General features: G+C 33.7%; 48 protein-coding genes and 2 tRNA genes. 31 read left to right on the top strand and 19 right to left on the bottom strand.

Annotated elements, in window-relative coordinates; all coding sequences use genetic code 11:
• The first annotated feature begins 167 nt into the window (after positions 1-167).
• Positions 168-1,880: a DNA polymerase/3'-5' exonuclease PolX gene (gene polX / locus X925_RS09690; RefSeq protein WP_121959830.1), complete on the top strand. Its 1,713-nt coding sequence runs from the start codon at positions 168-170 to the stop codon at positions 1,878-1,880.
• 48 nt (positions 1,881-1,928) lie between these two features.
• Here polX and murQ read toward each other — a convergent pair whose 3' ends face one another.
• The 3 genes from murQ to X925_RS09675 are packed head-to-tail and all read right to left on the bottom strand — an operon-like array spanning position 1,929 to position 5,522.
• Positions 1,929-2,825, bottom strand: coding sequence for an N-acetylmuramic acid 6-phosphate etherase (gene murQ / locus X925_RS09685; RefSeq protein WP_121959829.1), 897 nt, complete (start codon positions 2,823-2,825; stop codon positions 1,929-1,931).
• Positions 2,794-4,380, bottom strand: a complete 1,587-nt coding sequence (gene nagZ, locus X925_RS09680) for a beta-N-acetylhexosaminidase (RefSeq protein ID WP_121959828.1) — start codon at positions 4,378-4,380, stop codon at positions 2,794-2,796. Before nagZ ends, murQ begins: the two co-directional genes overlap by 32 nt.
• Positions 4,368-5,522 carry an exo-beta-N-acetylmuramidase NamZ domain-containing protein gene (locus X925_RS09675; RefSeq protein WP_121959827.1) on the bottom strand — a complete coding sequence of 385 codons (1,155 nt, stop codon included), beginning with the start codon at positions 5,520-5,522 and terminating at the stop codon, positions 4,368-4,370. The genes nagZ and X925_RS09675 overlap by 13 nt, the downstream gene beginning before the upstream one ends.
• Positions 5,523-5,809: 287 nt before the next feature.
• Between X925_RS09675 and X925_RS09670 the strand changes: the two genes are divergently transcribed.
• From X925_RS09670 to X925_RS09630, 8 genes are all read left to right on the top strand, one after another.
• Entirely contained in the window at positions 5,810-7,549 is a 1,740-nt protein-coding gene (locus X925_RS09670; RefSeq protein WP_121959826.1) for an ABC transporter substrate-binding protein, read from the top strand.
• 89 nt (positions 7,550-7,638) lie between these two features.
• Positions 7,639-8,607 carry an ABC transporter permease gene (locus X925_RS09665; protein WP_121959825.1) on the top strand — a complete coding sequence of 323 codons (969 nt, stop codon included), beginning with the start codon at positions 7,639-7,641 and terminating at the stop codon, positions 8,605-8,607.
• Positions 8,608-8,645: 38 nt separating this feature from the next.
• Entirely contained in the window at positions 8,646-9,731 is a 1,086-nt protein-coding gene (locus X925_RS09660) for an ABC transporter permease (RefSeq protein WP_199171529.1), read from the top strand.
• Complete coding sequence (locus tag X925_RS09655; protein ID WP_369974006.1) at positions 9,731-10,732, top strand: ABC transporter ATP-binding protein; 1,002 nt, start codon at positions 9,731-9,733, stop codon at positions 10,730-10,732. Before X925_RS09660 ends, X925_RS09655 begins: the two co-directional genes overlap by 1 nt.
• On the top strand, positions 10,704-11,693 hold the full coding sequence (locus tag X925_RS09650) for an ABC transporter ATP-binding protein (RefSeq protein ID WP_369974005.1): 990 nt from the start codon (positions 10,704-10,706) through the stop codon (positions 11,691-11,693). Before X925_RS09655 ends, X925_RS09650 begins: the two co-directional genes overlap by 29 nt.
• A gap of 289 nt (positions 11,694-11,982) precedes the next feature.
• Positions 11,983-13,836 (top strand): ABC transporter substrate-binding protein, encoded by a 1,854-nt coding sequence (locus X925_RS09640; protein WP_121959822.1) that lies wholly within the window; start codon positions 11,983-11,985, stop codon positions 13,834-13,836.
• 9 nt (positions 13,837-13,845) lie between these two features.
• A complete protein-coding gene (gene lysA, locus X925_RS09635; protein WP_121959821.1) occupies positions 13,846-15,156 on the top strand; it encodes a diaminopimelate decarboxylase in 1,311 nt (436 codons plus the stop codon).
• Between the two features lie 3 nt (positions 15,157-15,159).
• Positions 15,160-16,539, top strand: a complete 1,380-nt coding sequence (locus X925_RS09630) for an NlpC/P60 family protein (protein ID WP_121959820.1) — start codon at positions 15,160-15,162, stop codon at positions 16,537-16,539.
• 70 nt (positions 16,540-16,609) lie between these two features.
• On the opposite strand, the gene X925_RS09625 is transcribed toward X925_RS09630, so the two are convergent.
• The 4 genes from X925_RS09625 to X925_RS09610 are packed head-to-tail and all read right to left on the bottom strand — an operon-like array spanning position 16,610 to position 20,486.
• The gene (locus X925_RS09625; protein ID WP_121959819.1) at positions 16,610-17,473 is read right to left on the bottom strand and encodes a BadF/BadG/BcrA/BcrD ATPase family protein; all 864 of its coding nucleotides are present in this window, start codon (positions 17,471-17,473) and stop codon (positions 16,610-16,612) included.
• 38 nt (positions 17,474-17,511) lie between these two features.
• Positions 17,512-18,342: a carbohydrate ABC transporter permease gene (locus tag X925_RS09620; RefSeq protein ID WP_103064615.1), complete on the bottom strand. Its 831-nt coding sequence runs from the start codon at positions 18,340-18,342 to the stop codon at positions 17,512-17,514.
• Entirely contained in the window at positions 18,339-19,214 is an 876-nt protein-coding gene (locus tag X925_RS09615) for a carbohydrate ABC transporter permease (RefSeq protein ID WP_121959818.1), read from the bottom strand. The genes X925_RS09620 and X925_RS09615 overlap by 4 nt, the downstream gene beginning before the upstream one ends.
• A 9-nt stretch (positions 19,215-19,223) precedes the next feature.
• On the bottom strand, positions 19,224-20,486 hold the full coding sequence (locus X925_RS09610; RefSeq protein WP_121959817.1) for a sugar ABC transporter substrate-binding protein: 1,263 nt from the start codon (positions 20,484-20,486) through the stop codon (positions 19,224-19,226).
• A 151-nt stretch (positions 20,487-20,637) separates the two neighbouring features.
• Between X925_RS09610 and X925_RS09605 the strand changes: the two genes are divergently transcribed.
• From X925_RS09605 to X925_RS09560, 10 genes are all read left to right on the top strand, one after another.
• Positions 20,638-22,314, top strand: coding sequence for a beta-N-acetylglucosaminidase domain-containing protein (locus X925_RS09605; RefSeq protein WP_121959816.1), 1,677 nt, complete (start codon positions 20,638-20,640; stop codon positions 22,312-22,314).
• A gap of 14 nt (positions 22,315-22,328) precedes the next feature.
• Complete coding sequence (locus X925_RS09600) at positions 22,329-23,339, top strand: serine hydrolase (RefSeq protein ID WP_158245463.1); 1,011 nt, start codon at positions 22,329-22,331, stop codon at positions 23,337-23,339.
• Positions 23,340-23,342: 3 nt separating this feature from the next.
• Positions 23,343-24,560: an anhydro-N-acetylmuramic acid kinase gene (locus tag X925_RS09595; RefSeq protein ID WP_121959814.1), complete on the top strand. Its 1,218-nt coding sequence runs from the start codon at positions 23,343-23,345 to the stop codon at positions 24,558-24,560.
• A gap of 40 nt (positions 24,561-24,600) precedes the next feature.
• A tRNA-Asn gene (locus tag X925_RS09590) sits at positions 24,601-24,675 on the top strand.
• 146 nt (positions 24,676-24,821) lie between these two features.
• Entirely contained in the window at positions 24,822-25,571 is a 750-nt protein-coding gene (locus X925_RS09585; RefSeq protein WP_233187774.1) for a hypothetical protein, read from the top strand.
• A gap of 31 nt (positions 25,572-25,602) precedes the next feature.
• Positions 25,603-26,088, top strand: a complete 486-nt coding sequence (locus tag X925_RS09580; RefSeq protein WP_121514599.1) for a histidine phosphatase family protein — start codon at positions 25,603-25,605, stop codon at positions 26,086-26,088.
• Positions 26,055-26,933, top strand: a complete 879-nt coding sequence (locus tag X925_RS09575) for a CHAD domain-containing protein (protein ID WP_121959812.1) — start codon at positions 26,055-26,057, stop codon at positions 26,931-26,933. The genes X925_RS09580 and X925_RS09575 overlap by 34 nt, the downstream gene beginning before the upstream one ends.
• 30 nt (positions 26,934-26,963) lie before the next feature.
• The gene (locus X925_RS09570; protein ID WP_012208306.1) at positions 26,964-27,905 is read left to right on the top strand and encodes an ROK family protein; all 942 of its coding nucleotides are present in this window, start codon (positions 26,964-26,966) and stop codon (positions 27,903-27,905) included.
• A 2-nt stretch (positions 27,906-27,907) separates the two neighbouring features.
• The gene (locus X925_RS09565) at positions 27,908-29,431 is read left to right on the top strand and encodes an HD domain-containing protein (RefSeq protein ID WP_121959811.1); all 1,524 of its coding nucleotides are present in this window, start codon (positions 27,908-27,910) and stop codon (positions 29,429-29,431) included.
• Positions 29,432-29,445: 14 nt separating this feature from the next.
• On the top strand, positions 29,446-31,584 hold the full coding sequence (locus X925_RS09560) for an RNA degradosome polyphosphate kinase (RefSeq protein WP_121959810.1): 2,139 nt from the start codon (positions 29,446-29,448) through the stop codon (positions 31,582-31,584).
• A gap of 21 nt (positions 31,585-31,605) precedes the next feature.
• Here the strand turns inward: X925_RS09560 and X925_RS09555 are convergent, their stop codons facing one another.
• The 8 genes from X925_RS09555 to X925_RS09520 form a co-directional block, all read right to left on the bottom strand.
• Positions 31,606-33,636 (bottom strand): alpha-amylase family glycosyl hydrolase, encoded by a 2,031-nt coding sequence (locus X925_RS09555; RefSeq protein WP_121959809.1) that lies wholly within the window; start codon positions 33,634-33,636, stop codon positions 31,606-31,608.
• 27 nt (positions 33,637-33,663) lie between these two features.
• Positions 33,664-33,752: transfer RNA gene (locus X925_RS09550), tRNA-Ser, on the bottom strand.
• Positions 33,753-33,904: 152 nt separating this feature from the next.
• Positions 33,905-34,372, bottom strand: a complete 468-nt coding sequence (locus X925_RS09545) for a DUF192 domain-containing protein (RefSeq protein ID WP_121959808.1) — start codon at positions 34,370-34,372, stop codon at positions 33,905-33,907.
• A gap of 65 nt (positions 34,373-34,437) precedes the next feature.
• A complete protein-coding gene (locus X925_RS09540) occupies positions 34,438-34,893 on the bottom strand; it encodes a peroxiredoxin (protein WP_012208300.1) in 456 nt (151 codons plus the stop codon).
• Between the two features lie 11 nt (positions 34,894-34,904).
• Positions 34,905-35,783 (bottom strand): thiamine pyrophosphate-dependent enzyme, encoded by an 879-nt coding sequence (locus X925_RS09535; RefSeq protein ID WP_012208299.1) that lies wholly within the window; start codon positions 35,781-35,783, stop codon positions 34,905-34,907.
• On the bottom strand, positions 35,780-37,492 hold the full coding sequence (locus tag X925_RS09530) for a 2-oxoacid:acceptor oxidoreductase subunit alpha (protein ID WP_121959807.1): 1,713 nt from the start codon (positions 37,490-37,492) through the stop codon (positions 35,780-35,782). Before X925_RS09530 ends, X925_RS09535 begins: the two co-directional genes overlap by 4 nt.
• Positions 37,493-37,607: 115 nt before the next feature.
• Complete coding sequence (locus tag X925_RS09525; protein WP_121959806.1) at positions 37,608-38,423, bottom strand: type I phosphomannose isomerase catalytic subunit; 816 nt, start codon at positions 38,421-38,423, stop codon at positions 37,608-37,610.
• A 2-nt stretch (positions 38,424-38,425) separates the two neighbouring features.
• Positions 38,426-39,025, bottom strand: coding sequence for a hypothetical protein (locus X925_RS09520; RefSeq protein ID WP_121959805.1), 600 nt, complete (start codon positions 39,023-39,025; stop codon positions 38,426-38,428).
• A 218-nt stretch (positions 39,026-39,243) separates the two neighbouring features.
• Here X925_RS09520 and X925_RS09515 point away from each other — a divergent pair, with 218 nt between their 5' ends.
• The 4 genes from X925_RS09515 to X925_RS09500 all read left to right on the top strand — a co-directional run bounded on the left by X925_RS09515 (position 39,244) and on the right by X925_RS09500 (position 43,667).
• Complete coding sequence (locus X925_RS09515) at positions 39,244-40,035, top strand: energy-coupling factor transporter transmembrane protein EcfT (RefSeq protein WP_121959804.1); 792 nt, start codon at positions 39,244-39,246, stop codon at positions 40,033-40,035.
• A gap of 63 nt (positions 40,036-40,098) precedes the next feature.
• A complete protein-coding gene (locus tag X925_RS09510) occupies positions 40,099-41,037 on the top strand; it encodes a radical SAM protein (protein ID WP_121959803.1) in 939 nt (312 codons plus the stop codon).
• A 4-nt stretch (positions 41,038-41,041) separates the two neighbouring features.
• A complete protein-coding gene (gene ftsH / locus X925_RS09505) occupies positions 41,042-42,985 on the top strand; it encodes an ATP-dependent zinc metalloprotease FtsH (protein WP_121959802.1) in 1,944 nt (647 codons plus the stop codon).
• Between the two features lie 16 nt (positions 42,986-43,001).
• Positions 43,002-43,667 carry an HAD family phosphatase gene (locus tag X925_RS09500; protein ID WP_121959835.1) on the top strand — a complete coding sequence of 222 codons (666 nt, stop codon included), beginning with the start codon at positions 43,002-43,004 and terminating at the stop codon, positions 43,665-43,667.
• A gap of 35 nt (positions 43,668-43,702) precedes the next feature.
• Here X925_RS09500 and X925_RS09495 read toward each other — a convergent pair whose 3' ends face one another.
• Positions 43,703-45,580 (bottom strand): BMP family ABC transporter substrate-binding protein, encoded by a 1,878-nt coding sequence (locus X925_RS09495; protein WP_121959801.1) that lies wholly within the window; start codon positions 45,578-45,580, stop codon positions 43,703-43,705.
• A 191-nt stretch (positions 45,581-45,771) separates the two neighbouring features.
• Positions 45,772-46,497, bottom strand: a complete 726-nt coding sequence (locus X925_RS09490; protein WP_012208289.1) for a metallophosphoesterase — start codon at positions 46,495-46,497, stop codon at positions 45,772-45,774.
• Between the two features lie 67 nt (positions 46,498-46,564).
• Between X925_RS09490 and X925_RS10650 the strand changes: the two genes are divergently transcribed.
• Positions 46,565-46,957 (top strand): ABC transporter permease subunit, encoded by a 393-nt coding sequence (locus X925_RS10650; protein WP_158245462.1) that lies wholly within the window; start codon positions 46,565-46,567, stop codon positions 46,955-46,957.
• Here X925_RS10650 and X925_RS09480 read toward each other — a convergent pair.
• On the bottom strand, positions 46,875-48,164 hold the full coding sequence (locus tag X925_RS09480) for an RNA-guided endonuclease TnpB family protein (RefSeq protein WP_049755214.1): 1,290 nt from the start codon (positions 48,162-48,164) through the stop codon (positions 46,875-46,877). The two genes, X925_RS10650 and X925_RS09480, sit on opposite strands and share 83 nt — an antisense overlap.
• Positions 48,165-48,407: 243 nt before the next feature.
• Between X925_RS09480 and X925_RS09475 the strand changes: the two genes are divergently transcribed.
• The 7 genes from X925_RS09475 to X925_RS09445 all read left to right on the top strand — a co-directional run bounded on the left by X925_RS09475 (position 48,408) and on the right by X925_RS09445 (position 56,399).
• Positions 48,408-49,073 (top strand): PIG-L deacetylase family protein, encoded by a 666-nt coding sequence (locus X925_RS09475; RefSeq protein ID WP_121959800.1) that lies wholly within the window; start codon positions 48,408-48,410, stop codon positions 49,071-49,073.
• Positions 49,063-50,844, top strand: a complete 1,782-nt coding sequence (locus X925_RS09470) for an amylo-alpha-1,6-glucosidase (RefSeq protein ID WP_121959799.1) — start codon at positions 49,063-49,065, stop codon at positions 50,842-50,844. Before X925_RS09475 ends, X925_RS09470 begins: the two co-directional genes overlap by 11 nt.
• A gap of 133 nt (positions 50,845-50,977) precedes the next feature.
• Positions 50,978-51,802, top strand: a complete 825-nt coding sequence (locus X925_RS09465) for an SDR family oxidoreductase (RefSeq protein WP_121959798.1) — start codon at positions 50,978-50,980, stop codon at positions 51,800-51,802.
• Between the two features lie 83 nt (positions 51,803-51,885).
• The gene (gndA, locus tag X925_RS09460; RefSeq protein ID WP_121959797.1) at positions 51,886-53,304 is read left to right on the top strand and encodes an NADP-dependent phosphogluconate dehydrogenase; all 1,419 of its coding nucleotides are present in this window, start codon (positions 51,886-51,888) and stop codon (positions 53,302-53,304) included.
• Positions 53,305-53,324: 20 nt separating this feature from the next.
• On the top strand, positions 53,325-54,353 hold the full coding sequence (locus X925_RS09455; protein ID WP_121959796.1) for a D-isomer specific 2-hydroxyacid dehydrogenase family protein: 1,029 nt from the start codon (positions 53,325-53,327) through the stop codon (positions 54,351-54,353).
• Between the two features lie 115 nt (positions 54,354-54,468).
• Positions 54,469-55,962, top strand: a complete 1,494-nt coding sequence (locus X925_RS09450) for a gluconokinase (protein ID WP_121959795.1) — start codon at positions 54,469-54,471, stop codon at positions 55,960-55,962.
• 14 nt (positions 55,963-55,976) lie between these two features.
• A complete protein-coding gene (locus X925_RS09445; RefSeq protein ID WP_103064585.1) occupies positions 55,977-56,399 on the top strand; it encodes a GNAT family N-acetyltransferase in 423 nt (140 codons plus the stop codon).
• A 1-nt stretch (position 56,400) separates the two neighbouring features.
• On the opposite strand, the gene X925_RS09440 is transcribed toward X925_RS09445, so the two are convergent.
• Positions 56,401-57,498, bottom strand: a complete 1,098-nt coding sequence (locus X925_RS09440; protein ID WP_121959794.1) for a sugar MFS transporter — start codon at positions 57,496-57,498, stop codon at positions 56,401-56,403.
• Positions 57,499-57,671: the final 173 nt, after the last annotated feature.

Below are 57,671 nucleotides of genomic sequence, written 5' to 3'. Positions count from 1 at the left end.
TCCTCTTAATTTATTTGAGTTACTAAAGTTTAAACGATTATACCATCAGATTAATCGTTTTAAAATGGACGTTAAGAATGATATAATATCAACCGAGGTCAACTGCTTTTCCAGCCCTACCCAATCCTATCTGGGAGAGTTGCTGAACGAAGGAGAGCTGAAGTAAAATGGATAAAAAAACTGTTATAGATATTCTCAACGAGATAGGTCTTTTACTGGAATTAAAAGGAGAAAACCCTTTTAAAATCAGGGCATATTATAATGCTGCACGTGCTCTAGAAACTCTTGATGAAGATATAGAAGTATTAGTGAAGGATAACAAACTAAAAGAGGTCAAAGGGATAGGCGAAGCCATCAATAAAAAGATTACCGAACTTATCACCACAGGAAGACTCGAATACTACGAAAATTTAAAGGCATCGATTCCCGGAGGTCTGGTTGAGATGTTAAAAATACCAGGTCTGGGACCTAAGAAGATAAAAACTTTGTACGATAAATTGGATATAAAAACCGTTGGAGAACTGGAGTATGCTTGCCTTGAAAATAGGCTGGTTGAGCTCCCAGGATTTGGAGAAAAGACTCAAAAGAAAATCTTAGAAGGTATTAAATTTGTAAAAAGGTTTAGCAACCAGCATCTATTTTCAGAAGCATATTCCGAAGCTGATTCACTCAAACAATATTTACTTAAAACAGGGCTCGTTATAAGGTGTGAGATAGCTGGAAGTATCAGAAGAAAAAAGGAAATAGTAAAAGATATAGATATATTGGCAACTACTAATGATCCACAAAAATTAATGGAAAGATTTGTAGAATATGGCAAAACAAGAGATGTGATTGCTAAGGGGAATACGAAGACAAGTATAACTTTAGAATCTGGTATTAATGTTGATTTAAGGGTAGTAAAGGATGAAGAGTACCCGTACGCTTTGCACCATTTCACCGGTAGTAAAGAGCACAACACCGCCATGAGAAATAGGGCAAAACGAATGGGTATAAAGATGAACGAATATGGGTTATTTAAAGGGGATACCCTCATCGAATGCCACGATGAAGAAGAAATATTCAGAAAATTAAATTTGTCTTATATCCCACCTGAAATTCGTGAAAATATGGGTGAAATTGAAGCGGCTGAGAAACGTGAAATACCAGTATTGATTGAAGAAAAAGATATCAAAGGTATTTTTCACGTACATACTAATTACAGCGATGGGGCGAATACTCTTACCGAGATGGTAAATGGTGCAAGAGAACTAGGTTACAAGTATATCGGTATTACAGATCACAGTAAATCTGCCCGATATGCAAATGGTTTAAAAGAGGAAGATATATTAAGACAGTTCGATGAAATTGATAGATTGAATGAAAAATATACGGATATAAAGATACTAAAAGGCATAGAATCAGATATCTTGAAAGATGGTTCACTGGACTATGAAGAAGATTTATTAAAACAGTTTGATTTTGTAATTGCTTCGGTACATTCTAATTTTAAGATGAGCAAAGAAGAGATGACTGAAAGGATTATAAAAGCTGTAAAAAATAAATACACAACGATTTTAGGACACTTAACGGGTAGACTATTACTTTCAAGAGATGGATATGATCTTGACGTTTATAAAGTTATCGATGCTTGTGCTGAATACGATAAAATAATTGAAATAAACTCAAACCCTCATAGGTTAGATATAGATTGGCGTTACATTAAATATGCAAAAGAAAAAGGAGTTGAACTTGCCATCTGTCCAGACGCTCATAGAGTTGAAGGACTACAAGACGTAAAATATGGAGTGGGTATCGCACGTAAAGGTTGGCTTGAAGCAAAAGACGTGATAAATACCTATAATATCGATCAAATGTATGAAATTTTCAAACGAAAATGAAATATAATTTGATAAAAAATCCCCAAATATGGGGATTTTCCTATGAGTTTAATTCTTTAATGTTTTCAATGCTTCATTCAATACTTCGTTTTTCTTTAGAGCTTCGATACAAAATTCTTTGTCTTTTCCAGATAAAATCATCAATATTGCCAATTTGGGTTTCATATCAGCCTTGATTAAGTACTCTTTGCAGGTTTTTTTATCCAATCCAGTTACCTCAGAAATTATTCTTTCTGCTCTTTCTTCTAATTTTTGATTCATGATTTTAACGTCCACCATATAGTTTTTAAAAGTCTTTCCAAGTTTTATCATAGTAACGGTGCTTATCATATTTAAAACCATTTTTTGGGCTGTGCCAGCTTTCATTCTTGTGCTTCCTGCAATGACTTCTGGGCCCGTTCTTAAAGAAACTACAATATCTGAGATTTTCATCAATTCGGGGTTTTTTACGTTGCAAATCAAAGCTGTTTTACATCCTATTTCTTTTGCCTTGGATAATGCACCTTTTACATAAGGGGTTCGCCCGCTAGCAGTTATACCTATTACATAATCTTCAGAACGGACATTATTTTTTTCTAAGTCTATTTTCCCACCTTCTTCGTAATCTTCAACATGTTCTGTAGCTTGAAAGAAGGCTTTTTCTCCTCCCGCGATTAAGGGGAGAAAGATTCCTGAATCTATACCAAAAGTTGGAACTGTTTCTACCGCATCTACAACGGCTACTCTACCACTCGTCCCTGCCCCAACATATATGATCCTTCCGTGATTCTTAATGGCTGAAATACAGTTAACAACCACATTTTCTATATTCTCTAAATTTTCGGCGATGCATAACGCTATTGTTGCATCCTCTTGATTAATTATTCTTAGTATTTCATGTATGTCCATCTCGTCCAAATTCTGAGTCTTAGGGTTACTTTTTTCGGTTTCCAGATTCTCTAGCATTTTCTAGCCTCCGTTTAATTGGTAAATTCCCAGTTGGTTTTATTTCTCCTTTGAGAATTTTAAGCAAAGAAGTTTGAATATTTTCATTAAAACCGTATGTGCAAATTCCGTACTTTACATTAGGAATAAAAACATCATTTGGGTTTCTTAAAGCAACTAAAATTAGTTTTTTTGATTTTTGGGACATCTTGCTTATCAAATCAACCAATTCTGAATGCAAATATGCATTTTCACATAGAACTAAGATAGTTTTGTCTTTAGAGTTTTGAATTATTTCTTCCCTTACCAGAGGTTCAATTATTTTACTCGTTTCTAAAATGTTTACTTTTGCTTTGAGTTCTTTTGATATTGGCTCAATAATATAAGAAATTTGTGTTCTTTTGTCTTCGATTCCATAAGATAATGACTCTTTAGCAAAGTAATAAATTTCATCAACGTTTTTTAAAGGCAAAAAGCTTTTGTCATGAGACATATTAAGAACAGTGATAGATTTATCAAAAATATTTTGAGCTAAGTTTATATGTTCTTTTTTGCCAATTTCTTCTAAAGATATTTTATTATTGTTTTTCTCTTTCAGATCTGCTGAAATTTTCATTAACGATTGGATTCTCTCTAATGATAAATTTATCTTTTTTTTAAAATTTTCGTTGTTTTTATACTCTCTCAATACAGCGTTTTTGGCTGCTGATTGTTTTTCAAAAGAATGGCAGATACTAACTATGTCCATTCCGGCATTCAGTGATTTTATTACTGCCTCTTGGGCTGAATAAAAGTTTGCTACTCCCCCCATCTCAAAATCATCCGCAACCAAAACCCCTTTATATTTTAGTTCTTCTCTTACCAAGCCTGTTAAAATCTCTTCTGATAAAGATGCTGGTTCTTTTTTATTTTGTATCTTTGAAAGGTACACGTGAGTCGGCATCCATGAAGGAGAATCAATATTTAGAAACGGGAATAACTCTGTTGAAAGAAGATCATCTTTGCTTAATTCGCCTTGGGGAAGGTCTAAATGAGGATCGGTGTTGACGTTTCCAATACCAGGGAAATGTTTTAGACAAGAAAGTACTCCCCCGTCATGCAATCCCTTCACATATTCACGGGCAAACTTTAGTACCACATTTTTATCATCGGAAAAACTTCTAATTCCAATTACAGAATTCTTTGGGTTGTTGTTGATATCAACAACTGGAGCAAGATTCCAATCGATTCCAACTGCTAACATTTCTTTTGCAAGTAAATTTGCAGAAAGATATGCATTCTCTGGTTCGTTAGTCGCAGTTATACCCATAGCGCTGGGTACAACAGTAAATCCTTTTTTTAATCTGGTTACCATTCCACCTTCTTGATCGATACAAAATAAGGGTTCGTAATCTAAAAAATTTTTAATATCTTCGATGAACTTGCTAAGTTGAAATTTATCTTCTATGTTTCGTGAAAAGAAAATGATAACCCCAGGCAAAATTGATTTTAAAACCTTCATATTTTCGTTGTTTAAAGAGGTTCCTTGAATCCCTATTAAGAATAGTTTCCCCAACACTTTCTCTAAATTTTCCATTGCTTTAATCCTCCATATAATAGTATATCTTCACAAAAATTAATGAAATCTTGGGAGCTCTTGTACCATTCGGTTAAATAAGTGTCATCGTTCTCAAAGAAAATTTTTTTATCCTCCCCCAATAAATTTTCTATATGATCTCTTTGTGTTTGACTTCCTCTATCTATGTATTTTCTAAACTCAAATTCTCCTCTTTGCTGAATTAAGTGGCGTATAATCTGTACGGCAACAATAGTAAAATTATCTTTAATTTCAGGGAAAAATTCTATACCCTTGCACAATTCACCTTGGTATTTAGAAGAATTTGGTATAAAATACCTTTTTCTTAAAATTAAATAGGGGAATTTTTCTTTTATGAATTTGTATAGAATGTTTTCATCTATCCAAGGAGCTCCCACGAAACAGAAAGGTTTAGGAGTTCCCCTTCCTTCACTTACATTAGTCCCCTCTATGAGACAAGTTCCACTGTAAGCCAAGGTACAATCAAATGTTGGAAGAGAGGGTGAGGGAATATTCCACTTCAATTTAGTGTTTTCAAATGATTCTCCTTTCCATCCTTCAATAGGAATGATTTCAAGATCTAAATCAAGGTCAAGATATTTTTTGTAATACTTTGCTAATTCACCTGGTGTCAAACCGTATCTTAAAGGAAGCTCATATCCACCAACAAAAGTTGAATAGTCTTTTTTTATTCGTGAACCAAATACGATTCTCCCTACAGGATTTATTCTGTCTAATATGATGATTTTTTTACTATTTTCTTGAGCTGAAATCATTGTATTAGCTAAAGTGTATATAAAAGTATAAAATCTTAAACCGACATCTTGAATATCGTATACTAATATGTCGATATCTTCTAACATTTCTTGTGTGGGTTTTTTGTGCTTTCCATACAAGCTAATAATTGGTATATTATATACAGGATGAATCTGATCTGAGTATTCAACTCCATCAGCAAGACCATATAATCCATGTTCAGGTGTAAATATTTTTCTTATATCTACTCCATTTTTCAACATTATTTCTATGCCATCTTCCATATTTTTGTTAACGAATGAATAATTTATTACCAAACCAACTTTTTTGTTTTTTAATTTTGTGAATCCATGTTTTTCCATTAAATCCAAACCTTGAAGAATCATTTAATATTCTCCCTCACTTTTTTTGATTATATATATTGTACCTTAAGTTATAACAATATGTCAATTCTATTTTTTTTAATTAAGGGCGTTTATTCGGAATTATGGGCAATTATTTTGAATTAGAAGACCATAGCTCATTATTTCTAATTTGCAAAAGAAAAAAAATGGTAGTATAATTAAAAAGTGAAAATTTTTCAAATTAAAGTCATTACTTTAATACAAAATAAATCGTTTTACATTAGCAACATTTCTGGTACCATCAAATCATTTAAAGGAGGTTATGTGGTATGAAAAAGTTATTAGTATTCTTAGTGTTAAGTTTGGTAAGTATAGGTATATTTGCTTCTGATTTTGTGGTGGACGAGATGTTTACACCAGAAAAGCCAAAGCTTGGAGGAACTTTAACCATAAGGTTATCAAGCGCCCCTCAATCCTTCAATTATTACGGCACTTTAGATAGTGCGGCATATACTATTGCTGGACAATTTTTGAGAGGATTAGTTGATCTCAATCCTATAACCTTTGTTATAGAACCAGCTTTGGCTGAATCTTGGGAAGTTTCAGAAGACGGAAAAGAAGTCTTATTTCATTTAAGGGATGTCAAATGGTCCGATGGAGTTCCTTTTACTGCAGACGATGTAATATTTAGTATGGATTATTTCATTATGAATAGATTCGCTGAAGGAAATGAAATAGCTAGATATACTATCGGAGGAGAACTTGTCAGATGGGAAAAAGTGGATGATAAAACTGTAAAAGCCTATCTTCCAGAACCTTATGGAGCTTTTTTTAATGTTTTGAGTCATGCTTACATTTATCCTAAACATAAACTGGAATCAAAGATTGACAAAGATGATTTGGGTTCTGTTAATCGTTTGTGGCTAACTAATACACCTCCGCAGGAAATAGTAGGAACTGGACCTTTTGTTTTAAAAGAATATGTAACAGGGCAAAAAGTTGTTTTAGAAAAAAATCCATACTATTGGAAAGTAGACAAATGGGGTAACAAGCTTCCGTACGTGGATGAGTTGGTTTATTTGATTATTGAAGATGATGAAGTTGCAACTGCCCAATTTTTAGCTGGTCAAATTGATTATATGACAGTATCTCCGAAAGATTATCCTTATTTAAAGCAAGAAGAAGTATCCAAAGGGAAGATAAAGGTTTTTAAAGGAGAACCAGTAAAGCCAACACCTAGTCCTGTACACATTACGTTTAATTTTGATGCCAAAGATCCAGAATTAAAAGATATATTTAGAAACGAAAGATTCAGATTTGCAATGGAATATGCCCTTGATAGAGATAGAATAATAGAAGAAGTATATAATACATTAGCTGTTTATGGTGGGACACCTGTTCTTCCTAGTAACAAAGCTTTTTACAATCCCAATATTGAAGGTATTAGAAGATCATATGATTTAAAAATGGCTGAGCAAATGCTTGATTCAATTGGCATAAAAGACAGAAACGATGATGGATGGAGAGAGTTACCCAGTGGTGAGAGATTTGAGTTTGTTTTAACTTCTTCAAGTGCTCAAGAAAATCAAGATATTGCTTACATCTTCTCCCAGGATTTGGAAAAAATTGGGGTAAAAGTTCATCTTCAGATATTAGATCCTACATTGGTTTCACAAAGTACCTTATCTGGAGATTATGAAGCTGCCATAGGTGCTTTTGGAAATCAACCCGATCCACAATTAAGAAAGGCAATATGGCAACCCGGAAATCATTTATATTACAATCACCTTTCAACCATGAATAAAGAAACTAGTGAACCTATATTTGAAGAGATGTTAGAGTGGGAATTAAGGATTTTTGAAGACTTCGAGAAGGCTCAGGTAACTATGGATCAGAAGCTAAGAAAAATCTACTATGATGACTGGCAAGCTCTTTATGCCTACTATGTACCTTTCATATATGTTTGTAAAGGTATGGAATTATCAGCCAAGCAATCAAATCTCTCAAACTTTTTTGTTAATGAAGAAGGGGTTATCGTCTATCTGAATGAGACTATATTTAAAAAATAGTGGTTATTTTAAAGAGAGAGGAAGGCTTTTTCCTCTCTCTTTTGAGATTTAGGAGTCAAGAAGATTAAAGTTCTTTGGAGGAATAAATAATGAAAACTTTTATTATTAGAAGATTATTAATCATGATACCAATGATGTTTTTTGTTTCGGTAATTTGTTTTGTCATTACTGAACTTCAACCTGGTGATTTTGCAACTCAGTATCTTAATAATCCCCGTGTATCTCCTGAGCAAGTAATTCAATTGCAGAAATCCTTAGGACTTGATAAACCGGCTCCTCAGCGTTACTGGATGTGGATTAAAGGAATTATAACTAAAGGTGATTTTGGTTATTCTTTTGCTTATAAAAGGCCAGTTGGAGAGTTAATTTGGGAAAGAATGGGATGGACTGTGTCTATTGCCCTTCTTACAATAATATTTCAGTGGATTATAGCAGTCCCTGCTGGCATATACACTTCTTTACATCAATATTCTGCTGGAGATTACACCCTTACCTTTTTAGGTTTTATTGGAATGTCAATTCCAGACTTTTTTCTAGCATTAGTTTTAATGTGGCTAGCTTTGCAAATGGGGGCAACATCGGTAGGAGGATTGTTTTCTCCTGAATTTATAGGAGTTCCATGGAGCTGGGCAAAAATAATGGATCTTTTTAAACATATTTGGCTCCCCGTAGTAGTAGTAGGTACTGCAGGTCTAGCTGGTTTAATGAGAGTCATGAGAGGTAACATGTTGGATTTCATTAATGCCCCGTTTGTTACTTCTTTGAGAGCTCGTGGTTTAGAAGAAAAAGATGTCAGACATCATATAATAAAAAATGCTGTAAATCCTTTGGTAAGTATGGCTGGAATGCAATTACCTGATATTTTTAGTGGAACAATAATTACCGCAATAGTTTTAAATTTACCTACGATGGGACCTTTTTTTTATAATGCGTTATTAAATCATGATCAATATTTAGTGATGACTTTTTTAATGTTTATCGCTTTTATGACGCAAATTGGAAATTTGATAGCAGATATTGCCCTTGCTATGCTAGATCCGCGTATAAGAATTAGCTAATGTATAACTTTATAATCAAGAGAAGGCAGGTGCTTTTTTTGAAGGATCAAACCAAAAGAATTGTAAATGCTTTTTTTAAAAATAAATTAGGTATAATAGGTTTAATAATTCTTATTATTTTATATATATTTGCTTTATTTGCTGAATTTATAGCTCCCTATTCTTACACTACTTCGAACAGTAGCTACACATATGCACCTCCAACTAAGATAAGGTGGTTTTATGAGGATAAATTTGTTGGACCGTATATACATCCTTTGAAGAAAGAAAGAGATGCGGTTACTCTCCAATTGAACTATGTAGAGGATAAAAGTGAAATAATTCCAGTAAAATTTTTTGTGAAAGGAGATACTTACAAATTTTGGGGCATAATAGAAAGTGATATCCATCTTTTTGGTATTCCAAAAGATTCAAACGCTATGTTATTTTTGTTTGGTGCTGATAAATTTGGGAGAGATTTATTTTCTAGGATTATATATGGCTCTAGAGTGTCCATGACAATAGGACTTGTAGGAACTTTTATAAGTGTGCTAATAGGTGCAATTTTAGGTGCTATATCTGGGTACTATGGGGGTTGGATCGATGTAATTATTCAAAGATTTACTGAATTACTGAGATCCTTCCCAAGAATTCCTTTATGGTTGGCGCTTGCAATGATTTTGCCACCTGAGTGGCCAAGTACGATGATTTATTTTGGTATAGTATTGGTTTTGTCATTTATTGGATGGATGGGGGTTGCAAGGGTAGTTAGAGGGATGGTCTTAAGTTTAAGGGAGAAAGAGTTTATCTTGGCATCTCAAACCATGGGAGCATCAGGCTTTAGAATAGTTATTAAGCACTTAATTCCAAATACAATGTCTTATTTAATAGTTGTTTCTACCTTATCCATTCCCGGAATGATCCTAGGAGAAAGTTCCATGAGTTTTTTGGGTTTAGGAGTCAAAGAACCAATGACAAGTTGGGGTTTGTTACTTGGTCAAGCCCAATCTCTTTCTGCTCTTTCTTCTTACCCTTGGCTTTTAATACCAGGGATTTTTATCGTTATTGCTGTGCTTTCCTTTAATTTTGTTGGAGAATCTATGAGAGACGCTGTAGATCCTTATAAGGTGGGCGAAAGAGCGTGATCAAAACAAACAATATTTTACAAGTGGAACATTTGAAGATATACTTTAAAACTTTTGAAGGTATTTCTAAAGCTGTTGATGATATTAGCTTTGTATTGAAAGAAAAGGAAACTTTAGGCTTAGTTGGAGAATCCGGATGTGGAAAAACAGTAACTAACCTTGCAATTATGAAATTATTGAATGCTAAATCTACGATTTTGTCAGGAGAAATTCTGTACAATGGATTTAATATATTACAAGAGAAAGAAGAAAATGTTAGGAAATTGAGAGGAAAAGAAATTGGAATGATTTTCCAAGAACCAATGGCTTCCTTTGATCCTTTATTTACCATAGGGGAACAAATGTCAGAAGTATGTAAAACGCATTTAAAACTATCAAAGCAAGAAAGTAGAATTCAAGGTATAGAGATGATGAAGAAGGTAGGTATTCCTGAGCCAGAAAAGAGATATGATGAGTACCCCCATGAAATGAGTGGAGGAATGCTTCAAAGAGCCATGATTGCTTTAAATCTTTTGACAAACCCAAAAATCTTGATTGCTGATGAACCAACTACAGCCTTGGATGTTACTATTCAAGCACAAGTTTTGAATCTGATGAAATCCATTCAAAAAGAATTTGGGAATTCAATAATTTTCATAACCCATGATCTTGGAGTAATATCGGAAATGGCAGACAGAGTGCATGTAATGTATGCAGGTAAAATAGTAGAAAAAGGTAGTACCAAGGAGATTTTTGAAAATCCTAAACATCCTTATACAATCGGCTTAATGAGATCAAAAATTAAAAAAGAATACAAAGCAAAATCTCTTCCTTATATTCGAGGTACCGTTCCAAATCCTCAACAATTCCCCATTGGTTGTAGATTTCATCCCCGTTGTGAATATGCTATGGATATTTGTCGAGAACGTGAACCACAGGGAACTGTTATAAATGAGAGGCACTCAGTTTCCTGTTGGCTGTTTGGAAATAGAGGTGACGAGCTTGAAAATAATAAAAGCTAAAAATATAAAAAAATATTTTCCAATTAGAGGAGGAGTATTTTTAAAAGTTAAAGGGTATGTCAAGGCTTTAGAAAACGTTGATATTGAAGTGGAGGAATTTAAAACATTAGGAATTGTGGGGGAATCGGGTTGTGGTAAAACAACATTGGGAAGGATAATTACAAAGATATACGAACCAACAGGAGGAGAACTATATTTTTATAGTGAAAATGGCAATGAGTATAATATAACTAAAAAAATTGATAAGACTATAAAGAATACTTTTAGAAAAAATGTACAAATGATTTTTCAAAATCCTTATGATTCTCTGGATCCAAGGCTCACCATAGATGAAATTATAAAAGAACCTTTGCAAATTCATAAAGTATATAAAAATAAAAAAGAGGAAAATGAATATGTTGAAATGTTGTTACAAAGAGTGGGGCTTAGTCCTTCTTATACAAAAAGATATCCTCATGAGTTTAGTGGAGGACAAAGGCAGAGGATTGCAATAGCAAGAGCTTTGGCCTTAAGGCCAAAATTAATTGTATGTGATGAACCAACATCTGCCTTAGATGTATCTGTTCAAAATCAAATAATCGAGGTATTAAAAAAAATCCAAAAAGATTTTAAAATTTCTTATCTCTTTATTTCTCATAACCTAGATTTAATATATCATGTAAGTGATAAAATCTCTGTAATGTATTTAGGAAATATTGTAGAAGAGGCAACTTCGGATGAGTTATTTCAGAATCCCCTACATCCTTATACTAAAGTTTTGATGAATTCCATGCCAAGTTGGGACCCTAAAAACAAAAAACTAGATAAGGTTTCTGTACAAGGAGAGCCTCCAAGTCCTGTTAATCCGCCTTCAGGGTGTCCTTTCCATACAAGATGCAAATATAAAATGAAAATTTGCGAGCAAATAAAGCCAGAATTATTTGGAGAAGGGCATAGAGTAGCTTGTCATTTATACGATTGACTTTTTTACCAGTTAAAAAGATATACATTGCAAGGATAAATAAAACTGCTATAAGCTTTGATGTATAAGTTATTGTCCATTTGCTATGGAAAAATGCAAGAATTATCTACCCCCATACTTTCAGGTAGATAACAGAAAAGTGAGATGTTTTTTGTACGAAAAACCCCCTACTAACACTGAATTTTAATATTAATTAGGAATTAGCGTTAAGTTTGTTGTATAATATAAACATATGTGTGTACTAGTTAATCTATTTAACTTTTTATTAACAAAAAAGGGGGGTATTAGTATGAAAAGATTGTTTGTACTTTTGGTAGCTGTGTTAGTTGTTGTCTTTGGTTGGTCTCAGGTGAAAAACCCTGATATCATCTTCGATGCCACTATCGGAGAAGCGGATACTCTAGATCCTCACCATGCTTACGACGCTGCAAGTGGTGAAGTTATTTTCAATGTTTACGATAACTTGGTAGCATACGATGGAGAAAGTCTGAGTAAGTTTGTTCCTATGCTCTCAGCGGTTGTCCCTTCAGTTGAAAATGGTTATTTGAGAGATGGTGGAACAACATATGTCTTCCCAATAAGAGAAGGTGTGAAATTCCACAACGGTAACGATTTAACCCCTGAAGATGTCGAATATACCTTCGAAAGAGGCATCTTGTATGCTCCTGCCGGAGGTCCAATGTGGATGTTTTTAGATCCTATGTTTGGGGTTTCGGATATTAAAATTTTGGTAGAAGATTATGTAGGTGCTTCATGGGATACCATATTTGATGATGATATGAATCCAGCAACTCCAGAATACGAAGATGCTCTAGTTAATTTCTATTATGATGTAATAGATCCTGCAGTAGAAGTTCAAGGTAACGAAGTTCATGTTCATTTGGCAAGACCTTTTGCCCCATTTTTGAATGTAATTGCTGCTGGAAGTGGTTGGGGTGCAATATTAGATAAAGAATACTCTATAGAATTAGGCATATGGGATGGAAATGCAGAAGGTTGGTGGAAGTATCACGGATGGACAAAAGAACAATCCCCATACGCAGACCATGCGATGGGAACTGGTCCGTATAAATTAGTAGAATGGGATCACGCTCAACAAAGGGTAACACTTGAAAGGAACGACGATTACTGGAGAGGTCCCGCACCAATAAGAAGAATAATCATTCAAGCCATAGAGGAATGGTCAACAAGAAGAGCTATGCTTGAAACAGGAGATGCAGATATTATAGATACTCCGGTTGAATATTTAGATATTGTAAAATCGATGAAAGATGTAACAGTTTTTGAAGGTACACCGGAAGTTCAAACTCAGACTTTACAATTCAATTGGACAATTAATCCAGAATCGCCTTACATAGGATCGGGTCAGTTAGATGGAGAAGGAATACCAACTGATTTTTTTAGAGACGAAAACGTAAGATTAGGTTTTGCTTATTCTTTTGATTATGAAGGTATGATAGAAGGAGTTTTAAATGGTTTGGGAGCGCGTATACCAACAGCTTTACCAAGTGGATTTTTAGGTTTTGATGAAACTCTTCCCTTATATGAATTTGACCTTCAAAAAGCAGAAGAATATTTTAAACTGGCTTACAATGGAAGATTATGGCAAACTGGTTTTAAAATGTCAATATTATACAATACAGGGAATGATACAAGGAGAATAGCTGCAGAAAATATAAGAGATAATTTGGAAAAAATCAATCCAAGGTTTCAAGTTGAGGTTAGAGGAGTACCATGGGCAACTTATCTTGATCAAAGAGAAAACTTGATGATGCCCGCTTTTGTTATAGCATGGATAGCAGATTATCCTGATCCTCACAATTTCATTTTTACATATTATCACAGTGAAGGACGTTATGGATTGTATTATGGAGAAAATTATGTATCTTTTGCAACCTTGCCTAGGTCAGAATTTGTTGGTCAATCACTTAACGACATGATAGAAAAAGCGGCAATTGAAACAGATCCTCAAAAAAGAGAAGAAATCTATATAGAAGTTCAAAAATTCGTATCAAAATATGCGGTTTGTGTTCCACTTTATCAACCAGAAGGGATAAGGGTTCAGCGATCTTGGTTAAAAGGGTGGATAGATAATCCCATCTGGCCTGGAGATTATTATTACCTTTATACTAAAGAAGATTAAGGAGAAAGAATGTTTTTAACGGAAAACTTGAAAATAGATAAAGATGGAGTATTGGAAATTTCTGGGGTAAAAAGTACTCACTTAGCTAATGAGTATGGTACTCCATTATTAGTGTTGGACGAAATTAAAATCATGGAGAACATCAAAAGGATAAAAAATGTCTTCGATAGCGCTGATTATACTAATTACGAAATTGCTTATGCTTCGAAGGCATTTTTGAATACAGAGCTTTGTAGAATTTTACAAAGTGAAAAAGTGTCTTTAGATGTGGTTTCGGGTGGAGAACTGTATATAGCCTTTCATAGTTCTTTTCCTGCAAACAAAATTTTCTTTAACGGAAACAGTAAAACTAACGAAGAATTAATTATGGCTCTAGAGAATGATGCAGGTCACATTATAGTTGATAATGAAGATGAATTTAGAAACATTGATAAGATCAGTAAAAGATTAAGAAAAAAGGCAAAAATTTATTTTAGGGTTATCCCCAACATCTCTCCAGACACTCATAAGTATATTTCAACCGGTCAAAAAAATTCCAAGTTTGGGATGCCTTTTGATGACATGTTGAAACTTATTAAATCCATCAAAAATTCTGAAAATTTGGAGATAAAAGGTATTCATGCACATATAGGTTCTCAAATAAACGAGGCAGAACCTTATGTGGAGTTAGTAAAAACTTTTTTTGATCTTTTAAACAAAATAAGAGGAGAAACAGGGGTTGTTTTACCAGAAATTGATATTGGTGGAGGATTTGGTGTAGCGCACTCGACTTTTGAAAAAGCTATAGATATTCAGAATGCTATAAAAGGGGTCATTCAAGAAGTTAGATTTTTGTCAAATGAGTTTCATTATCCTTCTCCAAAAATAATAGTAGAACCAGGTAGATACATTATTTCTAACGCTGGGACCACACTTTACACTGTTGGCACAATCAAGAAAGCCGAAAATAAAAAATACGTAGTTATTGATGGAGGTATGGCTGATAATATTAGGCCTGCATTGTATGGCGCAAAATATGAGGCGTTTATTGCGAATCGTCCAAAGGAAAAAACGAACTTAGAAAAGGTTACAATAGCTGGTAGGGCTTGTGAATCAGGAGATATTTTAATTGAAGATACCTACCTTCCAGAAATAAAACCGGGAGATTTGTTAGCGATCCCCTCTACTGGAGATTATACCTATTCGATGTCAAGTAATTATAATGGTTTTCTAAAACCCGCCATTGTTTTAGTCAAGAATGGAAAACACAAGGTGATAACAAGAAGAGAAATTTACGATGATTTAATAAAAAGGGATGTTGAAAATAGCGAATGGAGATAAAGAATGGTAAATGAATTTATATATACTCATTTAAAAGATAAAAGGTTATATGATCCTGATTTTTGGATAGATAGGTTGGATAACCCCGATGAAATTTTGATGGATGAATATGAAATAAAATCATTCAACCATCTTCTTCATAAGAAGATGGTTGAATCTCATCTAGAAAACTATTATTACGATTTTTCAAATGCAAAAAGTGAAATAACAGGGAATGATTTTATAAAAGAAATTGAAAAAGTAATGCCAATGGAAGATTTAAAAAAATTAATCGAAGAAAATTTATTTTTCAAAGATAGTGAAAAAATAAGACCTTTGAACAAAGATAAGTTAAAAGAGTTTCTTTCAAATTTTCGAGATTTCAAAAAAGGGATTTCTGGGGATATTCCGATATCTTTTGGCTTAATAACTGATAGAAGCGGCTTAAAATCACTACCTTTTAAATATCCATTGGGAATAACACCAAATTATCCTTTTCATGATATTACCAGGCTCACTACTCTTTCACCAGGAGAACCGATTTTAATATACAGAAGAAGTTTTAAACTAAATTGGTATTTTGTTCAGAGCTCTTTTTATTCAGGATGGACAAACAGAAAAAGTTTAATTGAAGTTTCTAAAAAAGAATTTTTTGATTACAATAAATCAACAAGAACTCTAATATTGATGGAAAGTAAAGTTTGCACCGAAGAGTTGCCTACCATTGGTAAATTTCGTTTTCAGATGGGAGATAAGTTAGTTCTAGCAGATGAAAATGAAACAAAAAAATTTTATTTTGAAATGAACACCCTATTTCCTGAAGGGTGTTATCCGATAAAAATCCCTCTTAAAAATAGATTGGACAATGAAACATATGGGATTTTTCCAGTTTCTTCGGCAAAAGAAGTAAAAACTTCTTTTCTTAATTTTACCCAGAGAAATTTAATTAAACAAGCGTTTAAAATGGTTGGTGAAAGATATGGCTGGGGAGGGAGCGATTACAATAGAGATTGTTCACGTTTCATAATGGATATATTTAAGTGTTTTGGAATATATTTGCCAAGAGATACTAAGTATCAAGAAATCATGACTCCTGCTGAAAGAACTTCTTTCCCTCAGCAAGCAGAAGAAAGAAAAATAATATTAGATGGTTTAAAAACCGGGGATATTCTTTTTATGAAAGGTCACGTGATGATGTATTTAGGTAAATTTGGAAATGAATACTATGTAATACATCAAGGGGCGGGCTTTAAAGAGAAAAAGTCTAATGGAGATTTTGAGAGTTTCGATATTCATGGTACATTTATCATGCCTCTTTCTGCTTATACTTTAGGTACGAGAACTACTTATTTGGACTCTCTTTCAACGGCCGTAAAAATCACACAAGGTCTTAATAAAATATAAAAATTAACCAGGTTGATCTTTCTCCATCTTATTGGGTGGAGTATATTTTTTAAAATAACGCAGAGAAGTTTTATTTGGTTAAAAAATATTTTCTTGCTAATAATGCCATTTGTTTACTTACATCAAAATTCAACGGGTTTAATGAATAATGGTACATAAATTCTTGAAATCTTTGCAAGTAATATTCAGATTTAAAAAGGCTTCCACTCAAATAAAGATCGTTTATATTCAAAGAATCTAAAATCTTTTTACATCTTAAAGTTAAATCAGAAATACCTTCATTAATTATTTCTTCAACAAGATTTGTTGGCTTTTCTAAAGCTTTTTTGGCGAAAGAAGAAATGATTGTTTTAAAATCTTTTCTTCCTTGTAAAGAGGTAAGTTCTTCAATATTTTCGCAAGAGTAAAATTTTAGAAGTCTATTAAAAATAGGATCGAACTCTCTTAGTTTGTCTCTGAATCTGAAGGCTTCCTGAAAGATTCTTGTGGATATCCAAAAACCTCCTCCTACATCATCAAAAAGATGCCCCCAACCACCGCTTCTTACGATATTTTGATCTTTATCCATACCAATGACCAAAGACCCCGTGCCTGCGATAACAATTGCTAAACTACTTCCTTTAAAAAGAGAATAGAGAATAGATTCACCATCGTTATATACGACGATGTTGTTGATATCAAAAATTTCTTTAAAAATGTCTAATAGCTGTTTTTTTCTTTGTGGGGTTCCTGCACCCGAAAAACTTACTACTATTCCGTCGACTTCTGTGGTTTTTGTCTTAATTTTGCTTATAATACTTTTCAGTCTTTCTTGATCAACGGAGGTAAGATTGACACCCGTTTCTATCTCAATTTTTTTCAATGCATCTCCACTTTCGTTGATCAAACTAGCAGCTATGTGAGTTCCTCCGCCGTCTATTCCTAAAAAATTCATTTTTATCACCACTTTTCGTTTAGTAGGTGCCTACACTTTCAATCTTTTAAGCTTCCCTGTGTAAGCCCTGCGATAATATACTTTTGTGAGATGGAAAATACTATAATTGTTGGTAAAAGAGCGATCACGATTCCTGCAGCCAGCACATTCCACTGCACACCAGCCTTTGATACAATGGAATATAGTCCTACAGGTACGGTATATTTGTCGGAAGTATTTAAAAACATCACAGCAGTAAACAGCTCGTTCCAGTTATTCACAAAAGAAAAACTAAGAATAGCCGATAAACCAGGTAACATTAAGGGAATAGTGATTTTGAATAGAGATTGGATTTCATTACATCCGTCAATTAAAGCGGCTTCTTCGATACTTTTTGGAATTCTATCAAAAAAACCCTTAGCCATTATTGTACTAAAAGCTGCTCCAAAACCGCTATAAATTATCACTAGGCTTATGAGTTTATTGATTAAATTTAAATTTGAAAACATTGTGTATTGTGGAACCATGATTAAATAAGTTGGGATCATCTGAGAAAAAAATAAGAATAATATAATAGGATATTTCCATTTGAATTCTTTCCTTGAAAGTATATACCCACTTAACATGGCAAATATTGTTGAAACAAAGGAAGCGCCTAAAGATACGAAAATACTGTTTACAAAATACCTTTTAAAATTGACGAATTCAAATAATCTCTTGTACCCTAGTAAAGTAGGATTATTTGTCCAATACTTAATTGGAAATGAGTATATTTCCTGCGTGGGTTTTAACGAAGTTAATATAATCCAGTATAATGGAAAAATTGCAAAAATAAAAAACATAGATAGTAAAATTATACGTATAAATTTAGGCAAAAATTTTTTCTTCATAGGCTAAACTCCCGTTTAGAAGTTAATTTTAAGTAAATAATAGTGTAAATGAAAAGAATTGAAATAATAACCACACCATGTGCTGCGGCTTTACTATAGTCTGATTCATAAAAAACGGTATTTATCATCTTTACAGCCAAAATCTCTGTGCTGCCAGCAGGCCCACCGCGTGTCATCCCGTAAATTATATCAGGAAAATTCATAACCCATATGGTTCTCAATAAAATTGTATTTATCAAAGTGGGTTTAATATATGGTATAGTGATATTAAAAAGCTTGGTGAAGTAACCTGCGCCGTCGATTTCCGCTGCATCGTAAAGGGAATCAGGAACAGACTGTAATGCTGCTAAAATCATGATGGCGAAAAAAGGTATTCCATACCAAACATTCACTAAAATAACAGAGAACATTGCTAACGAAGGATCCGAAAGAAAACTAATGTTTTCTTCAATAATTCCAATTTTTATTAATATATCATTGATCACCCCAAATTGACCGTTTAACAGCCATGACCATATTAAACCTATGGCAAATCCAGAGATTGCCCATGGATAAAAAACTAGTCCTGCATATATGCCTCTTCCTTTAAAAGGTTCTCTCATTAAAAGAGCTAAAATAAAACCCAAGATTAACTGGAAAAACACAGAGAATAAAACCCATTTCAAAGTGTTCCAAATAGTATTAATATAAAAAGGGTCGGAAAAGATGGCTTTAAAATTTTCAAAACCTATCCATTCAATATTTTGGAAGTTATAAAGGGAGTAATTTTTAAAAGACAACATTACCCCACTGATAGTGGGGTATAAAATGATAAAAGATATTAATAACAAAGTGGGTAATAACAAGAAAAAAATGAATTTTCTTCGTTTCAATTAAACCACCTATTTAATGCCTGCATCTTTCCAAAAGTCAGTCCATTGTTTTAAGCAACTTTCCACAGAAAGTTGCCCGAGCAACACCTGCTGCATTGTTTTTTCCTGGAATTCATTCCACTTTCCCCAGTTTTCATTATCTAAGGGGTACTGAGTAAATTGATAATGTTCGGGATCGTCAAACATCCTGGTCCAACCTTCGAAAATTTCTGAGCTGAAATATGAATCGTACGTATAAACTGATTCTAATACTGGTAAAGCACCGTAACTCTTGCTCCAATAACCATTTATTTCAGCTGAAGCAACAAATTTAATGAATTTCCAAGCTAAATCCTTATGTTCTGAGTATGTAGGAATTCCCCAACCTACGAATCCAAAGGATGGATAAACATTTCCGCTTGTTCCTAAGGGAAGTGGGGCCGTTTTATATTGGCCAGGTTGTAGCATTTCGTTTAACATGCCGGTGGTGTCAGGGTCTTGAAATAATAGAGGTGTTATTCCAGAAACAAACGAATTAACTTGCTCATCCCATCCCCAGTTAATTGAATCTTTTGGAGATGTGTCTTTATACAAACTAACATAGAAGTTTAACGCTTCTACGGCCCTTGGATCTTCAAAAATAATTTCACCAGATTTAGTTAAATACATATTGTTTGGATCTATATCGTCAAAGAATGAAGTTAAAACAATATCAATAAATGCGGTTGGATAACCCTTACCTCTAAAGGCGAAACCATATTGATTTTTGCCCGATTCTGTTAATTTTTTTGATATTTCGTACAATTCAGGCATTGTTTTCGGATAACTTTCGATTCCGTATTTTGCTAAAATATCTGGTCTATAAAAGAGTGCTTTTACGAAAATGCCGTGAGGCAACAAATAAGGGATACCTTGGTAAATGCTGGCGGCTTCTAAAACCCCTTGGACCATGTCATCTTTTTCAGGCCAAGACTCGATATAAGGAGTTAAATCTTCTAACTTCCCCATAGCAGCTAAAGCACTTAAATCCCAGTCTCCTATCTCTACGATATCAAGTGGTTGTTCTGTGCTTACCATTAAATTGATCTTTTGATAGGCTGTTTCGTATGGCGGAGAAATAACATTAATTTTCACCCCAGGATTCAAAGTCTCGAACATTTGTATTATGTTGTTTAAGGTAGGTGTTCTGTAGGGGCTTGAAAAGGCTTCAATTAAATTCAAAGTTATAACTTCTTCAGAAAAAACGAACAAACTAACAATCAAAACACACATTAAAACAAATAATTTTTTCATAAAACACACCCCCTAGTTTAATAAGTTTTGTATAATTATATCATATCTGCGAAAAAGATGAACATTTTAAAAATAAACATGATATAATACAAAAAACAATTATTGATAATAAAGTAATTACTTTATCTCATATTGGAATGGAGGAGTTTTAATGGATTTGTTTCTTAGATTAAATCCAAAACCCAAAAAGTTATTCTATGAAGGGGCAAATATTCATTTTGAAAGTTCAAAGCTCTCTATTTTCAAAAATTTTGAAGAAGAAAGTTTCGTTAAGATTTTTCCGAGTGAACATTTTGTCTTTGTAAAAGATCCAGTTTATTCCGACTTAAAAATAGAACCTATTATTTCTCCTTCTGAAAAGGACTTAAATGAATTTATCAAAAGCAATGATATAGAGTTAAGTATCGATATTATGGATTTAGAAAGCTATTTGATTAAAGTCGAAAAAGAAAATAGGACTGTTAAAATCTTTTCAAAATCAAAGAAAGGTATTTTTTATGGATTACAAACTCTAAAACAACTTATTGACTTAGAAAACAAAATTCTACCAGTAGTAGAGATATTCGATTCTCCTTCTTTTAAAATGAGGGGAATAATTGAAGGTTTTTATGGGGAACCATGGAGCCATGAAAACAGGTTGGATATGATAAATTTTTGTGGAAGAAATAAAATGAATACCTATTGGTACGCTCCAAAAGACGATCCATATCACAGGGAAAAATGGCGAGACGATTATCCAGAGGAAGAAATGGAAAAAATAGATGAGCTAATAAAAGTTTCAAAAGATAATTTTGTCGATTTTGTGTTTTGTGTAAGCCCGGGACTTAGCATGAAATTTAGCGATCAAAAAGAGTTTGATTTATTGTGCAAAAAATACTATGAAATTTTAAGTAAAGGTGTAAAAAAATTTGCTATTCTTTTCGATGATATTCCTGAAAAGTTGAATTATGAAGAAGATGAAAAAAAATTTGAAGGGAATTATGGTTTGGCTCAGACATATATAGCAAACAAGTTATATGAATTTTTAAAGGGGAAAGATTCAGAGGTTAACCTATACTTCTGTCCAACTGAATACTGGCAGGAAGAAGATTCGTTGTACAGGAGGACAATAAAAGAGAACTTAAATCCTGAAATTCCTGTAATATGGACAGGGAAGGGTGTATGGTCAAAAAGGGTAAGCAGAAAAAACGCAGATAAGATTTCAAACCAGTTCGGTCATGATTTGATCTTGTGGGATAATTATCCGGTAAACGATGCAGATCAAGGCGAACTTTTCTTAGCCCCGTTAATGAACAGAGAAAATGACTTATGCATTTCAAGAGTAAAAGGGGTTATCTCAAATCCGATGAATCAGCCATATGCATCGATGATTGCAGAACTAACAATAGCAGATTATCTTTGGAACTCACAAGGTTACGATCCTTGGTGTTCTTGGAACAAATCTATTTTTAATTTGGTAGGGTCAGACTTTTTTGAAGATATGAAATTATTCAGTGAAAATTTTCTAAAATCGAGAATTTTTGGGGAAACATCATTTAAGTTGAAAAGTCTAATAAAAGAATTCAGAAAAGATCCTTTGAATAAGGGAAAAGAGCTAAAGGAATACTTAGAGAGGTTGAGCAATCTTGAAGGAAAATTGAAATATATGAAAGATAAAAAGTTATATGAGGATATACAACCATGGTTAAAAAAGCTTTCCCAGCTTGCAGGAGTCGCTAGTAAACTGCTTAGTTCTAATGAAAAAGTTGAGATAAAAAACGAGGTAGATAGATTAGACTCTTATGTGGTTTGTGATGGTATTTTAGAAAGATTTATAAAAGAATTTTGAAAGGCAGTGATGGTTTGAAAGACAAAGATATTGAATCTTTAAATGAAATTGTTTCATCAGGAGTAAATAATGTTTATACAGGGGCATCCATTTTAATAGGTAAAAATCAAGATATATTGTATAAAAATACTTTCGGAACAAAAGATGAAAAAGAAAGACTTACTGAAGAGGATATTTTTGATTTAGCAAGTGTTACCAAAGTGGTTGGAACTGCAACCGCGGTTATGAGACTAATAGATGAAAAGCAAATAAAATTGGAAGATAAAATAGGCAAATTCATAGAGGTAAGTAGTCCAAAAAGCGAGGTTACAATCTTCGAATTATTAACTCATACTTCTGGAATGCAAGCTTATTCAAATCTATGGGAAGAGTATCGAGGAGAGGAATTGCTTAAGTACATAATCAATATTCAGCCCCAAGAAAATGCCTACAAGTGTTACGAATATTCTTGTTTAAATTTTATAACACTTATGAAAATTGTTGAAGAAGTTACTCAAAAGAATTTCAAAGAGTATGTCGAAGATATTTTTAAAAAAATAGGGATGGCAAATACTTGTTTCAATCCAAAGAATAAAGATAAAGCCGTATCCACATCTATCCGAGAAGGTAAAAGGTTGAAGGGTGTAGTAGAAGATGAACTTGCCTACTCTTTGGGTGGAGTAAGTGGTAACGCAGGTTTGTTTTCTAATGCCAGTGATTTAAGGATTTTCATAATCAGCTTGTTAAATGGGGAAATAGTTTCAAAAGACACTTTGGATCTTTTTATAACTACGTTGGTAAAAAGAGGGGAAAATACTACTCATATAGCTTGGATGGCTCCACCTGTTGCAGGATGTCAATACTCACTTGATAGTACAGGTTTCGGCCACAATGGTTTTACAGGCACATCCATTTGGATCAGAAAAGATGGGTTATTTTCAATATTTTTGACAAATTCTGTTTATTACGATAGATTCTTAAAAAAGCCTGAATTGAACGTGATACGAAATAAGATAAATAATATAATTTTTCGAAAAGATCATTAATAAATGAACACTTTGGAAGTAAAAGGAGAAGATATTATGTTGGTAATAGGTTTAATGTCAGGGACATCAGTGGATGGAATAGATGCTGCACTAATTGAAATAACAGAACAGGACGAGCAAAAATTAAATGTAAAGGTTGTTAATTTTATAAATACACCATATAGTAAAAAAATGAGAGAAAAAATTTTAGAATGTTCGGACCCCACAACTGGTAGCGTGGATAAAATCTGCAGATTGAATTTCGAGCTTGGTGAATTGTTTGCTCAAGCCGCCAAAGAGGTTGTTGAATCAAAAAGTTTGAATATGCAAGATGTTAGTTTAATAGGTTCCCATGGTCAAACTATATACCATTATGTGAGTGATGATTTTATTTCCACTCTTCAAATAGGTGAAGCTAGTGTAATAGCAGAAAGGACACAGACTACCACCGTTAGCAACTTTAGGGCAAGAGATATTGCAGCGGGTGGTCAAGGTGCACCACTTGTACCTTATGTTGATTATATTTTGTTCAAAAGTGATGACTACAACAGGGTTATGCAAAATATTGGAGGAATAGGAAACTTCACCTATATACCAAAAAAATCCACGATAGGAGATATAAAAGGTACAGACACAGGTCCAGGGAATATGCTTATAGATGGTGTAGTTCAAATTTTAACCAATGGAGAACAGAGTTATGACAAAGATGGAAAGATTAGTGAAAGAGGTAAGGTTTCTGATGCTCTTTTAGATGATCTAATGGCTCATCCTTTTATAAAAAAAGAACCTCCCAAAACCACAGGAAGAGAAGTTTTTGGGTTAAATTATGCTAAAGAGGTGATAAACAAAGGAAAAAGTATGAAATTAAACGACGAAGATATTGTTGCAACCGTAACAGCTTTTACAGCTAAATCGATTGTCGATGCTTACTTAAGATTTATAGGTACTAACATAGACCAAGTTATAATCTCTGGTGGAGGAAGTTATAATCCTACTTTGGTATCGATGATAGAAGATTATGCAAAAAAGATGATAAGCAAAAAAGCTTCCGTGATGGTGCTCGAAGAATTAGGTTTTTCAAGTGACGCTAAAGAAGCGGTAGCGTTTGCAGTGATAGCTTATCAAACTTACAAAGAAAGAAAAAATAATGTACCTCAAATAACTGGAGCCAAAAGGTTTGTTACCCTTGGTGAAGTAGCCCCCGTAGATAAAAATAAAAATATTGACAAAACACCATTTTGATGATATAATCATTTTTGGATTTTGAAAGTATTTTATTTTTTCCGGGTTAGCTCAACGGTAGAGCGGGTGGCTGTTAACCACTAGGTTGGGGGTTCGAATCCCTCACCCGGAGCCACCATAGTCGTATCATCCCCTCATAGCAGCGAATTATTTCGCTGCTTTTTTTGTTTTTGTATCTAAATGGTATAATTGAAATAAATTATAGAATATGCAAAAACTTAAAATGAGGTGATATCAATTACACCAAGATTTTCGAAAACATTGAAAAAAGCAAAAATAGAATTTGACAAAATTCATCACTTTTTGGTAAGAGATCCTGTGGTGAAAGAAACCTTGTTTACTTCAAGTTCAACGGTTTATTCTGTTTTAAGAACTATTAACTTGTTTTTTTCTTTTGTTGTATTTATCCCTATTATAGGAAGCATTTGGGATTTTAACTTACCACATTTTTTAGGATACCTTTTAAGTGCTTTTGGAGTTTATTTAACTTGGGTTTTTGAATGGGTAACAAAATCTACGATTCTTGAAGAAATACGTACAGTAACAATAATACAAATTTCTTTACATAGTGTATTTGGTATGTGGTATCAATTTTATGATCGCTTTGAAATTTACGATTTTATTCTTCATTTTACAGGAGGTATTTGGCTTTCATTTCTTATATATCCCTTAGTAATGGGCTCTGAACTAATCTGGACTAGGATGAAATGGTCTTTTTTCTTTCTAAAAGTATTTGTTGTTACCCTCTCTATTGTTATGACACTAGGAGTATTTTGGGAAATAGGAGAGTTTGCTTCGGATCTAATCTTTAGAGATTATCCTGGATACAGATTAGCTCAAGAAGATAGCCTTTTCGATACAATGACGGATTTTATTGGGAATTTTATAGGTAGTCTTACTGGAATATATATTTTTTGGAATACTCTCAAAAGATTGAACAAAACGCGTGATATGGATTCCCTATTAGAAAGAATCGGATCAACTTTAAGAGATTATGTGAATTCTTTTTAAAAACGTTTATACGAGGAGGAATGTTTTAGATATGAAAAACCTAATATTAGTTAGGCACGCTAAAGCAGAAAAAAGATCCTCGGAAATTGATGATTTGGATAGAAAGTTGACAAAAGTTGGTAAGAGCGATGCTAAAGAAGTCGCCGATTATGTGGTTAAAATTTTAAATAAGGTTGATCTTTTGATTACCTCTCCTGCTTTGAGGACAAAAGAAACCGCAGAAATCTTTGCAAGGTCTTTTAAATCCAAGCCAAAGATAGTAGAAGAAGAATTATTGTATGAAGGAGAAGTAGAAGAGATAATTGAAAAAATCTCAAATATTACAAAGGGATATAACAATGTGATCATGTTTGGACACAATCCAACTTTTGACGAACTTGCAAAAAAATTAACAGGTGATGATTTGCATTTGAGAAAGGCCGGAGTAATTTGTATTGAAGGAGAATCATTCGATGATATTTTATCTGGGAAAGGAAAATTAAAATGGATGGTGGATCCGAAGTCACTAAGCTCTTAAACGATATTTCAGTAAATCCATGGATGTTTTTGAAAGAGTACATCGAATATTTTGAAAAGATGAAAAACCGTCTTCTAAAAAACATCTCTAATGTTTTAGATGAAGAGGGTGTCGATACTGTTCACGACATGAGAACATCGTGTAGAAGGATAGAAGCAAGTATAGATTTTTTGGAAGGATTTTCAAAACGCGAAAGCTCTAAGAAAGCTAAGAAAAAAGTAAATAAGATATTAAAAAAAAGCAATAAATCAAGAGATTATCAAGTTCACATAGACTTTCTTTTAAAAATTGAAGGGCAAAATAATGAAATAATTGATTATTTCGAGAAAAAATACAGTAAAGAGAAGGAGAAGTTTAAAAGTTATTTAAAATCTTTAAAAATCTCAAAGTTAGATCATCTACTAGAAAGTTGTTTAAGCTTCTTGGTGTTTGATTTTATACAAAATTTTCAGATAAATAAGCCTTATTTTGCCAATCTTTACACAAAAGAATTTGAGGAAGTTTATGAAGAGTTTAAAAATACCGATAAAAGTGACGATAAAAAACTGCATAAAATAAGGATAAAGGTTAAAGATCTGCGTTATAAAATAGAGATATTAGGGGAGTTGAAAGGTAAAACTTTACCTGAAGAAGACATGTTTAAGCAGATTCAAGATATTTTGGGGACTCATCATGATTTGATTGTTTTAAAGAAAAAGTTGGTAAAAAAAATTCAAGGAGATAATGTCATTGCGTTATTAAAAGAAATTGATAAGGAACTAACCCAAATACAAGGGAAGATTAACGTTGAGGTGAACGAGATTTTTGAAAAGTTATGCAACAATATTTCTAGTCAAGAGGCTTAAATTTGAATCTTATAAAAAGGGGTGTAAAAAATGAGCAATTGGATTGGGATAGACATAGGGGGAACTAAAATACTCGGGACTTTATTCGATGAGAAAGGTAACAAATTGAAGACGGAAAAAAAGAGTTCCAAAAGTTCAAAAGGCAAAGAAAAAGTTGTCGAACAATTGAAGAAAGTTTTAGATTCTTTGCTGACAGAAAATAAAGATGTAAAAGGGATAGGGATAGGGGTACCGGGGGTTATAAAAGATGGAAAAATTACCTTTACTCCTAACATGCCTTTGAATGAATTTAATGTAGTCGATTTTGTTGAGCAAGAGTACAACATCAAAACTATTATAGAAAATGATGCCAATGCGAGTATGTATGGGGAATGGAAGTTTGGTGCCGCTAAAGGAGCAAAAAATGCCGTAGGTTATTTTGTAGGAACTGGAATTGGAGGCGGTTTAATATTGAATGAATCATTATATAAAGGTTCATTCAATTTTGCTGCTGAGATTGGACACATGAATGTGTACCCTGAAGGACCTCTTTGCGGTTGTAATCTTCGTGGCTGTTTGGAAAGTTTGTCTTCTAAAGTAGCTATCCAAAGAGAAATAGTTAGAAAAAAAGAGAGAGGCGAAAAGACCTTAATAAAAAATAGTGATTTGAAAGGCATAGTGAAAAGTTCTACTTTAAAAGCTGCTTATGATCAAAGGGACGATCTAATAAGAAATATCTTAAACGACGCCGCAAGGTATATAGGAATAAATGCTGGTTCCATCATTAATTTATTAAATCCTGAAGTTATCGTTTTAGGAGGGGGAGTAATGGAGGCTTTAGGAGAACAATTGATGCCTATAGTAGTTGAAACAGCCAAGCAGTACTCTATACCTCATATCTTCGAGTGTTGTGAGTTTAAACTATCACAATTGCTAGATGATGCATGCTTGTATGGGGCTTTTTCGCTTGTTAAAGAAAAAGTAGGTGTATAACAATGGTAGCAGGTGTTATAAACATAGGAACAGAAAATATATCTTTTGATATTGCTCAGAACGATCAAGATGATATCGATATAATAGAAAGTTTGGATTACCCCTTATTCTTGGGAAGAGATACCTTCACAACAGGAAGGATATCTTTTGAAAAAGTGGAGATCCTAAGTAAAAAACTTTTAGGATTCAAAAGGGTAGCGGAGGAATATGGAGCAAGTAAATTGAAGGTAGTAGGCACCACCGCTTTGAGAGAAGCAGAAAAGTTAGATTTTATTTTGGATCAGATCGAAACAAGAACAGGTTTTACTATCGATGTTTTAGATGACTACGAAGAAAAATCACATATCTACATGGAATTGATAAGAAACTTTGAAAAATATAAAAAGTACAAAAGGGATGATATTTTATTCGTTTACATAGGGACTGGAAGTATGGGATTAGCAACGTATTCTAAGGGTTTAATAGACAGCTCTCAAAATATAAAAATAGGTTCTGTTAAAGTCTCTGAGATGCTTAGGGAGTTGGAAGAAAACACCTTGCACTATAGTAATTTAATCAGAGAGTATTTAAACACATTTTATCAGCCTATCAAGGTTTGGCTTAGTAATAAAAAGATCAAAACCTTTGTAACTTGTGGCAATGAAATCGAGTTTTTAGCTGGACTTTTAGGGAAAAATGAGGAAGAAGTATTAAACATTCCCCAAGAGGAGTTGAATGAACTTTTCCAGAATTTGAAATCAAAGAATGCCACCGAATTATCAAGAGAATACGATATTTCTGAAAGTAAAGCGAATTCGTTGTTATCAGCTTTAGCTTTTTATCGATTGCTTTTAGAAGTATCTGGAGCTGAAAATATATTGGTTTTTCCGAAGGTTAATTTAAGTAGGAGCTTGTTATTTCAACGGTTGTTGAGCAGAAAATATAGAAGATTTTTTAATTTACTGGAAAAGAGTACGATCATTTCTTCTAGAAATATTGGTAAAAGATATTTCTATGAGGAGACTCACAGCCAAACAGTAGAAAAATATGCGATGAAATTATTTGATGCTTTAGAACCAGTTCATCAGTTAGGCAAAAGACATAGACTCCTTTTGCAAGTGGCTGCTATCTTACACGATATTGGAAAATATGTAAATATTAAGAGACATTATTTGCATTCGTATAACATAATAAAAGGTTCAGAGATTATAGGTTTAACTTCAAGAGAATTGGACATTGTATCAAGGATCGCTTACTTCCACAGTGCCCAAGATTTGGAGATTGATGATTATTCATCACAGCTGGAAAACATACCTGATAAGATTTTGATAACAAAGATGCTTGCCATATTGAGGCTTGCTGACGCCTTAGATGTCGCTCATGAAAATAAATTGGGAGATATTGAAATCAATTTGAAGGGTAATCGTCTGAGTATAACTACTCATTCACCAAAAGAAACTTTGTTGGAAGAGTGGGCATTGAAAAGAAAGGATAACTTCTTTTTGGAAGTGTTTGGAATACTTCCAGAGTTATTAAAAAAAGTATAAAGGAATGAAATTTTATGGCAAAAACTAGCAGCAACAAAACTAAAGAAAAGAAGATTGATTTGAACGATTACAAACATTATAACAATAGAGAGCTGAGTTGGTTAGATTTCAATTTTAGAGTGTTAGAGGAAGCTTATGATACAACAAATCCTCTTTTAGAAAGAGTTAAATTTCTTTCCATAACCTCATCCAATCTTGAAGAGTTTTTCATGATAAGGGTGGCTGGCTTGGAGGAACAACTTCAAGCTGGTTTCAGTGGAACGGATTTTTCAGGCTTAACTCCTAGAGATCAATTAACGAAGATTTCTCAAAAAACCCATGAAATGGTGGAAAAGCAATATAATTGTTTAGAAAATGAGTTACTACCTTCTTTAGAAAAGGAGAATATCAAAGTTCTCAAAGTTAATGAAGTTGATGAAGAAAAAAAGGAGTTTTTAGATAATTATTTTCAAACAACGGTTTTTCCCGTAGTTACCCCCATGGCAGTCGATCAAAGTAGGCCATTTCCGATATTACCGGGTAGTGGCATAAATCTAGGTGTTGAGTTAGAAGATGATAAAGGGGAAAGGTTATTTGCTTTTATACCACTACCGACGATTTTTCCAAGGTTTATAAAAATCCCCTGCAAAGATGGTACGTGTTTATTTTTAACTGAAGATCTTTTAAAAATGCATTCTGATTTATTTTTTAGTGGATACAAAGTAATTGAGATTTCTGAGTTCAGAATCACACGCGATGGAGACCTTTCTATTGACGAGGATGATGCCAGAGATTTGTTAATTGAGATTGAAAGTTCACTTAAAGAAAGAAAAACAGGTTTTCCTGTAAAGTTAGAAATATCCAAAAACATGGGGCAGAACCTGAGGAATTTCCTTGTAAATTCGCTAATTTTAAGAAGTGATAATATTTATGAGATTTCCAATCTTTTAGATTTAAGTTCTCTCATGGAAATAGCTAATTTAGAAGGGTATGAGCATTTAAAATTTGAGTATTATTCTCCCCAACCTTCGCCAAGCTTTTATGGCAAGGAGGATATCTTTAAAGTAATTAGGGAAAAAGATGTCCTTTTACACCGACCTTATGAATCTTTTGAGCATGTACTAGATTTTTTAAGACAGGCGGCAGAGGATCCTCAAGTGTTGGCAATTAAACAAACTTTGTATCGAGTTGGGAAAAAATCTCCAATCATAGATTACCTTATAAAAGCAGCAGAGAACGGCAAGCAAGTTACCGTAGTGGTAGAAGTAAAAGCCAGATTTGATGAAGAAAATAATATCCAGTGGGCTAAGGAGTTGGAAAAAGCGGGTTGCCACGTTGTTTATGGACTTGTCGGTTTAAAAGTACATGCAAAACTATTGTTGATTGTTAGAAGAGAAGAAAGCGGTATCAGAAGATACGTTCATATGAGTACAGGGAATTACAATTACATCACTGCAAAATTATATGAAGACATAGATTTTTTTACTTGTAAGGAAAGTTATGCTCAAGATGTATCGGCTCTGTTCAACATCTTAACGGGTTATTCAAAACCTCCAACATGGAAAAAATTGGGAGTCGCTCCTACAAGTTTGAGAGAAACTTTTTTACGTTGGATTGAGAATGAAATAGATGCAGTTAAAAAAGGCGGAAAAGGGAAAATAATAATAAAAGTTAATTCTTTACTAGATGTATCCATAATAAAAGCGTTATATAAGGCATCTATGGCTGGTGTGAAGATTGACTTGATCGTTAGAGGGATATGTGCTTTAAAAGTTGGAATAAAAGGTGTTAGTGAAGGTATAACGGTTAGAAGTATAGTAGGAAGGTATTTAGAACATAGTAGAATATATTATTTTGAAAATAATGGACTACCTAAATTATTTATATCAAGTGCCGATTTAATGCCTCGAAATCTGGATAGAAGAGTTGAAACCTTGATACCAGTAGAGCAGGAAGATTTAAAGCAACGTTTAATAGATGTATTGAACCTTTATTTGAAAGATAATTTCAAAGCAAGAGAATTACAACCAAATGGAGAGTATAGGAAACCGATAGGGAAAAAGTCAAGCTTGTTTATAGTTCAAGAAGAACTGATGAAGGAAGCAAAGAAAAAATTTAGAAAATTTATAAAAAAGCAAGAAGTCGACAAGTTTAACTTTCCAAAATTAAAATAAAAAAAGGGCTAAATGCCCTTTTTAATATACGAAAAACACTCTAGCTTCTCCTGGATTGATTGTTACTCTTAAATGTGCATCCTGAACGTTCCAAGAGCTTTCTCCTCTTCTATAATTTTCTAACTTTGTTTGAATATTGTGATCACTTTTCCAAGTATAGTATCCAAGGTCTATATCGAAGAAGTAAGGATTTTGAAAGTTGGTATTGATAGGTATAACAACTCCTTTTTTCCCGTTCCACCAAAACATTACACATGCATTGTCAGAAAAATCAATGAAATGATAATTATCAGGGTTTTTTAAAAGATCTTTGACTTCCTCTTTTAGTGTACCTAATAAGGTGAGTAATTTCACCATATGATGGTCTGTGTCCCAATGTAGTACATACCAATCAAAGAATGCAAGTTTGCCGTAAAATTGGTCTGTTGAAGGTAGATTTTTAAATCTTTCTTCTACGGGGTCCTCCACATCTAGGCCTGTATTCATAGGCTGAGGTTCAAAAAGCTCATATCCAGAGTTTATAAATGTTATTCCGTTTGGCATGAAAGTATTTACCACCGCTGTTAGTTTTGAGAAAGTTTCTTTACCTTCTCTTGTAACGGCTCTTGGGGTATCTGGTGTCTCTGCCGTAGCAAATGTAGGCAAAGATATTTTTGGTGCTACTTCTGAGATGAATTTTTTGAACCAGCCTTCTTTTATTCTTGGCTCAGCCCACCATGAATTTCCCAAAATTCCATCATAACCACTTTTTTTAGCTTTTATATGGTTATCCATGTTCAACTCTTCAGCTATGATTACAAAAGCAGGATCGTATTCTTTTGCCCTTTTTATAATTTCATGTTCAAGTTCATCAGGTAGAGCGTGACCCATGTCCAACCTAGCACCATCTATGCCGAAATTTTTCTGATAAAATGGAATAATGTTTGCTATTAAGTTCCAAAGTTCGGTATTCTTTTCTTTCCCTGGGAACAAACTTGATTTAACCACGTCAAAGAGTACATAAGGAGGTTGATTTGCCCCATCTATATATTTTAGGGCTTCTTCCGGATGAGAAAGATAGAGTCTTAAGAAAGTGACATCTTCCCATGCGGGTTGGGGATCATTTATCCAATCTGAAAATCCTGGAACGGTAATTACTTTAAACTCTTTTGCTATCTCATCCAAAAAATCCGGGTTGTTTTTATTTGTTCTTATAAAATTCTCCCATTTTTGTGGGTTCTGAGTTTTCGGATCCCATCTGAATTTTTTAAGATGATTTTTGACTTGTTCGTCATTGTAGACAATTTTTAAATTTTCTTTGCTTGGTTGAACAAACCCTAGGTCTTTAACTTTAGGAGGAGCAAAACCGTTCATTTCATCTATATCTATCCAATAGAACCAATCAGGATGTTCTAAAATCAAGTCGTTGTCCCTGGATCCTGTTCGTGGCACAAAGTCTAACAATACTCTCATTCCAGCCATATGAGCGGCTTCGACAAAAGCTCCAAATTCTTCATTAGGGGTGAATTCATTTTCCAAAAGTGTGTCGTGATAATCTTTTTCCACAGTGAAAAAATTCTTAACTGCGTATGGTGAGCCTACTTCACCTTTTTTAAATTTACTGCTGGATTGAGTTATTGGAAGTAAATATATACTATCGACGTTATAAGTAGCAAAATAGGGTATTAACATCAACATTTTTAGGAAAGTGCCCGATTCAGTGTAACCTTTTTCGTCTATCGGAACGAATAAAGTAGTTTGATCGTGAACGTATGCAGCCGTAGCTCGTACGTGAGCAGAATAAAGTATGCTCGTTCTGATCCAATCTGGTTCTTTAATATTTTTAATGAAAGAAAGAGGCTTGCTGTAATCCACGCCTTTTACAGCATTTTTTAATAGATTGTCGATTATGTTGGATATAAACTCGTATGGATTAACAAAAAATTTTCTCCCTGCTAGTTTAACTTTACCGGTATAATTAGGTGGCATCCATCTTTTTGGTATTGCATAATCGTCTTTCCCCTGTGAGATTTTACTTTGTAAGTATTTATTAACTTCAGATAGAATAGGCATCTTTTACTTCCCTCCTCATATAAAAATTGGCGGAGGCGGTGGGACTCGAACCCACAAGGGGATAAACCCCACCGGTTTTCGAGACCGGCCCCTTAGCCAATTCGGTGCACGCCTCCACAAGTTATTGTAAATTATTTAACTCTTTATTTAATAAGGCCCAACCCTTGTAGATACTTTCTGGCAACAATTTCTGGTTCTAAACCTTCAAAATCAACCAAGTAGTTCAGCCTTATAATTATATCCTCATTTAAATACAATGTCAATGGTTTTAAAATTCATTTATTGACCATTCAATTTTTGCCCCTTCGGTGAATCCGTATCGATCAAAGAAACCTGCTTTTACTTCTAAAGCAAATTTGAAAGGTGTGTAAATTATGTAAATAGGGCAGGGTGATTCTTCACAAGGTTTCATGTTTTGTATATCCAATATTGTTCCATTGGCATCTATAAAAGCAATGTCGAGTTCAACAAAGGTATTTTTCATCCAAAAGCTTCTTATTCCAGGACTTGGGAAAACAAAAAGCATTCCATAATCTTCAGGAATATCTTCCCTGTACATCAGACCGAATTCTCTTAATTCGTTCGTATTAGCAATTTCAATAGGGATTGTTACACTACTTCCCTCTTGTGAAATGGTTAGAGTCCCTTTTGGAAATTCTGGTATATTAATCGTTTGACTAAATAAATTGGTTGAAATAATCATCAAAATTAAAAGGGTGAAAGAAATTTTCTTCATAATTTTTAACTCCATTATAATAAATTAGGCTTCGAACTTTTTGTCGAAGCCTATTTAAGTTTCTTTCATCTTTTGATATAATTCATAATTTCATTTAAATCTGGTTGATCTCTTAATTCGTAAACTTTTACAAATTCAATTTTTCCTTCTTCGTCGATTAAAAAATTCGCTCTTTTGGAAAAACCGTTTTCTTCATCGAATATACCATATTTTCTAGCAACTTCTCCATGAGGCCAAAAATCTGACAAAAGTTTAAGTTTGTTGATTTTCATATTTTGAGCCCATGCTTTTTTTGAAGGTGATGCATCAACGCTAATTCCCAAAGGTACAACGTTGAGTTTTCCCAATTCGTCATACTTTAAATCCAAGTTTTTCATCTGGGTTTCGCAAACCCCTGTCCATGCTAAAGGATGAAAGGAAAGCAAAACCTTTTTTCCTTTAAAACCAGATAAAGAATTATCATCACCGTTTTGATCTTTCAATTTAAAATCTGGAGCCAAATCTCCAACTTTCAATGCCATCATATCACCTCTCATCTCATTGAGTTTATGAAATCTTCTAATTTGTTTAAATCTATGCTTCTTTTAAAAAGCGGATCTTTGTTTTGCTTATAAATAGTCAATTGTTCTTCAAAAGTTGGCTTACTCTTTTCTTCATATATTATACCTAGAGGGATTTTGTCCTCTTGAAAAGCTATTTGTAGAGCTTGTATTTTATCTGATGGATCATAATCTTCCCCTAATTTGTAAGTATGTTCATTAAACCAAGCGTAAGTATTTATTTTATTGAATGTCACACATGGTTGAAACAAATCAATTAGCGCATAGCCATTATGCCTAATAGCCTTTTTAATGACTTCTTTCGTGTTTTGCATATCACCCACAAAAGCTCGTGCCACAAATGTGGCTCCGTTAGCTATAGCAACAGCAATAGGATTGAAGGGGTTCAGTATTACTCCATTTACTTGAACAGGGGTGACCATTCCATGCTGTGAAGTAGGAGAAGCCTGGCCTTTCGTTAGTCCATAGACTCTATTATCGTGAACTATGTTTGTGATGTTAATGTTCCTTCTCATATTGTGGATAAAATGGTTGCCACCTTCACCGTACATATCTCCATCTCCACTTTCAGCTACTACGTATAAATCTGGATTAGTCGCTTTTATGGCAAAGGCCACGGGTAAGGTTCTACCATGAAGGCCATTAAAAGCATTGTTTTTAAAGTAATGGGGTATTTTTGCTGCCTGTCCTATTCCTGAAACGAGTACAAAATTGTTGGGAGTTATTTCCTCCATTTCTTCCAAGGCTTTTTTTAATATATTCAGTATTCCAAAATTTCCACAGCCTGGACACCAAGCTATGTCTAATTCTTTTTCATTTTCTAGAGTAAACATATTTTTTCTTTCGCTCATTGCAACTCCTCCCTTATCTTAGCGGTTAACTCTTCAACTGAAAATGGCATTCCATTGAATTTTAATATTTTACTATCTATTTTTATGCCAGTTTCTGCTCTTATTAACTTTGCAAATTGCCCTGTGGCATTATTTTCAACATCAATTATTTTTTCTGCCTTCTCTAAAAATTCAACCGCATTTTCCGGGATGGGATAAACTTGGCTAAAATGAAGCATAGCAAGATCCTTGTTATCTATATTTTCTAGAGCTTCTTTGACGACATTATAGTTTGAACCCCAACATACGACGAGATATTTGTAGTTATCATTTCCATAAAATTCGGGAGAAATAAAATCTTCCTTTAAAGCGTCAAATTTTTTGAGCCTTTTTTCCACCATTTTAATTCGGATATCCAAATCTTCCGTTATATGACCTTCTTCGTCATGTTCATCACTATCTACAACAACTAATCCATTACCATAGTTTGGTATACCTCTTGGTGAAACTCCGTTTTTTGCTTTTGATAGGTCATATCTTTTATAATCTTCGGCAGTTTCTACAAAATATTTTTTATTTTCAATTTTGGAAAGGTCCAACTTTTTAACGTTATAATACGAATCAACAAAAAATTGATCTGTCAAAATGAATACGGGGATTTGATATTTATCTGCAATATTAAAAGCCTTTTGAGTTAAATAGAAGGCTTGTTCAAGGCTGCCAGGAGCTAAGACCAACCTTGGAAATTCCCCATGTCCAGCGTGTATAACAAGATTTAAACCTTCTTGAGCGGTTCTCGTTGGTAAACCTGTTGCAGGGGCAGGCCTTTGGGCTAAGTGAATTACTAACGGTGATTCGATCATTCCAGCTAGAGAAAGTCCTTCTTCCATTAAAGCAAATCCTCCGTCAGAAGTAGTCACCATTGATCTTGCTCCTGCGTACCATCCACCTATTGCCATATTGATTGCAGCAATTTCATCCTCAGCTTGTTCGACTAAAATATCGAAATTTTTTGAAAAATTGGCTAAATCAACTAGAACTCCCGATCCAGGTGTCATTGGATATGAAAAAATCGAATCACAATTGCCAGCTAACGCTCCTAGAGATACCGCATCGGTTCCGCTAATTAATAGATCGTCTTTTAGATTTTCATTTGCAGAGATTTTTATTTTTATCTCTCCACTTTCAGAAAAGTCTTTTCCTAATTTGTAACCTTCTGAAGCTGCTTTTATGTTATCTGAAACAATTTTTTCTCCCTTATCTCCAAATCTTTCTTTTAGATACTCTTCTATAGTTTGTTTGTTTATTTTGAAAAGTCCCAAAATTACACCAACGGCAACTATATTTGCATATATTTCATTACCTATTTCTTTTGCAATAGAGAGAATAGGAACGTTGAAAAGATTTTTGTTTTTTAAATTCAAAGAATCGTTGTCTGCTATGATAAGGGTATCTTCAGTCACTCTGTCTCCTAGATGCTCAACCGAACTTTTCGTGAGAGGTATAAGTATATCTATTTTGTCGACGTAACTTTTCACAGGTTTAGAGCTTACCCTTATTTCAGTTGAATTACTTCCACCTCTAATCCTAGACATGTACTCTTTTGTGGCAAATACGTAATAACCTTCCCTTTTGAGAATAAATGTTAACAGTCCTTCTATCGTTTGAATCCCTTGGCCCGCTTCACCGGATAAGACGATAGATACATCTTCTTTGATAGTTTTATTCATCAGGATACCTCCTAAGATTTTGTTTTCTGTTTATTCAATTATATCAGACAAAATAAGTCGAAAAAGAAATAGAATGTAAAAATTTTAAATAATTTTATAATTTTTGATTATGAAACTATAAAAGTGATTTCCAGCCAATTTCGTTTAATTTAAATTCCACAAATTCACCTTGAAAATTATAATTTACTTCTTCTGGAAGTACTATTGTTTCATAGCTTTTCAAGTTAACATATACGCCAAACCCTTTTTTATTTTGGTTGGCAAATCTGGAAAAGCTAAAGTATTTTGTACACAATCCTTCGGTCTTCCTTGAAATAGAGTAACTGGTGTGAATGTTGTTAAGAACTTTTTTAGATTTATCAACATGGATTTCTCGAGGTCTTCCCCAGTCGTATAGTCTGTAAGTTAAATCCGAACTTTGCTGTATTTCAAGTAAAAGGCTATTGGGACCTAAAGTATGAACGGTTCCAGCGGCTATGAATATCGCATCAAATTTGTTCATTTCATAACTTTCTAGTACTTCATCCCATCGATTGTTATCAAAAGCTTGTAAAATACATTTGTTATTATTTGAAACTTTAATTTGTCCCTTATCTTTAAGGAAGTACCAAGCTTCTGATTTTCCCCATGGTTCGTTTTCTAATTGTTTAGCCATTGTATCATCCGGGTGTAATTGTATGGAAAGCCAGGATGAGGTTGCGATTAATTTCAACAACAAAGGAAAATTTGGGAAAAGTTCACTTGCATTGCCATATTCTTTTTGGCTATTTTTTCCATACAAGACGGTTTCAAATCCAGTTAGAGGAGAATAAAGCCAGACTTCCCCTATTGGTTGTGTTTTTTCATAGTTAAAAATTCTGTTTAACTCGTTACTTCCCCAAATTTTTTCACTAAAAATTGGTTTTGATACAAGCGGTTCCGATATCTGCATGTTTACCTCCTGTTAAATTTTTTGAATTCCTTTTCTAAAATACTAAGTCTTAATAATATTTTATCTTTATATGTTTCTGAACCACCATTGTAAATACTATACGCATCTTCTTCCCCAAAACGTAATTTGATATCGTATAAGTATAAGATAGAAGTCAATAATTGCACATCAGGTCTTTCGCTTACGATATCCCAATACCAAGGTTCAAAGAAATTGATTCTTTGATAAAATTCAGAATAATTATGTTTTAAATACCAATAAGTAGGAGCTTGAATCTGAAAATATCCCAAACTTTCTCCACTATCTCCTTTTACATTTTCAAAATTCGTTTCTACTATTCCAATAGCTAACAATTCGATTGGATAGACATATTCAGTTACGTAGGAAAATTCGTTATATAATATTTCAAAAACTTTAACGAATTCTCTGATCGTTGCATCGTCCAAAGTATAGTTATTTTTTAAGTACTCTTCAAAGAAAATGATTTGCTTTTTATAGTTAGAGGATTTAGAAACTAAAAAAACAATTATTATACATGTTATTAAAATCAACAAAAGTATGAATAGATACTTCACATTTCTATTTAATAAGGATTTTTTCATTTGACTCTCCTTATGGGGTCATTGCATATTACAACAATTATACCATGTTCTTCCCCCAAACACTTAATCAAAACTTAATAAAAATCAGCCATTCTGTTTATTAATATTTTAAAAAAACCACAGAATCTTTTCTCACAAATAATATAATAATTCTTGAATTATGTTAAAATATTGAATGCTGGGAATTAGAAAAAATGATTGATAAAAGGAGTATTTAAATGCTTTTGGATAATGTTGCCTTGGGAAGATACGTTGAATTAGACTCGTTGATGCATTCACTGGATCCAAGGGGAAAACTTTTAGGATTGTTCGTTTTAGCAGGATTCGCTTTTTCTATAAACAGTTTTTACGATGTTTTGATTATGTCTTCGTATACTTTAGTTTTGATGTTGCTATCTAAACTAAGCTTGAAGTATTATATGAAATCCTTAAAATCAATATGGTTTATAGTCATCTTTGCTTTTGTAATTCAATTATTTACAATAGGGGGGAATACACTTTTTAGCATCGGGTTTATCAGAATAACAGATACCGGCTTATTTAATGCCGCTATAATTACCTTCAGAATATTATTTGCAGTTTTGTTATCTTCTGTTCTCACGTTAACTACTTCTCCTACCTCTTTAGCTCATGCTCTTGAGGATGTCTTGAGATGGTTTTTTGTACCCAAAAGATTTGCTCATGAAATATCGATGGTAATGACGATTGCTATAAGGTTCATCCCTGTAATTGCAAATGAAGCAGATCGCATAATGAAAGCACAATTAAGTAGGGGGGCAAATTTTGATGATAGAAAATTTTCTGGAAGGATTAGAGGGGCTATATCTATAATTATTCCTTTGTTGGTATCTGCTCTGAGAAGGGCTGAAGATTTGAGTATTGCTATGGAAGCAAGAGGATACAATGGTTGGGAAGGGAGGACAAGATTTAAGCAGTTTAATTGGAAAATAAAAGATACTTTTTTCCTTATTTCTTTTTCTTTAGTATGTTTCACTATCATTTTTATTTAGAGGGTGTTTTTTGATATAATTTAAATGAGTAAAAAAACAGTAAAAATAGATATGAGGTGTCTTATGAATTTTCAATACTTATATGGTCCTGTACCTTCTCGAAGGTTGGGAAGATCCTTGGGAGTAAGCCCAATACCTCCAAAAACTTGCAATTTCTCTTGTGTATACTGTCAGTTAGGAAGAACGACTAACATGACAAACCAAAGACAAGAATTTTTTAATTTACAAGATATTTTAGAAGAGTTTAAAGCTTATATTAAAAGCGGCGTATCCCAGTTTGATTTTGTAACCATAGTTGGTGAAGGTGAACCATTATTATACTCTAGAATTGGTGAACTAATAAAATCAATAAAAGCTTATGTTGATAAACCTGTTGCTGTAATTACAAATGGGGCTCTACTTTCTGAAGAAAAAGTAAGGGAAGAATTAAATGAAAGCGATCTCGTAATGCCAACGCTGGATGCTTATGATCAAAGAACGTTTAAAAGAATAAATAGACCTCATAAAAGTATATCTTTTGATTCTTACGTGGATGGGTTGATAAGTTTTTCTGAAAACTTTAAAGGTAAAATCTGGATGGAATTTATGATGGTAAAAGGGATAAATGATGATGAAGAATCTTTAAGGAAAATCAAAGAAATATTCAATAGAATAAGTTATGATCGATTGTATATAAATTTACCAATGAGACCCCCTGCGGAAAATTGGGTAACAGTTCCAGAAAAAGAAAAAATTGAGCTAGCTCAAAATATCTTAGGAGGCATATCCCTTGATTTTTTAGAAGAAGAAGATTTCTATAGTTCTATAGAAGATGATTTGGAAGCTATCTTAAGTATAATAAAAAGACATCCGATGAATCAGCATGAGATTGAGAGCTTTTTAGATCAAAGAAGATGTGAAAATAAAAATGAAATTTTTGAAAAATTAGAGAAAGATGAAAACGTTGAAAAAGTACAGTATTTTGGATTAAATGTATATAGGTTAACATCTGTGAGGAGGTAAATAAATGCCTGAAAATAAAAACGATAAAGAAAACAAAAACACCAAAGAAGAAAAAAAGAAAGTAAAGTTTTCCAATATAATTTGGGTTTATATTATATTTGCAGTTATTTTTGTTGGAGCTCTCATTTCTTTGAACTGGGAAAATAACCCTATGATATCCTATTCAGAAATGTTGAGTTTGATCAATGATGGTCAGGTTGAATCCATGAAAATAAATCAGAATGGAAACGTGGAAATACTTAGCAAAGACGGTACTACTTATGAATCTTTTTCGCCAGCTTTAGTAATCGATAAACAGTATGTGAATAGTTTAATTCAAAAAGGTATAAAGGTAGAGTATGTCGAAAGTGTAGGATCAAAGTGGTGGTTTGGTTTATTGATAAACATAATCCCAATAGTAGTAATGGTGCTTTTCTTTTTTTGGTTGTATCGTTCTGCTTCCGCAGGAGCTAGAAGCAGCATGAATTTTGGAAAGAGTGGGGCAAAAAAGTATGAACCTATCGGAGAAAAAGTTACCTTTAAAGATGTGGCAGGAATCGATGAAGTTTTGGACGAAATAGAAGATATTGTAAAATTTTTGAAAAACCCTCAAGAATTTCAAGATTTGGGTGCAAGAATGCCTAAAGGAACTTTGTTGGTAGGTCCTCCAGGAACTGGTAAAACTTTGACGGCAAGGGCTATAGCTGGAGAAGCAGATGTACCATTTTATTATGCAAGTGGATCTGATTTTGTAGAACTTTTTGTAGGGGTTGGTGCATCGCGAGTTAGAGACCTTTTTAAAACAGCTAAAGAAAATGCTCCTGCAATAATATTTATCGATGAATTAGACGCAGTAGGTAGACAAAGAGGAGCTGGTCTTGGTGGGGGCAACGATGAGAGAGAACAAACTCTCAACGCCTTGTTAGTGGAACTCGATGGTTTTGACACGTCGACAGGAGTTGTTGTCATGGCTGCTACCAATAGACCTGATGTTCTTGATAAAGCATTACTTAGACCAGGTAGGTTTGACAAAAAAATAATGGTAGGACCTCCAGACGTTAAAGGGAGGGAAGAAATTTTAAAGATACATACACGTAAAAAGAAAATAGCCCCTGATGTTGATTTAAAATTGTTAGCTAAAAGAACACCAGGCTTCGTTGGAGCAGATTTAGAAAATTTAGTTAACGAAGCTGCTTTAATAGCCTCAAGAAAGAAAAAAAACCAAGTCGAAATGAGTGATTTTGAAGAGGCTATTGATAGGGTACTAACCGGTCCATCAAAAAAGTACAGAATAATATCCGATAAAGAAAAGAAGATTCTTTCCTATCATGAACTGGGACATGCTATTTTAGCGTATTTATTACCTAATACCGACCCTGTTTACAAGATTACTATAATTCCAAGGGGTGCAGGTTCATTAGGTTCTACTTTACAAATTCCTGAAAAAGACAAATATTTAATTAAAAAATCTGAAATCCTTGATAGGATTGTTGTAGCCCTTGGAGGGAGGGCTAGCGAGAAATTAGTGTTTAATTTTGCTACTACAGGAGCCAAAGATGATCTGAGAAAAGCCACGGACTATGCAAAATCCATGATTTATAGATTAGGAATGTCCAAAAGAATGGGCCCTGTGTATTGGGAAGGAGAAGAAGAGGAAATATTTTTGGGAAGTGAGTTGACAAAGCAAAAGAATTATTCGGAAGAAACTGCTAAAGAACTTGACTTTGAGGTCAAGAAAATAATTAACTCTATGTACGATAAAGCTCTTGAACTTCTTAAGCAAAATAAAGAGAGGCTTGACCTTCTAGCTTCTTATATTTTTAAAAATGAAACAATTTATGGAGAAGAATTCAAAAAGCTTATGAGCAAAGACCTTGAAGAGTTAAAGGAATATATTGGGGGCGAAAAAGAGATAAATGAATTTCTTAAAATAGATGTTGTGAATCATGTTAATTATCAACCTGTTTGAAGGCGAGGAGAAAATAATGTTAAGAGCCATTATTTTTGATATGGATGGGGTCATTATTGACAGTGAACCCATCCATTATAATGCAAATAAAAGAATTTTTGAAGAATTGGGAATTCCGATGAATCAAAGTTCATATAGTAATTATATAGGTGTAAGCAATCAAGAAATGTGGCAAGACTTAAAAAATGAGTACAATCTACAACAAAGTGTTGAAGAATTGCTTGAAAAACAAAACTTAGAGAATTTGCAATTATTAAAAGAAAGTGTTAAAGAGCCAATAGAAGGTGTAATAGAGTTATTACAGATACTCAAAGAAAAGAATTATAAAATAGCTTTGGCCTCTTCTTCGCCAATGAGGTTGATCAAAGAAGTTATTTGCATGTTTGACATTGAGAAGTATTTTGAGGTTTTGGTGAGCTCAGAATACGTTGCTCGTGGTAAGCCTAAACCTGATATTTTTATATACACAGCTGGATTGTTAAATGTTAAACCAGAGGAATGTGTAGTTATAGAAGACTCAAAGAATGGTGTTAAAGCGGCAAAAGCTGCTGGAATGAAGTGCATAGGTTTTAAAAACCCAAACTCACTCAACCAGGATCTATCGAAAGCAGATTTAGTGGTGGAAAATATGAAAGAAATAACTTTGGAATTGATAGAAAAGTTAGAAAAAGTAGAGGCTTAAAACCAAGGAATTTTTTTAAAATTTAGTACCCATTTTTAAGAATAATAAACGTTGTCCACAAACCAATCCATTTTCATTAGTTCTTCGTCTGAAATATTTTTGCCTTCCGAGACTTTCATATTACCTTCCTTATCAAAAATACTACCTCGGAAAGGATGAAACCTATTGTCCATAATATCTGTTTTCACAGTGTCAACAAGGTTTTTTGTTGTAGAAGGAACTATTTCACTTATGGGTGACAAACAAACGACCCCGCTCTTAAGTCCACCCCAAAAGTTCTCTATCTTTTCTGAACCAGAAAACAATCTAAATAAGGAAAAGTTTGATCCTCTTAATACATCTTTAATGATGTTTTCGTAGTAAACTCCCCAATTCCAAACCACGGAGGTTAAATGGGTAGTTGGAGCATACTCTTTCATATCAAAATGGTAACCAATGGTATAAACACCATATTCTTCTCCAACTTTGCAAACTTCTGGAGAATCCTGATGATGTGTTAAAACATCCACTCCAATTTCATTTATCAAATACTCTGCCGTATCTCTTTCATATTCTATATTGCGCCAAGTATTCGTCCATCCAACAAATACTTTTGCTTTTGGATTAACAGCCTTTGCCCCTAAAGCAAAGGCATTTATTCCCATTATGACTTCAGGTATACCGTAGGAAGCAACGTAACCTATTTTATTGTTAGTGGTCATTGCACCTGCTATCATTCCAGAGAGGAATCTTGGTTCGTACATACGACCGAAATATGTGTTAATATTCTTTGTAGTACGATATCCGGAAAAATACATGAATCGAACATTTTGAAGTTCCTTTGTGTTCTGATTTTGTAAGAAGTCAAAACTGGTAGAAAATATTAGGTCGAATTTTTCTTCTTCGAGTTGTTCCAATATTTTTTCATACGTTTTTAAATCAGAAATATTTTCAAAATACTTTGTTATTATTTCATTTCCTAAACGTTTTTGAACGTACCTTCTTCCCAATTCATGGGAATATGTCCATGCAGACTCTTCTATTGAGGTGTTATATAGAAAAGCTACTTTTAATGTTTTCCCTGCGAAAATTTGAGGCAATTTAAATAACGGCTCGGATGGCTTACCCAAACGTTCCTCTAATTCTTCTACTAACTCGTCTACTTGCTCCCTCATTTCTCTTTCGATAGTGGGAACATTTTCCAAACCAAATTTTTTTAGGTATTCTAAAAAAGCCTCTTCTTCAGTAAGCGAAATCGTGTCCTTAGCAATTTCCCTATATAGCTTTCTAAATAGAAGATATACTGAATGGACTAATTCATCATATTCATTCTCAACAAAATCACTTTTTTTCTTATAATCTTTGATTAACTCGTAAAGTTCTTTGAATTTGCCCTCTTTGTTGAACCAGATTATATTAATTTTTGTCTTTTTATAAAAATCTAAAAATTCATAGTAGATCCTTATTTCAGGATTGTTTTCATCCCATTTTGGAATCAACCTGGTAACTTCTCCACGAATTGAAAAGGCGTCTGAATATTTCAAAACACTCACCCTTTTGTTTCCTTCAACAATGTAAAACCAGTTCATATATTCGTAGGCTGTTACAGGATCTCTTATTCCTTCAGATATATGAGCTTCATACAAATTGATCCATTTACTTGCAAATTCTGAGTCAATTTTCATTAAGGGATAAAAATTTGCAGAAAAAGATAGTGAACGAGAATGGTAGTACGTTCCTTTGATCCTTTCTATAGGGATATCTATAAGACCAAGTTTTTCTTCCTTAATTATTTCAGCGTTGTGGATGATATCTTCTAAACACGGCAGATATCCTTCTTTCCCTTTTGAAATATTAGCCAAAAAGTCTTTCTTTGCTAATCTATTAGCTTTTTCGTACTCGCTTCTGCTGAGACTTCTTGAGGTCCTATACATTAGGTTAGCCTCCTTTTTTTGGGCACGTTAAGGGGTAAACCCCTTAAGATCCCCAAGTTCAAAATCAAAGTTTATTATAAAAAAGATTTTTTGCAAGAAACAGTAAAACCTTTTAGGGATATATTCTTATATTAATAATTCTATAATACAGCAAAATAATTAAAATTTTATTTAAAAGAATTAATTACTTTCTAAATTAAAATGGTCTTAGGACTTATCATCTTATAAGTATAAATTTCTATTACTTCTTTCTTTTCTTCATCGTACTTTATTAATTTATAAGGTACCGCATTTATTAGATAAGATACATTATTTAAAAATTTAATTTCAAAATCAAGTTCTTGAAAGTCGTATCGTGGATGAATATGGCCGTATATCCAAATTTTTGGAAATGCTTTAAGATAAAACTCCCCCAAAGCTCTTGAAGGGGTATGAGATTGCCCGTATTTTTTTATAGTATTTTTAATGTAAGGAGGATTGTGTGTAACCATTATATCGATTTGCTTGTACTTATTACCTTTAAAGATTGTACTGAAACGTACCTCTCTATTAAATTTATTAATATCCTTTTCTTTGAAATAAAAAGGTCTATATCCATGAGCTAAAGCACCGGAAAATCCCGCTACTATTATGTCTTTGCCGATGAATTTTTTTAAGTTAACTATGCCATGATTTAAAACATAAGCTCCTTTGTATACCTTTGAGAAAGAGTTATTTTCTTCTTCGTATAATTTATAATACTTTTTATCATGATTACCATGTACCATCAAGCTTAAGGATGGTTTGAATTCATTCATCACGTAATCAATGTATTGCGGAGAAAGATCTCCAGCGCAAATAAGTAAGTCAAACTTTTTTTTGTCTTTATTTGTTAAATATATTTCCTCGTCAGAAATGGCAATTATATCTATCATCATTTTAATTCCTTTTTAATAAAAGACTCTATAAAATTATTTTATCAAAAAATAGAGATAAGTTGAAATTTTGTGTTATTATAAGGTAATCATTTCCTACAGAAGTGATAGAAAGCGCCAAAATCGATGGAGAAGTGAATTAAAAATATTTTGGAGGATCATAATACCTTTATCTCAACCCGTAATAGCTGCTTTGGCTGTGTTATCATTTACTTGGAGATGGAACGATTATATTTGGCCTTTGTTAGTTGTTAGCTCACCAAAATATATGACCCTGCAGCTTGGATTGGCATTATTCTCAGGTGAGTATACCGTACAATGGGGATCTCTTTTGGCAATGACAACACTCTCTTTAAACTTCCCCATTCCTGAAAGCAGTCTCACGGCAAATAAGGACAAGGGGATTTCAAAGAAGTTTGGCTTATTACCCTTATTCTTTGGGGCTGGTTTAAACAGCCTCTAGCCTGTAGGACGGTTAAGTCCATCAGGTTACTTTTGCGAAGTATGTTTAATGCACCATTGCAATCAGCATTAATAATCGTGCCTTGACAAGTTTTATATTGCCCCCTGGATATGCGTTTTCCGCTAAAGCTGTATGCCTGCGGATTATCGGCATTGTAAACAGGAATATCATCGTTGGCGAAAAAGTCAGCCTTTGAAGTATAGCTTTCTTCCTGCTCAATGTAGTTAATTCCGTAACGCTCACAAAGGGACTTGATTTTAAGACGCAAATTACCATGTGATATTTGGACAAACTTTTGGTTATTGCTCTTACCAAGATTGATGCTACGTTTCCAGTCAAGGTTATAGCCTAAGACAATATTGCCAATATCGTTTTCGATACAGTAGTTAACGATAATTCTTGCAGTTTTGTTCATATAATAGTTAAGACGGTTATTACGTTTCTTGGTATTGATATATTGACGATTGGTTATACCCTTAATCCCTTGCTTGTCCTTGATAGACTGCAACCTTGCGTTTTCTTTGTTATACCACTGGTTAATTGATTTTAATCTTTTACCGTCCACGATAAAGGACGCCCCAGTGTTTGTAACACAAGTTGCGAGGTTGTCAAGCCCAAAGTCTATAGCAAGAGCGTTACCTGTGTTAAGGTTAAGGTTTTCTTCTTCCTGAACATATACAAATTCAATATCAAAGAATTTAGAGTTGTACTTAGGGAAGATACGGATTTCTTTTACTTGCTTTCTATTTAACCTTTCAGGAAATGGAAGTTTAACTTCTCCAAATTCCTTCTTGAAGGCATTGGACATAGGCACGGTAAAATAACCGCCCTTAACCTTGAAACGCGGGATAATCAGCATAAAGTATCCATCTTTTGGAAGATAATGCGGAAGTCGAATGTCTGAAAACCTGTAATTGCCCTCTTTAGCCTTAGAAATAAGTGCAAAGAAAGACTTAAAGTTGCGGTCGACTACTTTCATGGTTTGTTGCGCAATGTCTGTATTAAGAAGTTGATAGTTTTCGTTTTCTTTACAGATATGGTAGGCTGATTCGTAGCGTAAATACTTTTTCTCTGTAAAGTAATATTGGCGAATAGCATATAGAGTTGAGTTATACAGGTTTTTAGACAGCTTACATAATTCTTTAAGGGCAATATATTCTTGTTTGTTTAAATTTCTTAGTTGATTCTTCTGGGTACGATACGTAATATCACCTCATTCCAATAGCATTATAACATGTTTGTGGGAGGAATGTAACTATCAAGCAAAAAGAAAGGAGAATGGTGCTTCCTTGAACTCCTTTGGGGGTGTTTTCTATGGATGAATTCAGCGGTATCCGCACCAAATATTTCTATGATTCCTGTAATGATTGTATTTTTAGCCTTTCAAAGGTATTTTGTAAAAGGTATAACAATGGGATCTTTAAAATAAGAAAAAAGGGGAGGAGAAAATATGGTGGATGCACTTTTCATAGGGGCTCACCCTGATGATTATGAGGCTTTTGCAGGAGGAACAATACTTCGATTGAAAAAAGAAGGGAAGAGTTGTGGTGGAATAATCTTAACCGATGGCTCTGCAGGGAGAAACAACGATATCAACGTAAGAAAAATGGAGGCAGAACATGCTGCAAAATCTTTGAAACTTGATTATTTTGAAATGATAGGACTGAAAGACGGATATTTAAATGAAATTAATAATTTAGCAGCATTAATCGCAAATCTTATACGAAAATATAGGCCCAAGATCCTTTTCACACACTATTTTGAAGACAAGCACCCCGATCACAAGGCAGTGGGAGAAAGTACTAAAGATGCCTTATTTTTAGCCAGAACCAAAAGAGAGGATTTAGAGAATGAACCTTACAATTGTTCCAACGTTCTTATGTTCATATCTGACATCACAAAGATTCCTCAATCTAAATTTCATGTAGATATCACTGATTTTTTGGAAGATAAAATCAAGGTTTTAAGATTATACGAATCTCAAAGGGAAGTCTTAGAGCCCATACCTTTGATGAACAAATACATAGCAGCCGATGTTTTAGAGGGAAGAAACAAAGCAGTAGAAGTATTTTATCCTCTAACTTTGGTAAAAGGGGAAGGATATTATGTATTATAAGATTGAAGAAGATGGAAGCTTAACTTATTTTCAAATATTTCCGAAAGAATACATAATAAGTAACAGATCTTCCACGATGTTGTTGAAAAATTGCATGCCTTTTTCTATCTTTTCCAATAAATATGGAACGGTAATCTCAAAAATAAGATTAAACTTTTACCCAGGTCAAAGAGTGAGATTTTGGCCTGATGGTATGTCAGCTAATGATGGCTTATCAAAAATGACTGTTATGAGCGATCCATCTGCTTATTCTTTCCTTGTTAAATTTAAAAATTTAAAAAATTTAGTGTTCTCATTTACCCCTGTTTTTAAAAAAGAGTTCAAACTACCTTTCTTCGATAAGATAGAAATTCCTATAAGTTACCAACAGGAAGTAGAAAATAATGGTTTGAAATTCGCTGATGACTTTAAAATTATCATTAAAAAGGGTGAGATAAGAGATCTAATAAAAGGTGAAAAAGTAGCCTTTGTGTTGAGATCTGACGAGAAGAACGAAATAGAGATTATTATTGGAAAAGAAGAAAAAAATTTAGAAGAAAAGAACACAGAATACCTTCATTATCTAAACAGTTTAGTACAAAACAAAGACTTAAGTGAGCTAGAAAAATCAGAGTTTTTGTTTACAATGCACACGGCTTTTTCCTCGATAAAAGATTATGATGGAAATCTAGCTTTAGCAGCAGGGGTTAATTATTCTTTTCCCAATAGAACATATTTCAGAGATAGTTTTTGGACTATCCAGCCAATAATGAAAGTGGATCCGAAATTTGCCAAAAACCAAATTTTATTTTTATCCGAAGGTGTTCACGAAGATGGGAGCTGCCCCAGTGGTGTAATGAAATTAGGTGAAGAAGAATTGGCTTTTATTAGAAGTAAAAAAGATATGTTACCCAAAAAGGCAAAAGAATTTTATAAATACGAAAAAGATTGGTGGTCAAACCATCATGACTCTGGAGGGTACTACATAATACTTTTGTCCGATTACATTAATAATACTGGAGACTTGAGTATTTTAAAAGAACGATTTCAAGATGGCACCGTATTGGATAAGATTGGTAATATTCTTAAAAGGTATATTAGTTTAGATACTGATAATGATTTATTATTTGAAAAGCCTTATGATTCAAACGATTGGGCGGATAATGTGTACAGAAATGGAGCTGTTACCTACGATTTGGCGATTCAGATAAAAGCCTTTGAAGAAGCTTCTTTAATATATGATTTAATCGGTGATAAAAAGATTGCCGAAGATACAAGAGAAAAATATCAAATAATGAAACATAATTTCAACAAAAAAATGTGGAACGAGAAAAAAGGATATTTTAATGATTTTATTGGTGACTATTTAGAAGATCACTTGAATATAGATACGATATTGGCTTTGCTTTTTGATATAGCAGATGAAGACAAAAAAAGAAAGACTTTAAACGCTATGGAGAGAATGCTTGAAACAAAGAATAACAAAGAGCAAAAGTTTGAAGATTGGGGGGTTATGTCCGTTTGGCCTTTTTTCAAATCAAAAAAGCACCTTTTCAGTAAAAGTGTTTTCCCGTACAGGTACCACAACGGAAGTGATTGGCCTTATTTGTCTTCTATATATGCTCTGGTTAAGAAAAGAGAAGGTATGGATTATAAATATCCTTTAACTAGATGGTGGGAATACTCCTTGGAAAAAGGATGGATAAACCCTGTGGAATACTATAGTCCAATCTATGCTCGAGGATCACTCAACCAAGGATGGTCTTCCATGGCTGCAACATTATTTTTTTGAATTATCCACGATTAAAAGTAATTTGAGTCGATTAGGCAGAATTAGAAGCTGTTATTGTATAAATAATTAATTTCATTTTAGAACGAATTAATTGTATAATATAAATAAGAATTCATAAAAGGAGATGGTCAACGTGAGTAAAGTTGAAGATTATTTTAACGTGGAAGGCAAAGTAATAGCGATAACAGGTGGAGCCGGCGTTCTATGCTCTGAAATGGCTAAGTCCTTGGGAGAAGCTGGTGGGAAGATTGCTGTACTGGATCTATCAGAAAAAGCTCTGGCTATGTTAAATAATGAATTATCAGAAAAAGGTGTTGAACACATAACGATTAAAACCAACGTCTTACAAAAAAATGATTTAATAAGAGCAAAAGATGAAATTCTTAAAACATTTGGTAAAATAGATATACTGATAAACGGAGCGGGTGGAAACAAACCCGAAGCAACAACAAGTAAAGATAAATCTTTTTTTGAACTCCCAGAAGACGCAGTACAGTGGGTTTTTAACTTGAACTTCTTGGGAACATTTTTGGCAAGTCAAGTGTTTGGAGAATATTTTGCAGAAAAAGGTTACGGAGAGATAATAAATATCTCATCGATGAACGCATTTAGGCCCTTGACAAACATTCCTGCATATTCTGCAGCTAAAGCTGCTGTGAGTAATTTTACACAATGGTTAGCGGTTCATATGAACCAAAACTATTCGAAAAAAATAAGGGTCAATGCAATAGCTCCGGGATTTCTCTTAACTAATCAGAATCGATTCTTGTTGACCAATGAAGACGGTAGTTTAACCCAAAGGGGAAATCAAATATTAGATCATACACCTATGGGGAGATTCGGAGAACCTAAAGATCTAATTTCTACAGTAATGTGGTTGATAAGTGATAGTTCTGAGTTTGTTAACGGTGTTGTTGTTCCAATAGATGGAGGTTTCGCCGCATACAGTGGTGTATAATGTAAATTGTTGTTTATAAAAACTATAAGGCCCAATTGTATGCCTGAAAGTCAATTTAATAAAAAATGGAAGGAGTTGATATAATGGATCAACAAAAGAACGATATTGCGGTTATAGGGATGGCGGTGATGGGGCAGAATCTTGCTTTAAACATGGAATCAAAGGGTTTTAAAGTATCCGTTTACAATAGAACAGGTGAAAAAACGAAAAGATTTGTTGAAGAAAGGGCAAAAAACAAAAATATTCAAGGGACTTATTCCCTTGAAGAACTTGTTAATTCACTAAAAACACCAAGAAAGATTATTTTGATGGTTAAAGCTGGTAAACCAGTTGATGATGTAATCGAGGAACTTTTGCCTTATTTGAATAAAGAAGATATAATCATAGACGGAGGGAATTCTTATTACAAAGACACAGACAGGAGATACGAAGAATTACATAAAAGAGGAATAAAATTTTTAGGAACCGGTATAAGTGGAGGGGAATACGGTGCATTACACGGTCCATCCATCATGCCAGGGGGAGATAAATCCGCATATGAAGAGGTAAAAGATATACTTGAAGCGACTGCTGCTCAAACAGAAGATGGTCCATGTGTTACTTACCTTGGTCCCAAATCAAGTGGTCATTATGTAAAAATGGTTCACAACGGGATAGAATACGCTATTATGGAGTTGATAGCAGAAACTTACGATATTATGAGGAAAGTGTTTAAAATGTCTCCTCAAGATATGAGTAAAGTATTTAAAGAATGGAATGAAGACCACAAATCTTATTTGATGGAAATTACTTATAAGATTTTAGAGTGGAAAGACGAAGAAACGGGTCAACCAATTGTTGACGTTATTTTAGACAGTGCAAAACAAAAAGGTACAGGTAAGTGGAGCGTTCAAGACGCTTTAGACTTGAATATATCGATACCCACTATAAATGCTGCCGTCAACGCAAGAACTTTATCCTCAATAAAAGACGAAAGGATGAGGATTGGGGAGATATATGAAACACCCACTGAAATGAATTTGGATGAAAGCTTCATAAATTCATTAAAGGATGCTTTGTATATTTCAACGATAATTGCTTACGCAGAAGGTATGAAGTTGTTGCAAGTAGCATCCAAAGAATACGGGTATAATTTAGATTTGTCAGAAGTTGCAAGAATTTGGGAAGATGGCTGTATAATAAGATCCGCATTTTTAAAACCAATCCAAAGAGCATTTAAAAAGGACCCCAATTTAGTAAATTTGATAATTTCCGACGAATTCAAAAGTGATTTTAAGAAAAAAATTCCAAATTTGAGAGAGGTAGTTTCCCAGATCAAAAAAGCAGGTATACCTATTCCTTCTCTAAGTTCTGCTCTAGATTATTTCGATGGATTAAGTTCAAAAGAGTTACCGGCAAATTTGATTCAGGCACAGAGGGATTATTTTGGTGCTCATACATACGAAAGAAGAGACAAAGAGGGAATATTCCACACAGAATGGCAAGATATACATAATATATAATAAAAAAGGGGGGCAAAGAGGTGGCGGAAGACACCACTAACATCGCAATAGTAAATTCCAGTACTTTTGGTATATATTTTCCCGATTTAATGCAAAGATTAAAGAAAATAGGTATCGTTGAAAGAATAACGGTGGATCCTAAAATATCAGGAAGAGAGTTAGCAAGCAAATTGAAAGATTTTAAATTTGTTATAGCAAGCGTTACACCAAATTTTACTTCAGAATTTTTTCAATACAACAAAGATGTGAAACTAATTGCACGGCACGGTATTGGATACAACAATGTGGATATAAAAGCAGCCACTGAAAGTGGCGTTATGGTTACACGGGTTCTTGGTATTCACGAAAGAGATTCCGTTGCAGAACTTGCTATTGCATTGATTCTCATATGCCTGAGACAAATTATTCCTGCGAATAAAGCGGTTGAAGAAAATAAATGGCAAGATAGAAAAAATTTTGTCGGTGATGAACTATCAAAATTGACGGTAGGAATAATTGGTTATGGAAACATTGGAAGTCGTGTGGCTGAGATAGTAAAAGAGGGATTCGGCTCAAAAGTAATAGCTTATGACCCTTATGTAGCTGACAAGGTTATAGAAAAAACTGGAGTAACACCTGTAAGTTTTGAAGAACTTTTAAAAACATCCGATGTAATAAGCCTGAACGCTTCTTTAAATGAAGGGAACTATCATTTTATAAACAAAAGTGCTTTCAACTTAATGAAAAATGGGGTTGTAATAGTTAATACGGCAAGGGGAGAATTGATAAACCAGAATGATTTTATAGAAGCTTTAGAATCAAAGAAAGTTTCAGCTGCAGGGCTTGATGTATTAGAAGAAGAACCAATAAACCCAAATAATCCATTACTGAAATACCCAAATGTGTACATATTGCCTCATATAGGGGGATATGGGAAGTATTCATTAAGAAAAATGGATGAAAAAATGGTTGAGGATATTGAAAAGTTGATGAAAGGTGAAATTCCTGAACAAATAGTTAACCCAGAAGTTATAGAAAAAATTATAACAGAATTCAAAGGTAGAAAATAAATTATTAGTTTAAGGTGGTCTGCAGTGGCAAAGACTTCCTTAATCCTTATGGGTGGGGAGCGTTTTAAAAATTTTTGAATATTAAAGAAAAAAACAACAAAAGGGGTTTTTGGTTATGAAATATGTTTTAGTCCTCGATGTAGGAACGACAAACATGAAAGTAGCGATTGTAAACGAAATAGGTGACATCATCTCTCAAGAAGTCAAAAAGATAAATTTGATACAGTCTGGGGAAGGGGCAGCGGAACACGATCCTCAAGAATTGTGGGCAAACTTTTTGGATATATCAAAGAAGATAATCACGAACTTCGAAGGTGATATTTCATTATTAATTTTTTCTGGGTACCAATTCGGTTTTCTACCGATAGATAAAAAAGGGAATCCTTTGATGAATATGGTAACACTCTTAGACACAAGATCACAGAATATAATGAACGAAGTTGAAGAAAGATTTTCCTTTGAAGAAATATACCAGAAGACCGGTTGCCCCCCTGCTTTTAATTATACAATAGCCAGAATATTGTGGTTGAAAAAAGAAAAACCAGAAATTTTTGCCAAAACCTATAAGTTCTTGGACATCAAAAGTTTCTTCACATTCAAATTAACGGGTAAGTGTTACACGGAACCAAGTTTAGCTTCTGTTACACAACTTTTGAATATAAAAACGCAAAAATGGGATGAAGAACTAATAAAAAGGTTAGGGATTGAAGAAGATCAGTTGCCTGATCTTGTACCTGGCAACGTAATAGTGGATACCGTAAAAAAAGAAATAGCAATAGAAATGGGTCTCGAAAAAGAAGTTCCTATTATGTTAGGAGTATATGACGGTGGAGCAATGATTTTAGGAATGGGGGGTTATAAAAAGAGCGCTGTATGTAATTTAGGTACCACTGCAATGTTTAGAAGTGCGTATAATGAACCATTACTTGATAAAACAGGGCAATATAGACTTCAAACCTATGCTCTATTACCCGGTATGTGGGCTATAGGAGGAGCGGTGAACAACGCGGGTGTAGTTTTGGAATGGTTCAGAAATAATATAGCTAACGGTATGAGTTATGATCAGATAAACGAAGAGGTTTCGAAGGTTAAAACAGGTTCCGAAGGGCTTATTTGCTTTCCATTTCTAACAGGAGAAAGAGACCCAAGAATAGGCAGCTTATCTACCGGTAGTTTTTTTGGATTGAAAACTTTTCACAACTTAAGTCACATGGCAAGATCTATATATGAAGGTGTAGGTTATGGGCTGAACATGATAAAAACAGCTTTAGAAGAAAATGATGTTAATTTAAAAAGATTAACAGTAGGGGGCTCAGGCAGCAAAAGTGATGTCTGGGTTCAAATTTTAGCTGATATATTCAACATCCCTGTAACCAAATCAAAGACCGAAAATGCAACATTGATAGGTGAATCGATGGTAGCTTTTTCACAATTGGGAGTTTACAACGATATTGAGCAAGCTGGGGAAGTTATGATAAAGTTGGGAAAGAGCTTTGAACCCCAAACCTCTTCAGTTAAAACATATGAAGCTTATTACAATTTTTTTGTAAAAATGATCCAAAACTATCGGGATGTGTATACCTTACATGCGCAATTGATCAATTCTTGAGGAGAAGCAGAAAAATGGGAATAAAATTCAGAGAAGCAAAAATAGAAGATTATGAACAGATGTATAGATTGTGGGAAAAAACAGAAGGCATGGGTTTAAGTGAATCTGATACAAAAGAAAATATTGAAAGATTTTTGAATAAAAATCCTGGTTTAAATTTTGTATGTGAAGATAATGAAAAAATTATTGGTACAATTCTATGTGGCGAAGATGGAAGAAGAGGATATCTCTACCATCTTGCTGTTGATAAGAACTATAGAAGAAATGGGATAGGGGAAAAATTGGTAAACTTGGTTTTAAGCAGTTTAAAAGAAAAAGGTATAATAAAATGTCATTTATTTGTGTATTATGAGAACGAAATTGGCAAGACATTTTGGGAAAAAACAGGTTGGTACAAACGCGACGAGCTGATAATTTATTCAAGGGATATTAAATAAGTCAAGGATTACTATGCCTTACCTGTTTTCTCATAAATAAACCGTTTGCCTTTTCCACCATGACTATCATAAGAAAGACCAATATAGTTAAATAAATGGGATATAACCTTATATCAAAATATTCTTGCAAAAATCCAAACAAGGGTGGCATAAGGGTTGTTCCAAGGTATGCTGATGCCATCTGTACGCCTATAATGGAATGTGATACAGCCTTACCAAAATTAGTTGGTGTTGAATGTATCAAACTTGGAAATATCGGTGCACAACCTAAACCTATAAGAATAAGGCCTATAAATGCCGTATAATTGATAAAAGGAAGAATCAATAGTAACAATCCTAAAATTATGATTCCTTGTCCTAAACGTACCATGTTCTTATTATTCATTTTAAATGTTATAAATCCAGATATAAACCTTCCTATTGTAATTCCGAAATAAAATGAAGCAGCCCATTTGGCCGCTGTTTCAGCAGCTATACCTCTATTTAGTACTAAATAACTTGCCGCCCACAATCCAGTAGTTGCCTCTAATGCACAATAAGAGAAAAAGGCGATCATTATAGACATTGCCCCAGGCAAAGCAACAACATCTTTTAAAGAATAATTTTTGTATTCTTCTTCTTTACTTTTGTTATTTGTTTTCTTTTCTTTCCACAGTGGCAAAGTAAAAAACAGTACCAGAGTTAAAGCAATCTGAATTAACGAAATAGTAAAATATCCTGAATTCCATTTAAAACCGTTAGTTAATAATATTCCCATAATGTATGGACCAAGTGTGGCTCCAACTCCCCAAAAGCAATGTAACCAGTTCATATGTCTAGCTTTGTAATGTAGGGCGACAAAATTGTTAAGTGCTGCATCAACGCTTCCTGCACCTAAACCGTAAGGTATCCCCCACAAACACAAATGCCAAAATGTATTTGATATAGAAAAACCAAACAATGCTATAGCAGTCATTCCAACACTTATGGCGGTTAGTTTTCCAGTTCCAAGTTTACGAATAGACTTACCGCTGAACAATGTTGAAATAATAGTTCCACAAGAGATAATCATCGATATAATTCCTGCATACGATACAGGCACGTTTAATGTTTCATACATGCTTGGCCATGCTCAGGGCATAAAAACTGTCTCTTTTTCACATCTCCCAGCCCACCAGACCCGACTAGAAACTCCCATGCCGCCCTCCTCTTTTCAAAAAAAAAAAAAAAACCCCCCCCACCCCCCACCCACCCCCCCCCACCCCCCCCCCCCCCCCCCCCCCCCCCCCCCCC

This window comes from Petrotoga sp. 9T1HF07.CasAA.8.2, assembly GCF_002895585.1.
Lineage (GTDB): Bacteria > Thermotogota > Thermotogae > Petrotogales > Petrotogaceae > Petrotoga > Petrotoga mobilis.
The sequence above is the reverse complement of the archived record's forward strand: the minus strand, read 5'-3'. Positions and strand labels throughout refer to the sequence as shown.

Excerpts from the sequence above, each read along its gene's own strand:
- polX (WP_121959830.1), top strand. The coding sequence starts at position 168 with ATGGATAAAAAAACTGTTATAGATATTCTCAACGAGATAGGTCTTTTA.
- murQ (WP_121959829.1), bottom strand. The coding sequence starts at position 2,825 with ATGCTAGAGAATCTGGAAACCGAAAAAAGTAACCCTAAGACTCAGAAT.
- nagZ (WP_121959828.1), bottom strand. The coding sequence starts at position 4,380 with ATGGAAAATTTAGAGAAAGTGTTGGGGAAACTATTCTTAATAGGGATT.
- X925_RS09675 (WP_121959827.1), bottom strand. The coding sequence starts at position 5,522 with ATGATTCTTCAAGGTTTGGATTTAATGGAAAAACATGGATTCACAAAA.
- X925_RS09670 (WP_121959826.1), top strand. The coding sequence starts at position 5,810 with ATGAAAAAGTTATTAGTATTCTTAGTGTTAAGTTTGGTAAGTATAGGT.
- X925_RS09665 (WP_121959825.1), top strand. The coding sequence starts at position 7,639 with ATGAAAACTTTTATTATTAGAAGATTATTAATCATGATACCAATGATG.
- X925_RS09640 (WP_121959822.1), top strand. The coding sequence starts at position 11,983 with ATGAAAAGATTGTTTGTACTTTTGGTAGCTGTGTTAGTTGTTGTCTTT.
- lysA (WP_121959821.1), top strand. The coding sequence starts at position 13,846 with ATGTTTTTAACGGAAAACTTGAAAATAGATAAAGATGGAGTATTGGAA.
- X925_RS09630 (WP_121959820.1), top strand. The coding sequence starts at position 15,160 with ATGGTAAATGAATTTATATATACTCATTTAAAAGATAAAAGGTTATAT.
- X925_RS09625 (WP_121959819.1), bottom strand. The coding sequence starts at position 17,473 with ATGAATTTTTTAGGAATAGACGGCGGAGGAACTCACATAGCTGCTAGT.
- X925_RS09620 (WP_103064615.1), bottom strand. The coding sequence starts at position 18,342 with ATGAAGAAAAAATTTTTGCCTAAATTTATACGTATAATTTTACTATCT.
- X925_RS09610 (WP_121959817.1), bottom strand. The coding sequence starts at position 20,486 with ATGAAAAAATTATTTGTTTTAATGTGTGTTTTGATTGTTAGTTTGTTC.
- X925_RS09605 (WP_121959816.1), top strand. The coding sequence starts at position 20,638 with ATGGATTTGTTTCTTAGATTAAATCCAAAACCCAAAAAGTTATTCTAT.
- X925_RS09595 (WP_121959814.1), top strand. The coding sequence starts at position 23,343 with ATGAACACTTTGGAAGTAAAAGGAGAAGATATTATGTTGGTAATAGGT.
- X925_RS09580 (WP_121514599.1), top strand. The coding sequence starts at position 25,603 with ATGAAAAACCTAATATTAGTTAGGCACGCTAAAGCAGAAAAAAGATCC.
- X925_RS09575 (WP_121959812.1), top strand. The coding sequence starts at position 26,055 with ATGGATGGTGGATCCGAAGTCACTAAGCTCTTAAACGATATTTCAGTA.
- X925_RS09570 (WP_012208306.1), top strand. The coding sequence starts at position 26,964 with ATGAGCAATTGGATTGGGATAGACATAGGGGGAACTAAAATACTCGGG.
- X925_RS09565 (WP_121959811.1), top strand. The coding sequence starts at position 27,908 with ATGGTAGCAGGTGTTATAAACATAGGAACAGAAAATATATCTTTTGAT.
- X925_RS09560 (WP_121959810.1), top strand. The coding sequence starts at position 29,446 with ATGGCAAAAACTAGCAGCAACAAAACTAAAGAAAAGAAGATTGATTTG.
- X925_RS09555 (WP_121959809.1), bottom strand. The coding sequence starts at position 33,636 with ATGCCTATTCTATCTGAAGTTAATAAATACTTACAAAGTAAAATCTCA.
- X925_RS09545 (WP_121959808.1), bottom strand. The coding sequence starts at position 34,372 with ATGAAGAAAATTTCTTTCACCCTTTTAATTTTGATGATTATTTCAACC.
- X925_RS09540 (WP_012208300.1), bottom strand. The coding sequence starts at position 34,893 with ATGGCATTGAAAGTTGGAGATTTGGCTCCAGATTTTAAATTGAAAGAT.
- X925_RS09535 (WP_012208299.1), bottom strand. The coding sequence starts at position 35,783 with ATGAGCGAAAGAAAAAATATGTTTACTCTAGAAAATGAAAAAGAATTA.
- X925_RS09530 (WP_121959807.1), bottom strand. The coding sequence starts at position 37,492 with ATGAATAAAACTATCAAAGAAGATGTATCTATCGTCTTATCCGGTGAA.
- X925_RS09525 (WP_121959806.1), bottom strand. The coding sequence starts at position 38,423 with ATGCAGATATCGGAACCGCTTGTATCAAAACCAATTTTTAGTGAAAAA.
- X925_RS09520 (WP_121959805.1), bottom strand. The coding sequence starts at position 39,025 with ATGAAAAAATCCTTATTAAATAGAAATGTGAAGTATCTATTCATACTT.
- X925_RS09515 (WP_121959804.1), top strand. The coding sequence starts at position 39,244 with ATGCTTTTGGATAATGTTGCCTTGGGAAGATACGTTGAATTAGACTCG.
- X925_RS09510 (WP_121959803.1), top strand. The coding sequence starts at position 40,099 with ATGAATTTTCAATACTTATATGGTCCTGTACCTTCTCGAAGGTTGGGA.
- ftsH (WP_121959802.1), top strand. The coding sequence starts at position 41,042 with ATGCCTGAAAATAAAAACGATAAAGAAAACAAAAACACCAAAGAAGAA.
- X925_RS09500 (WP_121959835.1), top strand. The coding sequence starts at position 43,002 with ATGTTAAGAGCCATTATTTTTGATATGGATGGGGTCATTATTGACAGT.
- X925_RS09495 (WP_121959801.1), bottom strand. The coding sequence starts at position 45,580 with ATGTATAGGACCTCAAGAAGTCTCAGCAGAAGCGAGTACGAAAAAGCT.
- X925_RS09490 (WP_012208289.1), bottom strand. The coding sequence starts at position 46,497 with ATGATGATAGATATAATTGCCATTTCTGACGAGGAAATATATTTAACA.
- X925_RS09475 (WP_121959800.1), top strand. The coding sequence starts at position 48,408 with ATGGTGGATGCACTTTTCATAGGGGCTCACCCTGATGATTATGAGGCT.
- X925_RS09470 (WP_121959799.1), top strand. The coding sequence starts at position 49,063 with ATGTATTATAAGATTGAAGAAGATGGAAGCTTAACTTATTTTCAAATA.
- gndA (WP_121959797.1), top strand. The coding sequence starts at position 51,886 with ATGGATCAACAAAAGAACGATATTGCGGTTATAGGGATGGCGGTGATG.
- X925_RS09450 (WP_121959795.1), top strand. The coding sequence starts at position 54,469 with ATGAAATATGTTTTAGTCCTCGATGTAGGAACGACAAACATGAAAGTA.
- X925_RS09445 (WP_103064585.1), top strand. The coding sequence starts at position 55,977 with ATGGGAATAAAATTCAGAGAAGCAAAAATAGAAGATTATGAACAGATG.
- X925_RS09440 (WP_121959794.1), bottom strand. The coding sequence starts at position 57,498 with ATGTATGAAACATTAAACGTGCCTGTATCGTATGCAGGAATTATATCG.